We start from the raw sequence: 42,766 nt of genomic DNA on the forward strand, positions 1-42,766 counted from the left end.
TGGTCGCTCGGCCTGATCTCCGACATCGATCCGTTGATGTACAAGGTGATCTGGTGGGCGATGGGACACTCCTCGCAGCAGATCAATGTCTCCGCGCATGTTTCGCTCTGGTACCTGACCGCGGCGCTTCTCGTCGGCGCCAAGCCGCTGAGCGAGAAGGTGAGCCGCGTGGCGTTCTTCATGTACATCCTGTTCCTGCAGCTGGCCTCGGCACACCACCTGCTCGCCGAGCCGGGCATGGATGCGAGCTGGAAGATCGTCAACACCAGTTACATGATGTACCTCGCCGTGATGGGCTCGATGGTGCACGGCCTCACCGTGCCCGGTGCCATCGAGGCAGCGCAGCGGCGCAACGGCTTCAACCGCGGCATGTTCGAGTGGCTGCGCAAGGCGCCATGGGGACATCCGGCCTTCGCCGGCATGTTCCTGTCGCTGGTGTTCTTCGGCTTCATCGGCGGCATCTCCGGCGTGGTGCTGGGCACCGAGCAGCTCAACGTGCTCATGCACAACACCATCTACGTGCCCGGACACTTCCACGGTACGGTGGTCGCCGGAACGACGCTGGCCTTCATGGGCGCGACCTATCTCGTGCTGCCGCTGATCTTCCAGCGCGAGATCGTCTGGCCGAAGCTCGCCAAGATTCAGCCCTATCTGTTCGGTATCGGTGCGGCCGGCATCTCGCTGTTCATGATGGGGGCGGGCACCCTCGGCGTGGCGCGGCGGCACTGGGACATGACCTTCAGTGACGCCAGCCTCGGGTTTGCGCATTCGGCCGGCGCGTTCCTGATGATGGGACTGAACGGCATCTTCGCCATCATCGCGGCCATCGGCGGCATCATCTTCGTGCTGGTCGTCGTCGGCACCGCGCTGTTCGGCAAGAAGATCACGAGCGGCCACAAGTTGACCTTCCCGCTGTTTGCCGGCGGCGGCGCGGTCGCCTCGCACTACGGCAGCGAGAAGGCGCCGAAGCTGCCGGGCACGATCATCCTCGTGACCATCTTCTTCGTCTGCTTCGTCCTCTACTACTTCATCAACTGGAAATACCTCTCTGAGCTCTGGCTGTTCCGTTGATCGACTGTCGTCCCCAGGGAGGAGAGATACCATGCGCGCTGTAGCCTCAATGACGATCTCGCTCCTGAAGCTCAGGATCGGCGTCGCGATTGCGGCCAGCGCGCTGGCCGGTGTGGCGGCGGCTAGCGGCCCGCGGCTGGCGTGGTGGCAGATCGCCGGCCTCGCGCTCGCCGTGCTCGGTGCCTCCGGCGCGGCCGGCGCTTTCAACCACTACTACGAGCGCGACGTGGACAGGCTGATGCGGCGCACCCGCAACCGCCCGTTCGCGAGCGGCACTTTCAAGCCGAGCCCGTGGTGGCTCGCCGCCTTTCTGGCGCTGCTGGCGGTCTCGCTTGCGCTCGCCGTGGTGACGGCCGGGCACGTTGCGGCGGGCTATGTGTTCCTCGGCGCCTTCACTTACGGCATCGTCTATACGGTCTGGCTCAAGCGCCGCAGCACCTGGAACATCGTGATTGGCGGGCTAGCCGGAAGCTTCGCCGTGCTGGCAGGGGCGGCCGCCGTCGATCCGTCGCCGCAGATCGTACCCACGGTGCTGGCGGTCGTGCTGTTCCTGTGGACGCCGCCGCATTTCTGGAGTCTCGCTGCCGCCAAGGGCGAGGACTATGCGCGGGCCAACATTCCGATGCTGCCGGTGGTGGCCCCGGCCTATGCCTGGACTCTGGCCGTGCTGGTTCATGCGGTAGCTTTGGCCGTGATCTCGCTGGTCCCGGTCTGGTATGGGGCAGGGATGCTCTACGGCCTCTGCGCGGCAATCGGCGGCGGCTACTTCATCTGGAAGAGTATCCTGCTTCACCGCGATCCGTCGAAGGCGAATGCGATGGCGAACTTCTTCGCCTCACTCCTGCAACTGGCCCTGCTGATCGCGGGCGCGCTGCTATCGAGCGCCGCGGGACTTCTGTCATGACAGGCCTTCGCGCGGCATGTGCGGCGTCCGCGCTTATTTGCCTCCTGGCCACCCCTGCGCCGGCCGCGCCTGCGCTCGACCCGGGTGCCGCGATCGCAAAATCGACCCAGGCGCTGGGACGTACGGTTGGCAACCATCCGCTGACCGACAGCAGCGGCACGCCGTTCTCGCTGGCGGATTACCGCGGCAAGCCGCTGGTTGTCAGCCTTGTCTATTCGTCCTGCAGCTCGGTCTGCCCGCCGACCACGCAGCACACCATCGATGCGGTGACCGAGGCGGGCCGCGTGTTCGGGCTCGATCGCTTTGCCGTGCTGACCATAGGCTTCGATGCGCGCAACGACACTGTGCCGCGGATGGCGCAGTTCGCCTCAAGACAGGGCATCAAGCTGCCGAACTGGCGGGTGGCCAGTGGAGATGCCGCCACCGTCGCCGTGCTGCTCGACGATCTCGGCTTCAGCTACCGCGCGGTTGCCGGCGGCTTCGATCATCCGACGCAGACCACGATCCTCGACGGCGACGGCAAGGTCTATCGTCAGGTCTATGGCGAGGCCTTTCCGCTGCGCATGTTCATGGAGCCGATGAAGGACGTGGTTTACGGCAACAGGACGCCGTTTTCCTTCACGGGCATCGTCGACCGCGTCAAGTTTATATGCACAGCCTACGATCCAGGCGCCGGGCGCTACCGCATCGACTACGGCCTGGTGTTCGGCAGCGTGCTGGCGGCCATTTCGCTGCTGGTGATGGGAGGGCTGCTGCTGCGCGAATGGTTGCGGGCAGGGGCACGCGGCGACCGACAAAGCCTAGCCGACGGAAACTGACGTGAAGCGGATCCGCAAGGTGCTCAGAGCCGGGTTTGAACTGGTCGAGCGGCCGTTCGACCGCCTGTTCGGTCCTTCCCTCAATCCACTGGCGCAGCTCGGCGCGCTCGGATTCTTCTTCTTCTGGATCGTTACCGTCAGCGGTATCTATCTCTTCATCTTCTTCGATACCGGCATCGAGCGCGCCTATCAGTCGGTCGAGTACATCTCGCGCGATCAATGGGTTCACGCCGGCGTCATGCGCAGCTTTCACCGCTATGCTTCCGACCTGATGGTGGTGATGGTCGCGGTGCACCTGTTGCGTGAGTTCTCCCTCGACCATTATCGCGGGGTCCGCTGGTTCTCCTGGTTTACCGGACTGCCGATCATCTGGCTGCTCTATGCCTCCGGGATCACCGGCTACTGGCTGGTCTGGGACAAGCTTGCCCAGTTTGTGGCGCTGGTGTCGTCGGAGCTTCTGGACTGGCTGCCGATCTTCGGCGAGCCGATTGCGCGCAACTTCATCGCCACGGGCACGCTGACCAGCCGCTTCTTCTCGCTGATGGTTTTCATGCATGTCGCGGTGCCGCTGTTCCTGCTGTTCATCATGTGGGTGCATATCCTGCGCATCTCGCGGCCCAAGGTGAATCCGCCGCGCATGCTGGCGCTGATGTCGCTGGTGGCGTTGCTCGCGGTGTCGATCTGGAAGCCGGCGCTGTCGCAGGGCCCGGCCGACCTCGCGAAGGTGCCGAACGATGTCGGCCTCGATTGGTTCTACCTGCCGCTCTACCCGCTGACCAGGCTGTGGGGCAATGGCGCCGTATGGGCCTTCCTCGGTGCATTCTCGCTGATGATAGCCTTGATGCCGTGGCTGCCGCCGCTGCGCCGGGCGAAGGCGGCCGTGATCGATCTCGACCATTGCAACGGCTGCGCCCGCTGTGCCGAGGATTGCCCCTATGAGGCGATCCGGATGGTGGCCCGCACCGACAAACTGCCGTTCCCGACGCAGGCCGAGGTCAATCCGTCGCTCTGCGTATCCTGCGGCATCTGTGTCGGCTCCTGCCCGTCTTCGACGCCGTTCCGCCGTTCGGAGGAATTGAAGACGGGAATCGATCTGCCGGAATATTCGCTGCGGGAGCTGCGCGAACGGGTCATGGATAGGGCGGGCGGGCTGAGCGGCCCCGGACGCGTGCTGGTGCTGGCCTGCGAGCATGGTGCCGCGGCAGGACGGATCGGCGACACGGTGGTGATGCCCTGCGTGGCAATGGCGCCGCCGTCGCTGATCGACTTCATCCTCAGCCGCGACCTAGCCGACGGCGTGGTGGTTGCCGGCTGCGCCGAGAGCGCCTGCTACAACCGCCTCGGCATCCAGTGGACCGAACAGCGCTTTGCCGCCGAGCGTGACCCCTACCTGCGGGCCCGCGTGCCGCGGGATCGGATCGCGACGGTCTGGGCATCTGCCCTCGCGGTGACGAGGGCCGAGGCGGAGATCGCCGATTTCGCAGCGCGCCTCGCGACGATGCCGCCGAAGCGCCTGCGTTCACCGCTTCCGGCCAGTTCGCCGGTGCATCCGCCAAAAGTCCCGGAGACGGAAAGGGGTGCGACGTGACTGGCGTGCGGCTGGTGGGACAGTTCATCGTCATCGTGGCGCTGTTCGCCGGCGTCGCCGCGCTGTCGGACTGGCCGACCTACGGCCAGATCCCGAACAACTCGGGCGTCGTGATGCTGACTTTCGTGCATGGCGCGGACCGCAAGGGTGAGTGCCGGCGCCTGACGTCGGAAGAGATCGCAAAACTGCCGCCCAACATGCGAAGGGTGCAGGATTGTCCGCGCGGTCGCCGCCCGATCTATGTCGAGCTCGACATCGATGGCCATGGCGCATACCAGGCGAGCCTGCCGCCGACGGGAATCGCCGGCGACGGGCCCTCTCGGGTCTATCAACGCTTTGTCCTGCCCGCGGGCCGGCATGAGCTCGCCGTGCGCATGCGCGACACCGCGCGAGCCGAAGGTTTTGATCACGAGCGCCGCGACAGCGTGGAACTCGCGCCGGACCAGATGTTCGTGATCGATTACCGGCCGGAAAGCGGCAGCTTCATCTTTCGCTGAGGAGGACATCATGGGCCTGCTGCATTGGGAGAAACGTTACAGCGTTGGCATCGAGGCGGTCGACCACGAGCACCGCGAACTCGTCGAACTGATCAACCGACTGCACGAACAGGCGAAGGCGCAGGGCTCCAAGGTGGCCGTACTCGGCTTCTTCGGCGATCTCTACAGGGCGATCTCGGCGCATTTTGCGCTGGAAGAGCGCTTCATGCGCGAGAAAGGCTATGACCAGCTCCGTCCGCACAAGGGCGATCACGAGCGTCTCCTCGATGAGATCCGGGACATCATGGAAGACTACGAGGTCAACGACCTGTTCGAGGAGCGACTGCTGGCGCAGCGGCTCGACGCCTGGTTTTCCCGGCATTTCGAAAGCCACGACGCGCGCCTGCATCGCGCGCTGGGTCATCACTGAAACGCTGGTTTGCAAGACCTTCAACAAGGGAGACGAAGATGAGGAAGTTACTGGTTGCAGCGCTGATCTCGACCGCCGGCATTGGCGCGGCCACCGCGCAGGATCTGACGGCAGGCGCCACCTCGTACAAGAAATGCGTGACGTGCCATGACGTCGGGCCGACCGCCAAGAACAAGGTAGGGCCGGTGCTCAACGGGCTCGATGGTCGCAAGTCCGGGACCGTCGCCGGCTACAACTATTCCGATGCCAACAAGGCGTCCGGCATCACCTGGAACGAAGAGAGCTTCCTCGACTACATCAAGGACCCCAAGGCCAAGATTCCGAACACCAAGATGGTGTTCGCCGGCATCAAGAACGAGACCGAGGCGAAGGCGCTCTGGGCCCATCTCAAGCAATACGACGCCGACGGCAAGATCAAGTAGCGGAGCGCTGTCAGGCATCCATCAGACGGCCTGCCACGTCAAATCATCAGCCGGGGCTGCGATCCAGCGCCGCTCGACGCCGGCGTGATCGCGCGCCCACACGATGGTGCCCGGAAAGCGCGGCAGCAGGGTTGCGATTTTGTCGGCGGAAGCGATGTAGAAGGTCGTCGACAGCGCGTCGGCGACGGCCGCCGAGCGGTGGTGAACCGTCACTGTCTTCCAGCAGGCGGCGCTGCGGCCGCTGCGCGGATCGAACAGATGATGCGCGGCGCCACCGGCGCCGAGCACGCAGCCCGCGCCTTCGGACGTGGCGAGCGCGCCGCGCCGCAGCGCGATGGGCGCCCGATCCGCGCGCGCGATCTGCCAGGCCTTGCCGTCCAGCCTCGGCGCGAGGGCGCGCTGTTCGCCGAGGTCGACGAGTACGTGCTTCAGGCCGCGGCCTGCGAGCAGTTCGGCGATGCGGTCGGTGACGTAGCCCTGGCCGAGACCGTTGAGTGTCACGCGCTGACCTTGGCCGAGATAGATCGCGTCCACCTCTAACCTCACCAAGCGCCAGTCGACGGCCGTCCTCGCCCGCATGATCAGTTCTTCCGGCGGGGGTCCGGCATCGGGCGCGGTCGCGAACCAGTCGACATGGGCCTCCCACAGTGCCTGCACGGTCGGGTCGAACAATCCTCCGCTTGCCGCCGCCGTATGGATTGCGAGCGTCAGGGCACGCCTGAGATCGGCGCTGGGCGATTGCAGGAAGCGATCGCGGTTGAGCCGGCACAGTTCAGAATCTGCGCGGAACAGGCTCAGGGCGCCCTCCAGGCGGTCGATCTCGGCCTCGACTAGGTCGATGGCGGCTCTCGCTGCGTCGCGCTCGATACCGTTGAACAGGATCGTGGCATCGGCGCCCATCGCGACGCCGCTCCATTTGTAGTCGGTGGAAGAGCGGGCCGGGCCTCCGACGAGCGCTCCGGCCGCGGTCGCGGCCAGAATGGTGATCGCTCGCCGCCGCGTTGGTCTTTCAGGCGAACTGGTCATGGCCGCCCTCCCGTTTCGCCAGGCGCCGTCGGCGCCGGAATCGGCTGCCGTCGCTGCGCGCGCTTCTTCAGATGCAGGCAGATATCGTGATCGAAATAGTTCGCCTGGCACTTCAGGCAGTAGATGCATTCGTTGGGATTGATCTGACCGAGCGGATGGATGGCCTGCACCGTGCAGCGCCGCGCGCAGACGTGGCATTCCGATCCGCATTCGCGGTAACGCTTGAGCCACTCGAACATGCGCAGCCGCGCCGGGATCGCCAGCGCGGCGCCAAGCGGACAGAGATAGCGGCAATAGAAGCGTTCGACGAACAGGCCCGCCAGCAATAGCAGGCCGGCATAGACCACGAACGGCCACTCCCGCATGAACTTCATGGTGATCGCCGTCTTGAACGGCTCGATCTCGGCGAACTGGAATGCCGCGAGGATCGAGCGCAGCGAGATCGCGAGAATGCCGACAAAGGCGACATACTTGATCATCCAGAGCCGCTCGTGCAGTCCGAAGGGGATCTCGATCTGCTTGATGCCGAGCCGCCGCGCCAGCTGGTTGCTCAGCTCCTGCAGCGTGCCGAACGGGCAGAGCCAGCCGCAGAACACGCCGCGTCCCCAGAACAGCATGCTGACCGCGACGAAGCTCCAGAGCACGAATACCAGGGGATCGAGCAGGAACAGCTCCCAGCGGAAGCCCGACAGCAGCGCGTGGATGAAGGTGAGGACGTTGACCACGGACAATTGCGCATTCGCGATCAATCCGAGAAAGATCAGCGTCAGCAGCAGATAGCCGGTGCGCAGGCGGTAGTAGAATTTGCCATGGGCGGTGATGGTGTCCTGGAACACCAGAATGCCGGCCAGCACCACGAGCATGACGCCGAGCACCGCGATGTCGGAACGCCGCGCCCACCAGATGTCCTGCCACACGGTCTGATTCGTTGCCGGCTGCAACGGCGTCTTGCCGGGCGGCGGACTGGCGACAAGAGGGGCCGGCGGCGCGATCAGGTATCGCTCCGGCACGCGGTATTCGAGGGAGACGACGGCAGGGCCGCCGCCTGCTGACGGCGTGCCGAGGTCGAGATCGAGCCTGAACGGCTTGGTGGAATCGAAGCCGCTCGTCTGCGCGATGCGAAACACCGCGATCTCGCGCAGCTCCGGCGCTCCCGCCGCGCGCAGCGCTTCGACCAGCGTGTGGTCGGCCGCCTTCAGCCGGAACGTCCTGCCGGCCTGGATGAGTTCGATGCGGCTGAACGTACCTGACTGCCGCCACTCCGTGCCCTTGAAGGAGTAGAGCCCGGTGGCGCCGATCAGGATCAGGTCGTCGTCGGGCCCGATCCGGGCGAGCTCGCTTTCGTAGATGCGCTGTCCCAGCAGGCTCTCGCCGATCGGCGGCGGGGTCGCAAGCGCCAGCCAGAGATCGATGAAAGGCTTGTCGGGCTCGCTGTCCTGCATCCCCAGCATTCTCGCAGCTTCGCCCCGCGTCACCAGCTTCCGCTGCACGGCACCTTCGCCAAGCAATGTATGCCATGACGATCGCCGCAGGGTCTCGCGATCGAGCCGCGCGGCAGTATCGGCGACCGGACCGCGGCTGCGCAGCACGGTGCGCGCCGAGCGCAGGATGGCGTCGCGGATCACGGTCGAGGTGACGGTGGCGCCGGCCACCGCATGCGGGCCGCGCGCCAGATCGTCGGCCGGCTTCAGCGCAGCACCGGCTTTCGTATCGTAACCAGCAAAGTTCCTGACGTAAGCCGCGAGCGCATCCTTCGGAATGCCGATGACCAGGATCGGCTCCTCATGCGCCACGATCTGTGCGCCGGCGATGATTCCTTCCGTCGTGACGGCGGCGACGATATCGAGGGGACGCCCGGCGTAGCCGACCGATCCCGATACTTCATGTGTCGAGAAGGCGTAGCCGAGCAGCTTTCCATCGGCGCCGCGAACGGCAGCGGCCGGCGGACTGCCTTGCGTCTGCTCGATCGTTACGGTGGGCGAGAAGAAGCCTGAAGCGACCGACAGATCGGCGCAATCGGCGGCGCTTGCGGAAAGGAAAATCGCTGCGAATGCGCACAGCACGCCGCGTAGCGTAAACAACCTGATCGCGGCAATATCTCGCATGAAAGCGATCAGGCAGATTCCAGGCGACAACGCGTTGATCTAGGTCAACTCGCCGCTTAACCGCAGTCAAGGCGCGACGACATTCGCATCAGGCATAAGCAGCGTGAGAGATTCTCATGCTGGAGGTATGTGATGCGACATCGCGTTTTCGAATTCGTGGCTCTGGGCGGGATCGCGGCCGCGGGTATATTCGGCCTCGGCTCATCGGCCGGATTGGCGCAGCAGCCCGCCACGCCGAAGCCTGCCGATCTTCAGCAGCACAAGACCACGCCGGGCGGTCAGTACCAGCCGAGCCTTGACGTGCTCGGCGAGAAGACGACGGAGCAGCCGGGCGCCAAGCCGGGCGATCCCCAGCTCACCAAGGCCGAGTTCGACAAGGCCAACCGCATCTACTTCGAACGCTGCGCCGGCTGCCACGGCGTGCTGCGCAAGGGCGCGACCGGCAAGGCGCTGACTCCGGACCTCACCAAGAAGCTCGGCTTCGACTATCTGCGCGACTTCATCACCTACGGTTCGCCGGGCGGCATGCCGAACTGGGGTACCTCGGGTGACCTGCCGCAGGCCGAGGTCGAATTGATGGCGCGCTACCTGTTGAACGAACCGGCGCAGCCGCCGGAGTTCGGCCTGAAGGAAATGAAGGAGACCTGGAAGGTCATCGTCCCGGTCGCGCAGCGGCCGACCAAGAAGATGAACAAGCTCGACATCGACAACCTGTTCGCGGTGACGCTGCGCGACGCCGGCGAGGTCGCGCTGATCGACGGCACCACCAAGAAGATCGAGCTCATCCTCAAGACCGGCTATGCTGTGCACATCTCGCGCATGTCGGCATCGGGCCGCTATCTCTACACCGTCGGCCGCGATTCCAAGCTCAACCTGGTCGATCTCTGGATGGATCCTCCGCAGACGGTCGCCGAACTGAAGATCGGCACCGAGGCGCGTTCCGTCGAGACCTCGAAGTTCAAGGGCTATGAGGACAAGTTCGCCATCGCCGGCGCCTACTGGCCGCCGCAATATGTGCTGATGGACGGCGCAACGCTCGAACCGTTCAAGGTGGTGTCGACGCGCGGCATGACCTACGACACCCAGGAATTCCATCCCGAGCCGCGCGTCGCCTCGATCGTGGCCTCGCACTACAATCCGGAATTTGTCGTCAACATCAAGGAGACCGGCCAGATCCTGCTGGTCAACTACCAGGATCTCAAGAACCTGAAGGTGACGGCGATCGAGGCCGAGCGCTTCCTGCATGACGGCGGTTTCGACAAGACCGGGCGTTACTTCCTGGTGGCGGCGAACGCGCGCCACAAGGTCGCGATCGTCGATACCAAGGACAACAAGCTGGTCAGCGTGGTCGAGTCCGGCGGACAGACGCCGCATCCCGGCCGCGGCGCCAACTTCATACATCCGAAGTTCGGACCGGTCTGGGCCACCAGCCATCTCGGCGACGAGACCATCTCCTTCATCGGTACGGATCCCGAGAAGAACAAGCAGAACGCCTGGAAGGTCGTGCAGAAGGTCAACGGCCAGGGCGGCGGCTCGCTCTTCATCAAGACCCATCCGAAGTCGGAGAACCTCTACGTCGACACGCCCCTGAACACCGATGCCGAGATCTCATCGTCGGTCGCCGTGTTCAGGCTCAAGGACCTCGCCAAGGAGAAGCCGGAATACAAGGTGCTGCCGATCGGTCAGTGGTCGGGCATCTCCGAAGGCGCGCGTCGCGTGGTGCAGGGCGAGTACAACAAGGAGGGCACGGAGATCTGGTTCTCGGTCTGGAACAACAAGGCCCAGGAATCGGCAATCGTCGTGGTCGACGACAAGACGCTGCAGCTGAAGACGGTGATCAAGGACAAGCGCCTGGTGACGCCGACCGGCAAGTTCAACGTCTACAACACGCGCAACGACGTCTACTGACGTCCTCAAGACATCGGGGTGGCGTCGAACCGCGCCGCCCCGATGGGGAAAAGCAAGTCAGCCGGAGCGCGCGCATGAGCGTCGGAAAGGTCTATCTGGTAGGCAGCGGTCCAGGCGATCCCGAGCTTCTCACGCTGAAGGCGATACGCGCGATCGCCAGGGCCGATGTCGTCGTCTATGACCGGCTGGTGTCCGAGCGCATTCTGGAGACGATCGGCGACGGCACGGCCCAGATCAACGTCGGCAAGCAGGCCAACTTCCATCCCGTGCCGCAGGCCGAGATCAACGAAATACTGATCCGGCTGGGCCGCGCCGGCCGCACGGTGGTGCGACTCAAGGGCGGCGATCCCTTCATTTTCGGCCGCGGCTGCGAGGAGGCGGCCGAGCTGGAAGCCGCCGGAATCCCCTATGAGGTGATCCCGGGGATCACAGCGGCGCAGGGATGCGCCGCGGCCGCACGCATCCCGCTGACCCATCGCGGTCTTGCGAGCGGCGTGCGCTATGTCACCGGTCATCGCAAGGCCAACGAGCCGCTGGATCTCGACTGGGCGAGCCTTGCCGATCCCGACACGACCCTCGTCGTCTACATGGGCCTTTCCAACATCGAGGAAATCGTCGCGGAACTCGTTGCCCATGGGCTTCCGATGAGCACGCCCGTTCTTGCGGTGTGTCAAGGCACGACGCCCGGAGAACGGCGACTATGCACTCGCCTTGCTGCGCTGGCTGATGCGGCGCGCGAGGCAGCGTTCTCCGGCCCCGTCCTGTTCATCATCGGCCGGGTCGCCGGGCTGGCCCTGGAGCGAAGTGGGAATGACGATGCGACGATCGACGCGATCTCCGTTGTGGCCTGAGCTGGTCGTCGCGCTGGTGGCGGCCACCGTGCCGGTCTCGGCCGAAGAGATCGCGAATGCCGGCAAGCTCGCAAACCTGGTGCGTCAGGATTGCGGCTCCTGTCATGGCCTGACACTGCGGGGAGGGCTGGGCAAACCCCTGACATCAGAGAATCTGGGCGCCTGGAATCGCGAGCAACTCGTCAGCATCATTCTCGACGGCGTCCCGGGCACGCCGATGCCGCCATGGCGCGCGCTGCTCAGCGAGGGCGATGCGCGATGGATTGCCGACCGGCTGCAACAGGGGAACCTGCCATGAACGCGGCCGTGCGCATTCTGCTGGCGTTTCTGCTCGTCCTGCCCGCTTTGGCTGGTGCCGGCGAATTGCGCGGCACCGGCAGCCTTGGCGTGGTGGTCGAACGCGCGACCGGGTCGGTCCTGATCGTGGACACGATGGCGCGACGGACGATCGGCCGTGTGGAAGGCCTCGGCGATCTCTCGCACGCCTCGGCCGTGTTCTCGCCGGACCAGCGCTACGCCTACGTCTTCGGGCGCGACGGCGGGCTCACCAAGGTCGACCTGCTCACATCGTCGATTGCGAAGCGAGTCGTGCAGGCCGGCAACGCGATCGGCGGCGCCATCTCCGACGACGGTACGCTGATCGCCGTTTCGAATTACGAGCCCGGCGGGGTGCGCGTCTTCGCAGCCGACACGCTCGATCCCGTGGCCGACATCGCGGCCATCGGCAGCAACGGCAAATCCTCAAAGACGGTCGGCCTGGTCGATCTCCCAGGCCGCCGCTTCGCCTTTGCGCTCTATGATGCCGGCGAGATCTGGGTCGCCGATCTCTCCGCGCCGGAAACGCTCGCCATCGAAAAACTCACCGGTGTCGGCAAGCTGCCCTATGACGGCAATGTTACGCCGGACGGCCGGCATTATCTCGCCGGACTGTTCGGCGAAGACGGCGTCGTGCATGTCGATACCTGGCAGGCGCCGCTGAAAGCCGAGCGTATTCTCGACCGCTACGGCCGCGGCGAAGAAGCCCTGCCGGTCTACAAGATGCCGCATCTCGAGGGCTGGGCGGCGGTAGGCGACAGGCTGCTGCTGCCGGCGGTCGGCCGCCACGAATTGATCGCGGTGGATGCGCGCAGCTTTACCGAAAAGGGTCGCGTGGCGACCTATGGCCAGCCGGTGTTCGCGGTGGCGCGGCCGGACGGCCGCCAGGCCTGGGTCAATTTCGCCCATCCGAAGAATGACACGATCGACGTCGTCGACGTCCAGACGCTGAAGCTTGTCCATCGCTTCGCGCCGGGCCCGGCAGTGCTGCATATGGAGTTCACGCCGCGCGGCAACGAGGTCTGGGTCTCGGTCCGCGACGCCGACCGTGTCGACGTCTACGACACCGCGACCTTCACCAGGAAGACTGAAATCCCGGCGCAGAAGCCTTCGGGAATCTTCTTCACCGCGCGCGCAACGAGGATCGGACAATGACGCCGAATCACACCGAGCTCGCACTCATCGATCGGTGGCAGCACGGCTTTCCGCTGGTGGAAAAGCCCTTCGAAGTGGTCGGCCGCTTCGCCGCGCTTGACCAGGACGAGACCATCGGCATCTTCCGCAAGCTGCGGGAGAACGAGGTGATCTCCCGTGTCGGCGCCGTGGTGAGGCCGAATACGGTCGGCGCCAGCACGCTGGCCGCCATGCAGGTGCCGAAGGAGCGGCTGGAGCAGGTGGCCGGGATCGTCAGCCGCGAACCGCTGACCACCCACAATTACGAGCGCGAGCATGCGCTCAATCTCTGGTTCGTCGTTGCGGGCGCGGGGGCGGAGGCGATCGCTGCGACCATCGAACGTATCCGCCGGCAGACCGGCATCGACGTTCTCGACCTGCCGATGCTTCAGGCCTATCATCTCGGTCTCGGCTTTTCGCTCGGCGCCGCGCCGCCACAGCGGCGCGAGCCGGCAAGTCTCGCCGACTATCGCTCCGATCCGCGCGACAAGGCCATCCTTGCCGCGATCGAGGACGGCCTGCCGCTGATCGAGCGTCCCTATCGCGCGGTAGCCGACAAGCTGGACCTGAAACAGTCCGAAGTCATCGATCGGCTCGACCACATGAAGGCATCCGGCATCGTCACGCGCTTCGGCTGCGTGGTGCGGCACGAGAAGCTCGGTTACAGGTCCAACGCCATGGCGGTGTGGGATGTGCCCGACGATCGTCTCGATGACGTCGTCGAAAGCTTTGCTCGCCATCCCAAGGTCACGCTGTGCTACCGACGGCCGCGCCATCCGCCGATCTGGCCCTACAGCATCTTCTGCATGGTGCATGCACGCTCGCGCCGGGACGCCTATGCCGTGATCGATGAGATCAATCTGGAGGCCGACACCGGCTTGCTGCAGCAGGCGGTGCTGTTCTCGACACGTTGCTTCAAGCAGCGCGGCGCGGTGTTTTCCGAGACGGCGGGATTGAATTGATGCTCTATCTTGATCCCACCGCCCGCGCCATCGTCAACGGCCTGCAGGGCAAGTTTCCGCTCACGTCGCGGCCGTTCCGCGACGCCGGCCGGGCACTGGGACTGACCGAAGACGAACTGATCGAGGGCGTCCGCGATCTCACCGATTCCGGTGCATTGAGCCGCTTCGGCCCGCTGTGGAACGCCGAACAGATCGGCGGCGGCGTCTGTCTCGCGGCGATGGCGGTTCCTGAGGCTCGGTTCGAGGAAGTCGCCGAAAAGGTCAACGCGCATCCGGAAGTCGCCCACAATTACGAGCGGACCCACCGGCTCAACATGTGGTTCGTGATTTCGGCTGACGATCCGCGGAAGATCGAGCAGGTGATTGCCGCGATCGAACGCGAGACCGGCCTTGTCGTCTACGCCATGCCGAAGGCGCGCGAATTCTTTGTCGGCTTCCGCCTCGAGGTCTGACCATGCTGGATGCTATCAATCGGCAACTCATCGCGGCCACGCAGGCCGGCCTGCCGCTGACGCGCGAGCCGTACCGCGCGCTGGCCGAGCAGCTCGGGCTCGATGAGGCGGATGTATGCGAGCGCCTGCAGGCTCTGCTGGATCGCGGGGCAATCCGCCGCATCGGGGCAATCCCCAATCATTACGCGCTCGGTCTCACCGCCAACGGCATGTCGGTGTGGGACATCGCCGACGCTGCGGTTGCGGATGTCGGCGCAAGGGTAGGGGCGCTCGACTTTGTCACCCATTGCTACGAGCGACCGCGGCACCTGCCGCTCTGGCCCTACAATCTGTTTGCGATGGTGCACGGGCGAACGCGCGACGAGGTCAGGGCCAAGGTCGCCGAGATCGCCGGGCTGATAGGTCCTGCCGCGCGCGGGCACGAGATTCTCTTCTCGACCCGCATCCTGAAGAAAACCGGCTTGCGTATTGCGGCCTGAGCGGAGAAACCCCGGATGTTTCGTCTCAGCCACTATCTTCGCGACATCGGCGAGCCGGCGCCGGCGGGCCCGGTGCGCCAGCCGCCCGGCCCGGTGGTGATCTGGAACCTGATCCGCCGCTGCAACCTGACCTGCAAGCACTGCTATTCGATCTCGGGCGACGTCGACTTTCCCAACGAACTCACGACCGGGGAAGTCTTTCGCGTGATGGACGACCTCAAGACGTTCCGCGTCCCGGTGCTGATCCTGTCCGGCGGCGAGCCGCTGATGCGGCGCGACATCTTCGAGATATCCAGGCGCGCCAAGGAGCAGCGATTCTATGTCGGTCTCTCCAGCAACGGCACCCTGATCGACGCCGCTCTTGCCGAGCGTATCAGCGACATCGGCTACGACTATGTCGGCATTTCCCTTGACGGCATCGGTGCCACGCATGACCGCTTTCGTGGCCGCGCCGGCGCCTATGACGAAGCGCTGGGCGGCCTGCGGCTGCTGCGCGACCGCGGCATCAAGGTCGGCGTCCGCTTCACCATGACCGAGGACAACGCCGTCGAGCTGCCGCGTCTGCTCGATTTGGTGGAGCGGGAAGGGTTTCCGAAATTCTATCTCTCCCATCTGGTCTATGCCGGCCGCGGCAACAAGAACCGCGGCACGGATGCGGCATGGCAGACCACCCGCGACGTGATGGACATGGTGATCGAGCGCGCCTGGCGCTGGGCGCAGGCCGGCAGCGAAATGGAGATCGTGACCGGCAACAACGACGCAGACGCGATCTATCTCCTGCAATGGGCCGGGCGCAACGTGCCCGACGCGGTGGAGAGCTTGCGTGAAAAGCTCGTGCGCTGGGGCGGCAATTCCTCGGGCGTCAATGTCGCCAACATCGACAATCTCGGCAACGTGCATCCGGACACGATGTGGTGGCACTACAATCTCGGCAACGTGAAGCAGCGGCCGTTTTCGGAGATCTGGTCGGACCTTTCCGATCCGGTCATGGCGGGGTTGAAGCGGCGGCCACGGCAGATCGGCGGTCGTTGCGGCGCCTGCGCGCATTTTTCGATCTGCAACGGCAATACGCGCGTCCGGGCGCTGCGGATGACCGGCAATCCCTGGGCCGAGGATCCCGGCTGCTACCTCACGGACGCGGAGATCGGCCTTGCACAACCCGTGGAGCGCGTCCGCACCAGCGCCTATCGCGGAGCCCGTCATGAAGCACCGATTTCCTATTAGCGCGGTCGGCGCGCTGCTTGCACTCGTGGTCGGTGCGGCCCCTGTCGCGGCCGAGCCCGACGCCGCCAGGCTCTACGCCGATCATTGCGCGCAATGTCACGGCGCTGACCGGCTTGGCCAGCTCGGGCCTGCCTTGCTGCCGGAAAATTTGGGACGGCTGACGGGGGCGCGCGCAATCTCGGTGATCGTAAACGGCCGCGCCGCCACCCAAATGCCGGGCTTTGCCGGGAAACTTAACAACGAGGAAATTGCGAGCCTTGCCGCCTACATTGCGACGCCGCTTGCGGCGGTGCCCGCATGGGGCGCTGACGAGATTTCCGCCAGCCGCGTCATCCATGCCTCGGCGCCGGCGCTTGATCGGCCGCGTTTCGATGCCGATCCGAAAAACCTGTTCGTCGTTGTCGAAGCAGGTGACCACCACGCCACCATTCTTGACGGCGACCGTTTTGAGCCGCTGGCGCGATTTCCCACCCGCTTCGCCCTGCATGGCGGCCCGAAATTTTCGCCGGACGGACGCTACGTCTTCTTCATGTCGCGCGACGGCTGGGTCAGCAAGTATGATCTGTGGACGCTGACCTTGCTCGCTGAAGTCCGCGCCGGCATCAATGCGCGCAATATCGCGATCTCCCGCGACGGCAAGCACATTGCGGTCGCCAACTATCTGCCGCGCACGCTGGTGATGCTCTCGGCTGATGATCTCTCGGTCGAGAGGATATTCGATGCCCGGGACAAGAAGGGCAATCCGTCACGGGTCTCCGCGGTGTACCAGGCGCGGCCGCGCGACAGCTTCATCGCCGCGCTGAAGGACGTGCCGGAGATCTGGGAGATCGCTACCGACCCCAACGCGCCACCGGTCTATTCCGGCTTCGTGCATTCGCACGAGAAGGGCATGATCGAGGCGCTGCCGTCGTCGCAGGGCCTGTTTGCGCTGCGCCGGATCGAAACGCCGGAGCCGCTTGATGATTTTTTCTTCGATCCGACCTATCGCAACTTGATCGGCTCGGCGCGCGAGGGCAGGGCTGTCGTGGTCAATCTCGTGGTGGGGCGCGATATCAAGCAGCTCGACATGCCCGGTTTGCCGCATCTCGGCTCCGGCATCTCCTGGAACTGGAACGGCCGGGCGGTCATGGCGACGCCGCTGCTGAAGGCAGGCAAGATCAACGTCTTCGACATGCAGGATTGGTCGCTGCTCAAGACGATCGAGACGCCCGGGCCGGGCTTCTTCATGCGCAGCCACGAGAACTCGCCCTACGCCTGGACGGACAGCATGATGGGCGGCAGGAAGGATACGCTGTCGATTATCGACAAGCGCACGCTCGAAATCGTCCGCAGCGTGACACCGGAGGCGGGCAAGACCGCCGCGCATGTCGAGTTCGACAAGGACGGCCGGCATGCCCTGGTGTCGGTGTGGGAAGACAACGGAGCCCTTGTGATCTACGATGCGACGACATTCGCGGAGGTCAAGCGGCTTCCGATGTCGAAGCCGTCGGGCAAATACAATGTCTGGAACAAGATCAATTTCTCGGATGGAACCAGCCATTGATTGAAGGCACGGGCGCGACGACGGCGCTCCTGCTCGCCGCGCATGGCGAGCGGCAGCCGGGCGCCAGCAACGAAAGCGTGATGAAGATCGCGCGCGCCATCCGTTCCCGCGAGATTGTATCGGAGGTTGCAGTCGGATTCATCCACGGCGCACCGGCGATCAAGGATGCACTAGGCGGATTGGCGGCGCGCAGGATCATCGTCTACCCGCTGTTTGCTTCGAATGGCTATTTCACGCGCGATCGCCTTGTTCAGCTGATCGATGAGGCAAGCGGAGCCGCCCGCGAGATCGAAATTCTTCCCCCGCTCGGCCTCGACCCCGGTCTTCCGGCGCTGGTCATCGACCGCATCGGACAGGTGGCAGCCGAAAACGGGCTCAGGCCAAAGGCCTTGACGGCGGTCCTGCTCGCTCATGGCTCGCGGCGCGACCCCGCTTCCCGCGAAGCGACCGAGGCGATAGCAGGCGCCATCGCCAAGCGCGGGGGAAGCCGCGATGTCACCGTGGCATTTCTTGAAGAGCAGCCCGATCTCGAAGAGGCCGTGCGATCGATCAAGGGGCCGGCAATTGTAGTGGGCATGTTCTCCGGCGACGGCGTGCATGGCGCCAGGGATGCGCCGCATCTGGTCGCGAAGCTCGCGCGGAGTGACGTGATATATGCCGGGGTGATCGGGAATGCGCCCGGCATCGAGAGCGTGGTTGGTGGCTCCGTGCTCAAGGCGCTGGGGGCCTTGACCTGCATCAAACCGCACCAAACCAAAGGCTGTTAGCAAGATTCATCCGAAAAATGCGGGCGGAGGGCATGATATGATCACCGGTTGCCTGAAGCGGTTGATGCTGGTCGGCCTGGCTGCCGGGTTTGCCGGTGCGACGCAGGCTGAAGAGGTGGACATCGGCAGGTCAGAATTTCAGGCTTCGTGCGCAAGCTGTCATGGCAAGGATGGCAAGGGCAAAGGACCTGTCGCCGAGCAGCTCAAGGTGCCGCCTTCCGACTTGACGATGCTGGCCAGGAACAACAACGGCGTCTTTCCCACGAATGCTGTTTACGAAACCATATATGGATCGAAATCAGTTTCAGCTCACGGCACACGTGAAATGCCGATCTGGGGGGAACGGTTCAACCCGATCGTCAACTTGCCTCACGCCGTTGATCCCTCCTATTGGAAGTTGGCCGGGCCGGAGCAAAGCCCTGAGGTCGTGATACGAACGCGCATCCTCGCCGTTCTCGACTATCTGAGCCGGATTCAGCAAAAGTAGCGACCGGTCTCGTTCGACCGACCGGTGTCGGATCGTCGGGCTCCTTCCGGGCTCGGGTGGCGACCTTCGAGAGTTTCGTCCCAACCTATGCACAGCAGGGTGGGCGCGATTGATTTGCCTCAATCGCTCCGGGCTCACGATGCGCGAAAATGCTCCATCACAACCGATTTCTGGAGCAGACCATCATGAGCTTCGCAAACGTCATGGCATATGTGGACCCACAGCAACAGGAAGAAGGACACATCCGCGTCGCGGAGGCTATTGCCAAGCGGTTTGACGGTTCGGTCATCGGCGTCTCCGCCTTCGCGGTCAAGCCTCCCTTTGTCGCAGAAGGTGTCATCATCGAGGAAACGACCCCGGAAGATTTGAGGCGGATGAAGGCGGATCTGGCTGCCAAAGGCGACTGGTTCAGAAAGATCGTCGACATGCCGAGCGACAAGGTCGAGTGGCGCTGGGGCGTGGAGTATCCGACGGCGTTTCTGGTGACGCAGGCGAGGGTGGCGGATCTCGTTGTCGTCAAGCGCGACCAGCTGAAGAGCGACGAGTATCACTATATCGATTCGGCAACGGCCATGCTGCGGGTGGGGCGTCCGGTCCTGTCGGTCCCCGAGCGGGTAACGGAAATATCCGCGGAAAAGATCGTGGTTGGCTGGAAAGACGCCCGCGAGGCCCGCCTCGCCGTGCAGCAGGCGCTTCCGCTTCTGACACGGGCATCACGGGTCACGATCGTCGAGCTCTGCACATCGGATCAGCAAGATGCGGCGCGGTTGCGCGTCCGCGACGTCTCAAGATACCTCGAGAGCCACGGCGCCAGCTGTCAGATCGATGTTCGCGTCCACTCGGCGGAATCAGATGCGCATTGCCTGATACGGTTGGCCAGGGAGGAGGGCGCGGACCTGATTGTGGCAGGTGGTTACGGGCACAGCAGGCTCGGCGAGTGGATGTTCGGCGGCATGACCCGCGGCCTCCTGCAGGAGGCGCCGATCTGCCTGATGATGTCACATTAGACGAGCCGATGATCCCAGCGCTGGAAATTGCCTTTGGTTCGCGAGCGCACGAGATGTCGGCCATTGGCCCTGGATGATGCGTCGATTGGATGATGCGCCGGGACGAGAGTTGTTGGGGGATGGAGACGGTTGATGCTTGCTGAGCGGATTCTGCGACGAACGCTGGTGGCGATTGCCGTCGCGGGATTGAGCGCCGGTATCGTCGCATGGGCCATGGGCCGTCCCGACCTGGCTGATCTGTTCTGGGCGCTCGGCACGGCGCCGGTGATTGCAGGACTTGCCGTCTCGATCGTCAGGGATCTGCTGGCCGGACGCATGGGAGTAGACGCGATCGCGCTGCTGTCGATGAGCGCGGCGCTGGCGCTCGGCCAGCCGCTTGCCGGCGCGGTCGTCGCGCTGATGTATTCGGGCGGCAATCTACTCGAGGATATCGCGATCGCGCGGGCGGAGCGCGATCTGCGTTCGCTGGTTGATCGTGCGCCGCACCATGCAAATCGAAAGACCGACGATCATTTCGAGCAAGTTCCGGTGGACGCCGTCTCGATCGGAGATGAGCTGCTGGTGCGGGCGGGCGAGGTCGTGCCTGTCGATGGCGTCGTTCATTCGGCTTCGGCAACGATCGACGAATCCGCGATCACGGGCGAGCCGATCCCGGTCGAGAAGGCGTGCGGCAGTGCCGTTCTTTCGGGCTCGCTGAATGCAGGCGGAACCTTCCAATTGACCGTGACCGCCCCCGCCGGCGAGAGCACCTATTCCGGCATCGTGCGCATGGTGACGGCGGCGCAGACCGCGAAGGCCCCGTTCGTCAGGCTGGCCGACCGCTATGCGCTGGTCTTTCTGCCCGTGACGCTTGCCGTTGCCTTCGTGGCCTGGTGGATCTCCGGCGATCTGACCCGGAGCCTTGCCGTGCTGGTGGCGGCGACGCCCTGTCCGCTCATTCTGGCCGCGCCCGTCGCCTTCATCGCCGGCGTGGCGCAGGCGGCCCACCGCGGCATCCTGGTCAAGGGCGGCGGCGCGCTGGAGGCGCTGGCCCGTGCGCATACGGTGCTGTTCGACAAGACCGGCACGCTGACGGTGGGAGGAGCCCGGCTGCTTTCGGTCGAGGTCGCGCCGGGACAGACGGCGGAGGAGGTGCTGACGCTTGGGGCATCGCTTGAGCAGGCCTCGCATCATGTGCTTGCCAAGGCGGTCGTTGCAGCGGCCGTCGAGAAAGGTTTCAAGCTCAAGACGCCCGAGCAGGTCAGAGAGGAGATGGGCTCCGGCCTGAGTGGCCTGATCGACGGTCGTCAGGTAACGGCAGGCTCGCGGGAAATGCTTCGTTTGGACGGCGAACCGTCCCCGTGGGAACTGCGGGCAATCCGTCGCGCCTCGTGGCGTTCGGCGCTGATCGTCTTTATTGCCGTCGATGGTCGCCCGATCGGTGCGCTGCTGTTGGCCGATGAGTTGCGGTCCGATACGCCGCGGGCGATCCGGCTGTTGCGCGAAGCGGGCGTCGCGCGGATGGTCATGGTCACCGGCGATCGCGCGGCGGCAGCGCAGGCGATCGGCGCGGCGCTCGATCTCGATGCGGTGCTGGCCGACCGGGTTCCTGCCGACAAGGTCGAGGCGGTGCGCAGCGAGCAGCGGCTCAATCCGACCATCATGGTCGGCGATGGCATCAACGACGCACCGGCGCTGGCTGCCGCCGATATCGGCGTGGCGCTCGGCGCACGGGGCGCCAGCGCGTCGTCCGAAGCGGCTGACGTGGTGATCCTCACCGATCGGCTCGATCGCGTCGGCGAAGCGATCGTCATCGCGCAGCGGGCGCGCCGCATTGCCCTGCAGAGCATTTTCGTCGGCATGGGATTATCGTTGGCCGCCATGTTGGCGGCAACCGTCGGCTGGCTTGCACCGGTGCCCGCGGCCATCGTCCAGGAAGTGATCGACGTTGCGGTGATCCTGAACGCGCTGCGCGCGCTGACGCCGGCGCAAGGCGGCAGCGGCCGCCGCATCACCGCGGAGCAGGCACTGGCCTTGCATCATGACCACCAATCGCTGTCCAGGGATCTCGACCGGCTGCGCACGATCGTCGATACGATGGACGATGCGTCGCCCGAGGCCGCAGGGAGTTTGATTGGAGAAGCCCACCGCCTGGTTGAGGGCAGCGTCGTAATGCACGAACGCGACGACGAGAGCAGCGTATATCCGGAGATTGCCGCAGTGCTGCGCGAACGGCACGGCCTATCGGCCATGAGCCGCGCGCATCGCGAGATACTGCATCTCGCGCGGCTGCTGGCTCGTATCGCGGAGGATCTGCCCAGGGAACGGATCGACCGCTATCTGATCCGGGACGCCCAGCGCGTGATCGAGGCGATCGAGACGCTCGTTCGAATGCATACGGCCCAGGAGGAGGACATTTACGAGGCTGTCGCCGGCCCGACGGCGGCGTAGCAAACTGCCGCCGACGATTAACTGACGCGACGTATATGGCGTGCCAACCCGTGAGGATGGTTGCTCCTTCGTTGGTCAACCAGAAATCACGGATCTGCCGAGACCCTGTCGAAGAAACCATGGACTAGGCTCATTGTCACGCTGTAGGCCAATAGCGCTCCGAGCATGAGCATGGCTGGCGCAATGCCCAAGCCGAGCTTGGCAGCGAAGACACCCCGATCGACAAGGGGAAAGAACAAAAAGCCCATCACCAGCCAGGCGCAGACGCCGAAGTAGACGCCCTTGAGCCAGGGGCTGTTTCCAGGCAGGAAGCGATACGTTTGGCCGAAAACGAATCCCCACACGATTGCACCGTTTACAAACGACAGCAGCCGGACAACGCCAGTGTGTACTTCTGCTCCAACCAGCCATGACAGCCCGCGTTGCATGTCTTCGTTGGGCTGAAATCCGGGCAGCGGGCCGCTCCTGCTATGCACCAAGATCAGCAGCGAGTGCACCAGCGTTCCACAAAACCCGGCGATAAACGCGTTCCGGATCTTTCTGAAGGTCATGCGAGATACAGACCTTTCGGGGTTCTCACTGCGGCGAAGTGACGTCTTGGCAATGTAAGCCGATTTGGACCGATCACCAGAACGTGTTGATCCGGATCGTCGTACGTTGCTCTGGCTCAAACTTGTCGTGTCGCCCGAACCCTATCAATCCACCGGCCAGTCGAAATCAGGGATGGAGGAGACCCGAGCAATGTTCATAAGAAAATGGCTTGTATTGACCGTTACCGCATTTGCTCTCGGCTGCGCCGGACCAGGGCTTGCCGTGGAGCCGCATGCGCACGGAGACAAGGCTGCTGCAGCCAAGCTTCGGCTAAATCATGGCAAGAAATGGCAGACCGACGAAGCGCTGCGCCGCGGCATGAACGAAATTCGCGCCGCCATGACGGAAGCGTTGACGCCTATCCATGAGAACGTGTTCACGCGTGCGCAATATGATGCGCTGGCGGACCGCACCCAGGCACAGATCGACTACGTTGTCAGCAACTGCAAACTCCCTGAGGCGGCTGACCACCAACTCCATATCGTGCTCGAGCAAATCATCGATGGCGTCGCCGGGATGAAGGCTGCGACCGGGCGTGACCAGGGCGCGGCGAAGATCGTGCGGGCGCTCGCCCAATACGGTGACCATTTTGATCACGCCGGCTGGCGGCCGGTGGCTGCTCCAACGCACGGAAAGTAGTTCGCGACGATGCGGATCGGATATGAGTTGGCGCAACTCGATCGAAGGTTATGGCGCGGTTCCGCGGGTACTGCATTGAATCACTGTCGCGCTGGTGGTGCTGGCGTGATTGCTCGGTCAATTCGACTCTCTGCCAGCCTGGTCAATCCCAATGACGGCGCGCAGCGCGAGATACTGATTGAGGCACTTGCTGGCGCAATCCCGCAAACGCGAAGCGCTTGGCGATTTCCGTGACCGCCAGATAGGCAACGGTGATTAGCGCGAGCGCGATGGCCAACCCGGCGGGAAGCGCGACAAATCCGAACGATGATCTGAACGGTCCAGTTGCCAGCGCGATCGAGACGACAAGTGCGCCGCACGAGGTCGCGATCAACACGGGGTGGGGCCAATTGGAGCGTCCGAGCGGCTGTCGCGACCGGATCAGGAAGATCACCAATATCTGGGTTGCTGTCGATTCGAGAAACCAGCCGGTCTGGAACAAGGCCGCATCGGTCTGGAAAAACTTCAGCAGCACCCCGAACGTGGCCGCGTCGAAGAGCGAGGATATTCCACCCATCACCAGCGTGAAGCGGAGGATTGATCCCATATCCCAGCTCTGTGGCTTCGCGATCTCACCCTGGTCGACCTCGTCGAAGGGAATGCCGACCTCGGACAGGTCGTACAGCAGGTTGTTGAGCAGGATTTGCAGCGGCAGCAGCGGCAGGAACGGGAGCACCACGGATGCAAGAGCCATCGAAAGCATATTTCCGAAATTCGAACTGGCGCCCATCCGGACGTATTTGAGGATATTGGCAAAGGTTCTCCGCCCCTCGCGAATGCCTGCGTCCAGCACCGAAAGATCCTGTTCCAGCAGGATGATGTCGGCGGCGGCGCGGGCGACCTCGGTTGCGCCGGAAACGGATAGCCCGACATGGGCGGCGTGGATCGCGGGCGCGTCATTGACGCCGTCTCCGAGGAAGCCGACGACATGGCCGCGCAACCGCAAGGTATGGACGATCCGCCGCTTCTGGTCGGGGTCCACCCGCACGAACAGGTCGATATCATCGACCTTGGCGAGGAGGCCGCTATCGGACAGCTGGTCGATCTCGACGCCGGTGAGCATTCGACGCGATGACAATCCGACGGCTGCGGCGACGTGATCGACGACCGCGGCATGGTCGCCGGAAATGATCTTGAGCCGGATACCCGCCATCGCCATTCGCGTCACGGCTTCGCCGGCATCGCGTTTCGGCGGATCGGCGAAGATGCAGAAGCCGATGAGCGTCAGATCGCGCTCATCCGCCAGTTCAGCCTTGCACTGCTGATCAGGAAGCGACCTGACGGCAACGGCAAGCAGGCGGAACCCGTTTCTGGAATAGTCGTTCTGGAGCCGCTCGATCTTGCCGATCCATTCGCGGTCGAGCGGTTGCGGCAGTCCATTGATTTCAACGGCAACCGCGTGCGACATGATGGCTTCCGGCGCACCTTTGACGATCAGGAGCCTGCCGGGACCGTGTGCTGCCAGCACGGACATGCACCGGCGCTGAAAGTCGAAGGGCACCTCGGACAGGCACGTCCAACCTTCCTTTATCGTGGGTGGCGCTTCCGCCAGCAGCGCGTCATCCATCGGGCTGCGTACACCGCCCTGGAAGGCGCTGTTGAGACGGGCGAGTTCAAGCACGCGCGCGCTCGGCTCAGCCTCGGCGTTGACATAGCCTTCCAGCGTAATCCTGGCCTCGGTCAGCGTCCCGGTCTTGTCGACGCACAACACGTCCATGGCGCCGAGATCGTGAATCGCCGACAGCCGCTTGACGATGACTTTCCGCGCCGACATGCGCTGCGCACCGTGCGCGAGCGTCACCGTCATCACCATCGGCAACAGCTCGGGCGTCAGCCCGACGGCGAGAGCGACCGCAAAGAGAAAGGACTCCATCGCCGGACGATGCGCAGCCAGATGGGCGAGGAGAACGAACAGCGTCAGGAACAGCGTCAGATAGAGGATGAGCATCCCGAGCCGTCGCACGCCTTCCTCGATGGCGCTGGGCGGCGCGTGGGCTTCCAGCGCCGCTGCAATTGCGCCAAATCGCGTCCGGCTGCCGGTTTCCACGACCAGCATCACCCCATCGCCGCCGACCACGGAGGTCCCCGAGAACAGCGCATTGTGAGCTTCCGCCGGCTGCGTCGAGGGGCAGGGCCCGATCTCCTTGGCAGTCGGAAAGGGTTCTCCCGTCATCAGCGCTTCGTTGATTTGCAGTCCGTGCGTTTCCAGCACCACGCCATCGGCCGGCACGAGATCTCCGGTCCGCAGGTGCACGATATCGCCCGGCACAAGGCGCGAGACGGGAAGAACAACGATCGCGTCGTCGCGAACGACGTCGGCATGAATGGCAACGGACTGGCGGAGCGCCTCTGCGGCCAGTTCGGCGCGGTGCTCCTGCACGATGTCGAGCGCAAGCGACATCGCGATGGCAGAGGAAATAATGACAAAACTGGCAACGTCGCCGCTAAAGCCTGAAATCGCCGCGGCAACCAGCAGAATTGCCACCAGCGGATTGAGCAGGCGTTGGCCGAGCTTGTGCAGGATGGAGCGGCTTTGCACCATTTCGGTGCGGTTCGGCCCATAGGACCGGAATCGCCGCTCGGCCTCGATCTGTGACAAGCCGCCCGTTTGCGAGACCATGCCGGTCAGCAGGGCATCGTTGGTCTGGTACCAAAAGGGATTGGCCATGGCGGCGGGAGTTCTAGCGAAGTGGAAGTGCGGGCGGGATCATCGCACTTCGCTGCTCGCCACGACCGCGCGCAAATGGGCCTCCACGGCCACTCCAGGTCGCTTCATGTGGCTTGATCGGTCTTGCGGCAGGTCGAAACGCCAAGAAGGCTGTAGAGCGGGCAATACGAGAAGAACGCCGTGAGCAGGAGAACCATGCCTATCGCAGCCGCCGCCACGTCTTCCACGCCCGGAAATCCGTCTCTCAAGGCAAAGGCGACGAAGGCAAGACCGATGACGATACGGAAGAACTGATCGACGCGTCCAAGGTTGCGGGTCATTGCTGAGCCTCCGAATGGGACCGGATCATTGTCGTCCAACGGCCGGGCGAGGAGGTTGATCTGTCTCAAATGCGGATGAGGTAGCGGTAACAGCGCTCGGTCCAGCGAAAGCCCTGGCTCCGCCCGTCAGTTGATGATGCCGAAATCCGCCAGCGGCAGGATCCAGTAGACCAGCTTTGTTCCGGCAAACGGACCCCGGAGCCGGTCGAGCAGGCGGTCGGCATCGATCCTTGACAGGACAACCCGCACGACGACCTGGTCAGCGTGCCCCCTCACGCGCTCGGCGGCGGTGTGCAACCGGATTTCGGCGCCATGGCCGGCGGCATCCGATGCCGTAAATCCCGTCACCAGGTCGGCCTGTTCGGCAAGGTAGTCGAACAGCTCATCGCGAAGCTGGCGCGCTACGATCAGCGTGAGGCAGACCGGATCGTCAAGCATTTGGCGCCCTTTGCGGCGTTGCCGTAGCGGCGGTACAGGATCGGCAGCAGGACCAGGGTGAGCAGGGTCGAGGACAACAGGCCGCCGATCACGACGATGGCGAGCGGTCGCTGCACTTCGGATCCCGGACCGGAGGCAAACAACAGCGGAATCAATCCCAGCGCGGTGATGCTGGCCGTCATCAGCACCGGCCGCAGCCGTCGCTTCGCGCCATCGACGACGATGTCTTCCTCGCTGAGGCCGTGGGCACGGAGCTGGTTGAAATACGAGACCAGAACGACGCCGTTGAGAACGGCGATGCCGAGCAGCGCGATGAACCCGACCGACGCCGGAACCGACAGGTATTCGCCGCTCGCAACCAGTGCAAAGACGCCGCCGATCAGGGCGAACGGGATGTTGAGCAGCACCAGCACGGCCTGTCGCACCGAGCCGAATGTGGTGAACAGCAGCACAAAGATCAGGCCGATCGCGACGGGCACCACGACGGACAGCCGCGCGGCGGCGCGCTGCTGGTTCTCGAACTGCCCACCCCAGGTCAGCCGGTAGCCGCTCGGAAGCGGCAGTTCCGCGGCAACCTTCTGCCGGGCCGCTTCGACGAATCCGACCATGTCACGGCCGCGGACATTGGCCCGGACCACGCTCATCCGGTTGCCGTCCTCGCGGTCGATCTTGACCGGGCCATCGATGCGCTGGATTCGTGCAACCTGCGACAGCGCGACATGCTGGCCGGAGGAGAGCGTCAGCGGCAGGCTCGCCAGCAGCGTCGGCGCCTCCCGCGTCATCTCGCTGCCACGGACCAGAATCGGCGTGCGGCGTCCTCCCTCGATAGCCGTCCCGATCGTCCGGCCCTCGATCTGGGTGCGCAGCGCATTGCTGATGGAATCGACTGACAGGCCGAGGCGTCCGGCTTCCATCCGGTTGACCGCGACGGTGTAGTACTGGGCGCCTTCGTTGAGCGTCGTGTACACGTCCTCGGCACCGTCGATGCTGGACAGGATGGCCGACAGCTTCGCCGCGATTTCGTTGAGCCTGGCGATGTCGAGGCCGAAGATCTTGACCGCGACGTCGCCGCGCACGCCGCTGATCATCTCCTGCACGCGCATGTCGATCGGCTGGGTGAAGCCGAGCGAAATGCCGGGAAAACCGGCCAGCACCTCGCGAAGCTTCTGCAGCAGGGCTTCGCGATCCCCGGTTTGCCGCTCCGCGGACGGCTTGAGCACCAGAAAGGTGTCGGTCTGATTGGGTCCCATCGGATCGAGGCCGAGTTCATCCGATCCGGTCCGGGCGATGATGCCGGCGATGTCGGGCACCTTCAGCAGCGCGGCCTGCAGCCTGCCGTTGATGGCCAGCGACTCGTCGAGGTTGACGGAGGGAAGTGTCTCCACGCTGACGATGACGTCGCCTTCGTCCATGGTCGGCATGAAGGTCTTGCCGAGCCTGGTGTAGGCGAAACCCGCGGCGACCAGGGCGATCAGCGCCGCGGCGACGACCTTGCGCTCGTTGTTCAGCGCCCAGCCGAGCGCGGGCGCATAGACCCGCTGCGCCGCACGGATTAGCATGGGATCGCCATGCGACGCGGATTTGAGAACGAACGACGTCGCGACCGGGATGACGGTCAAGGCAAGCAGCAGCGAGCCGGCCAGAGCGAAAATGATCGCGAGCGCGACTGGAATGAAGAGTTTTCCCTCCAGCCCCTGCAAGGTCAGCAGCGGCACGAAGACGATGATGATAATCAGGACGCCGGAGGCGACCGGCTCCAGCACTTCGCAGACCGAGCGGTACACGACGTGGATCAGCGGTGTGGTTTTCCCGGGATCGTGTTTGCCGAGATTGCCGACGATGTTCTCGACCACGACCACGAGCGCGTCGATCAGCATGCCGATCGCGATGGCAAGGCCGCCGAGACTCATCAGGTTGGCCGACATCCCCACCGCGCGCATCACGATCAGCGCAATGATGATGGCGAGAGGCAGCGTGAGCGCAATCACAAGCGAGGCGCGCCAGTTGCCGAGGAACAGCAGCAGCAGCACGATCACGAGCAGGGTGGCTTCGCCGAGCGCCCGCACCACGGTGCCGACGGCACGGTTGACCAGATTGCTGCGGTCATAGAACACGTTGATCGACACGCTCCTGGGCAATGACGGCTGTAACTCCGCGAGCCGCGCCCGGACGTCGCGGACGAGCTGGCCCGCATTGGCACCGCGCAGGCCGAGCACCAGCCCTTCCACCGTCTCGCCGCGACCGTCAGCCGTGACCGCACCGTAGCGGGTGAGCGCGCCGACCTGGACGCGGGCGACGTCGCTGACGCGGATGGGGATGCCGTCGCGGGTGTCGACGACGATGGCGCGGATATCGTCGATGGCGCGGATGCTGCCTTCGATCCGCACCAGCGCGCTGTCCTCGCCCTGGTTGACGCGGCCCGCGCCGTCATTGCGGCTGTTGGCTTCGATGGCGCGGCGAAACAGCTCGGAGGAGATCCCGCGGGCGGCGAGCGCCTCGTTGCGCGGAACGATCTCGAAAGCGCGGACATAGCCGCCGAGCGAATTGACGTCGGCTACGCCCGGAACGGTTCGCAGCGCAGGGCGGATCACCCAATCGAGCAGCGTACGCCGCTCGGCCAGCGAAAGCTCGGGGCTGTCGATGGTGAACATGTACATCTCGCCCAGGGGGCTGGTGATCGGCGCAAGTCCGCCGCTCACGCCTTCGGGGAAATCGCGCGAGATGTTGGACAGCCGTTCCGTAACCTGGTTGCGCGCCCAATAGATGTCGGTGCCGTCCTCGAAATCGACGGTGATATCGGCCAGCGCATATTTGGTGACCGAGCGCAGGATCTTCTTGTTCGGCAGCCCAAGCAGCTCGAGCTCGATCGGAACCGTAATGCGCTGCTCGACCTCCTCGGGGGTGAGGCCGGGCGCCTTCATGATGATCTTCACCTGAACCGGCGAGACGTCCGGAAAGGCGTCGATCGGCAACCCTGGCAGGACGACGGCGCCGGCGCCGATCAACAGCAGCACGCCAAGGACCACGAACAGGCGCTGTGAAAGCGCGAATGCGACCAGACGCTGGAGCATCTATTGTCCCAGACCCGCGAGCATGCCGCGAAGCGCTGAAATGCCGCCGATGGCGATCTCGTTCTTGTCGGTGATGGGGCCGGACACGACGACGTGGTCCTGATCCTCCGCGAGAAGCGCGACCGGGACAAGACGGAAGCCGCCGTCGATGGCGACGAACACCCAGGTCTGCTCCCCGCGCCGGACCAGCCCGCTATAGGGTATCTCCCAGGCGCTTTCGTCGGCGGACAGGAAGCCGATGCGGGCTGCCGCCGTCTGGCCGGGATGCAGTTCGCCGTTGTTGGGGATTTCCGCGCGCACCAGAATGGTCTGGGTCGCGGGATCGGTTGTTTCGGAGACCAGCACGACCTTGCCCAGCGTCGCGTAGCCTTCGATCTCGACGTTTGCGCCGGTACGGATCGCCCGGATGTTCGACGCCGGAATGGCGATTTCGGCCCACAGCGGCGACAGCCGCGCCAGCTTGACCAGTGGCGCGGATTGTTCAACCCGCTGACCCGGCGAAATCGCGATATCGACCACGGAAGCGGCCTGCCGCGCCTTGACCGTCAGCGTCGCGCTGATCGCTGCTTCGTTGCTCAGCCTGGAAATCGCGTCATCGGACAGTCCGCTGAGGCGCAGCATCTGCCGGCGCTCGGCCACCACGATGCTGGCCTGGCGCTCCTCGGCCTGGCTCGCCTCCAGCACGCGTTGCGGCACGGCCTTGCCTTCGAACAGGTCTGCGTTGCGTTTGAGTTGCTGCGAGGCGAGAACCTCCTGTGCGACCGCATGCAGATAGTCACGCTGTTGCGAGACGAAGCCGGGGCTTTCCAGCGTGACGAGCGGCTGGCCCGCCGCGATGCGATCGCCGCGCCCGACCCCCAGGTTGATGACCATGCCGGCCGACGGCGCGCTGACGACCCATAATTGCGGGGTAGGAATCACGATCTGGGCCGGATAGGGCAGCGTCAGGTCGGTGCGGCTCGACACCGGATGCGTCACGCGCACGCCGATATTGCGGGCCTGCGCCTCGCTCAGCTTCACCTCTGCCTCCGCCATCGACAGCGAAGGGAGCATGCTGAATGCGACAGAGAGGAGGACGCTGGCAATATTGCGAGTGGGGCGCAGCAGCAGGTTCCCGAAATGCATGAGCGATGTGCCTTCTCGACCGGCGCCTTGAAACTCCGCGTTATTGCCGTTTTTTCCTACTCCTGCCAAGGCGTTGGTGAGTTGATTTGCATCAAGAGGCCAGGCTTTCCGAGCTGCGATCCGTTCGCAGCAAAATCGTCTCGTCTTCAGCCGATCGTGCCGTCGAGCGCGGCCCTGTCGTGCAGCGAGAAGCGCGGGCCGGCGTAGAGGAACGAGCACTGGTGGATCACGATCTGCCCGCCGGTCACGGTGACATGGGCGTAGTCGGGCGCCTCATGCGAGCCCGGGATGTGGCCTTCTGATGGAGCACCCGCTGGTGTTTCGCTCCCGCGACTCTTCGGCGCAGCGCACGGTGGACAAAGCGTTCCGATTGGCTGGGCTGCGCCCGGCGCCGGCGATCGTCGTCAATACGCGGGAAGGCATGCTGGAGGCGCTGGCCAACAAGCTCGGCGTCGGCTTCGGCTGGGAGCATGGTTCGAGCCGGGTCGATCGCATCGCAAAGGTTTTGATCGCCGAGATGGAGGCGGAGTCGCCGGAGTATATTTTTTCCCTTGCCGGCAAACGAGGGCGGCTGGTCGAACTGTTCTTCCACACGCACCGCATGTCGCCCTACGGCGAGGCCATCGGCTTTCCAGCCCTGGCGGTGAACCCGCCGGCGATGTGAGGGCTGCAGCGGCCGCCGTCAGCGCGAGAACACGTTCTTGATCTGCACCAGGAACGTGACCAGCCACGCCCCCGCATACATGCCGGCGAGACCAAGCGCTGTTCTGCGGTCGATCAGGGACAGGTTGGTCCACCACCAGATCCGGTAGAACCACAGGCCTGACGTGGCGACGCCGAGCAGGCAGACCAGCATCTTGAGAAAGGACGAATTGGCGACGCCCAGGGCGCCGAACAGGAGCGTTGCCGGAACGAGAAACAGCATGCAGGCGGATATCAGCGTCTCGTTCATGGCTCCTCAGGAAATCGGCGAATCGCAAGGCAATATGTCGGAAGCTTGCAGCAACTCGCAGCCTTCTGGAAGGGAAGCCGGCGCGGCTGATATGTCGCATGGATGGCGGTGCGAGATAGCCAAAGCCCCGGAGGTCGCTCCGGGGCTTTGCAGCTCTCAGGGGCCGTCGCCGGTCGGCGCGCGCGTGCTCAGGGCACGTCGACGATCTCCACCCAGTTCGCGCCATTGCCGACCGGGTAGCGGCTGGGCTCGCCCAGCTTCCCGGTGCTCTGGTCGATCTTGTACACCGACAGGCGGTCGGACTTCTCGCCTGACGCCACGAGGTAATGGCCGCTCGGATCGATCTTGATGCCGCGCGGCTGCGCCTCGGTCGCGAAATTGGCGACGTAGGCAAGCTTGCCAGTGTCGGCCGCCACGGTGAACAGGGCGATCTTGTTGCTGGTACGCTCGGTCGAATACAGGAATTTGCCGTTGGGCGCGATCTGGATGTCGGCCGCCCAGATCCTCGGCTTGTCATCCTTCGCAGCCGGTGCGGCCGCCGCAGCGGTGCCGGCCGGCGCCTGCGGCACGCCCCAGGCGAGGCCGGCCTCCGCCGACACCGAGCCGATGCTCTCGATCAGCTTCAGCGTTCCCTTGGCAGCATCAACAGCATATTGCGTGACGTGTCCCGAGAGTTCGTTGAGCACGTAGAGGTTCTTGTTGTCGGCCGAGATCGCCATGTGGCGCGGGCCATGACCGGCATCAGGGCTCACCGCCGGCGGCTCGTTGGCGGTGAGCTTGCCGGTCGTGCTGTCGAAGGTGAACTGCAGCACCTGATTGGCGCCGAGCGTGGTTGCATAGACGAATTTATTGCTGCGGTCGGGCAGGATCGCGTGCGCATTGCGGCCGGTGGCGATGACCTGGATCGCGTCGGCTTCGACCAGCCCGTTCTCGCCGATCGGGCTTACCGCCAGCTTGTCGCCGCCATAGGAGGCGGTGAACAAATAGCGCCCGGTACGATCGGTCGATACATAAGGCATGCTGTCGGGAAGTGGCGCCGATGCCTTTTGCGCGAGCGCGCCAGTCGCGGGATCGATGGCGTAGGTCAAGACGCGTGTCGGCTGCGAGCGTATCACGGCATAGAGATACTTCTTGTCCGGGCTCACCGTCATCGGCATCACCAGCTTGGCGGCCTCGGTCTTGCCGACCGGCGTCAGCGCACCGGTGCTCGTATCCATGACGTAGCCGTCGATGTTGCCGTCCTGCGCGTTCGATACGTAGACGAACGTCTTGGCCACCGACATCGAGGTCACTCCGATAATCAACAGCAGCGCGAGCGCGACGCTCGCCGCCGCACTTCTTGTCATTTTCATTCTTGCTCTCCCCAGACTTGTCATTGTTGCTGTTATGCGGACCAAAAGCGGCTGATCGGCGGCGTCGCGCGCGGTGCTCAGGAAATCGCCATGATCTCCAGCTCCTGACCGGATGCGCCGACGACATCGCCGACCGTCTTGCCCATCAGGGACCGTGCCACCGGCGACACGAAGGAAATCGAGCCGGCCTTCGGGTCGGCTTCGTCCTCTCCCACGATATGATATTTCTGCACGCGTCCGTCGTCGCGGCGGAAGGTCACGGTGCTGCCGAAAGCGACGGTGTCGGTGGATGTCGGATGCGGGACGATTTGCGCCGTCCGAACCCGCGCCGCAAAATAGCGGGCATCCCGCAACGGCGTCGCGGCTTGCCGCCGCCGCTCGTTGACGTCTTCGATCTTCTGCGCGGTCTCGTAGGCCTCCTGAGCCTCCCGGAGCTGAAACTCAAGCGCCTTCAAGCCCGCTTCGGTAACGAGGTTGGGGTGAGGGGAAATCGGGCGGTCGGGGAGCAATGTCTCCGACGCGGTTTCGGCACTGTCTTCCTTGGTGAAGGCGACGCTCACGCCCAAACTCCTTTTCAGCGAGGACGCAACGGACGGCCCGCACAATCATATCCGTAGAGCGGGACAGGCGCCATCGGCCGGCGCATCAGGATTAGGGGCTGCAGCCTTGTTCCGCCGGGGCTTCCTCGGCATTGGGGTCGCCGGGGGCGGTGGCCCAGGCCAGTTCGACCAGCGTCACGATCCGCCGGCCGGCGCCGTCGAGCTGGCAGACAATCAGGCCCTGCTCCTCGATGTAGGTCAAAAGGCGCCGCGCACGGCGCAGCGAATGCGAGCCGTAGGCGCGCGCGATCGCGGCATCGCCCGGGCAGGGCCAGCCTTCCTTCGCGGCGCGAGCGATCATCATGAAGACGCCCTGCATTTCCTCTGGCAGCAGCGAGGCGCGGACCGAGACATCCTGCCAGCCGTCATCGTCAGCCATCTCGGAGCCGAGCCCGGCGCGGGCGCGCGTCAGCATGCGGCGGAAGTCAGCGAGATCGGGCACGTCAGAACCGAGGCCCTCGATCCGGCAGCGCACCACGAATTCCTGATAGAGCACGCCGATGGCGCGGAATCCGGCCTCGGGTTCCGCCATGATGGCGCGCAAAATACGGTCCAGTCGGTCGCGCCGTTCAGCCAGTTCCTCGGCGCTTGGCGGCTGCTCCGTCTCTTCGGGACGGATTTCCTGTGCTGCGGTCTTCGCCGCCATCAACTGGCCAAGCAGGTCCGGCGGCGGTGACCGGCGCTGCGGCCTGACGTTCTCGGGCGGCGGCGCCGCCAGGATGATGGCGTGGGTATCGGCAGTCGCTTCCGGCAGCGGCAGCAGGCGCGGGGTCGCGTTGCGCGGCGTGGTATCCGTCGGGCCGATCCGCATGCCGAGCGGACGGCGGGACAGGGCGGGACCGAGCGCCATGAATTGCCCGCGCTCCAGATCGCGAAACGCCTCGGCCTGCCGCCGTTCCATGCCGAGAAGGTCGGCGGCGCGCGCCATGTCGATATCGAGGAAGGTCCGGCCCATCAGGAAATTGGACGCCTCGGCCGCGACGTTCTTGGCGAGCTTCGCCAACCGCTGGGTGGCGATGACGCCGGCAAGCCCGCGCTTGCGGCCGCGGCACATCAGGTTCGTCATGGCGCCGAGCGAGAGCTTGCGCGCTTCGTCCGAAACCTCGCCGGCGACGGCGGGCGCGAACAGCTGCGCCTCGTCCACCACGACCAGCATCGGGTACCAGTGGTCGCGGGCGACGTCGAACAGCCCGCCGAGGAAGGCGGCGGCGCGGCGCATCTGGTTCTCGGCGTCGAGCCCCTCGAGATTGACCACCGTGGAGACGCGATGGATGCGCGCGCGCTCGCCGGCGACCTGCAGGCCCCGTTCGGTATGGTCCTCGGCATCGATCAGGAGGTGGCCGAATCGCTCGGCCAGCGTCACGAAGTCGCCCTCGGGATCGATGATGGTCTGCTGCACCCAGGGCGCGCTCTGTTCCAGCAGCCGGCGCAGCAGGTGCGACTTGCCGGAGCCCGAATTGCCCTGCACCAGCAGGCGGGTGGCCAGCAGTTCCTCAAGGTCCAGAGTAGCCGAGGCGCCTGCGGTCGTGTGCCCCATCTCGATCGCAACGGTCATGTCTCGACTCAAAGTCTCCTCAGCGGGCGGCTTAACAATCCGATCGCGGCCCGTCGAGCGCCTTTGGCCGGCTGCTTCCCGTTCTCCACGGCCGGTCGACGCCATCAATCAGGATAGACGCCAACCGTTGCCCACTTGACGCACCCGGGCGCCCGCAATGTTACGAACTGTTCCCTCGGCGGTGGCGGCTCAAGCGCCCCGCGCATCGCGCCTGGCCTGGGCGACTTTCGTCGCCTGCGACACGCGGCCGACTTTTGCGCCGGTGACGATCTTCCGCCGGCGCATGCTCGCGCGCGGCGCCATGCCTTCGCTGGAAGTCGATCCGGCGGACGGGTAGGGAACGAAGTTCGCGGCGCGGCGCAGCGCGAGCGCCTTTTGCGCCGCTTCGACATGGGCGGTCCGGGCGGTCAGCTTGTGAAGACGTCTGAGCTCCCTGTTGACCCGTTTCAATGCCGCGGCAAAGACCTGCTTGCGTTGCGACGGACGCTCGGCGGTTCCGGGGAAGCTCGTGCCGCGAGCCCCGGCCTTGCCGCGGACTTCCCGCCGCTTTTGCCGGCTGAGCGTGCGTTCCTTGTCGTGCATCGTGCGCAAACGGGATCGCAGATCGGCAAGGTCGGACGCCCCGGCATCGTAGATCGCGGGATGATGCGTGCGGCTGACCGTCTCATTTTCCTCGTGGTTGAGCAGGCTTTGTTCGAACTTGCAGGGGACCGACATGTTCTGCTTCTCCATTGAAACGGTCGAAGCTCGCGTGACAGAAGGTTGCGAATATCAGTTGGATTTCTGCTTCACATAGCGCCCCGGCGCCGCCTCGACGGCTTTGTATGTGGCGTTGCCGGGCTGCTTTGGCGCGGCAACCTTGCCGCTGGAATGACGCTTCATCCACGCATCCCAATCAGGCCACCAGCTTCCCGGTTTCTCGTCAGCTTTGGCGAGCCAATCCGGCGCGTCGCCGCCGAGATTATCGTTGGTCCAGTAGCTGCGCTTCTTTTTCGCCGGCGGGTTGATCACGCCGGCAACGTGGCCGCTGGCCGCCAGCACGAAACGAGGGGCACTTCCGATCAGGCCCTTGGAGCGATAGGCGCTCTGCCACGGCACGATGTGATCTTCGCGCGAAGCAAGGATGTAGACCGGCGCCTTGGCCTTCGAGAGGTCGACCGGCACGCCGCACTGCGTGGTGGCGCCTGGCTGCTTGATCCTGTTTTCGAGATAGGTGTTGCGCGTGTACCAGCAATACATCGGCCCGGGCAGGCTTACGCTGTCGGAATCCCAATACAGCAGATCGAAACTATCAGGCGGTGCGCCCTTCATGTAGCTGTCGACGACGTAGCGCCAGATCAGGTCGTTGGCGCGCAGCGTTCCGAAGGTGAAGGCCAGTTCCTTGCCGGGCAGGATGCCGCCGGCGCCGATCGTCGCCTCGCGCAGCGCGACCGAGGGCGCATCGATCAGAAGACCGATCTCGCCGGTGTCGGAGAAGTCGATCATCGTGGTGAGGAGCGTCATGGTCGTGAGCTTGTCTTCTCCGCGCGCCGCCAGCACGCCTGCGGCGCAGCTCAATATCGTGCCGCCGACGCAGAAGCCGAGGGCGTGAATGCGGTCGACGCCGGTGATCTCGCGCACGACATCGATTGCCTTCAGCGGTCCGAGGTTGAGATAGTCGTCCCATTTCAGATACTGGGTTTCGGTGACCGCGCTCCTCCACGAGATCAGGAACACCTGATGGCCCTGGGCCACCGCGTACTCGACGAACGAATTGCCCGCGCCGAGATCCAGCAGATAATATTTGTTGATGCAGGGCGGCACGATCAGGAGAGGGGTTTTTTCGACCTCGGCCGTCTGCGGCGTATATTGAATGAGCTGGATCAGCTCGTTCTCGAACACGACCGTTCCGGGGGTGGTGGCGAGATTGCGGCCGAGCTCGAAGGCCGACTCGTCGACGCGCGTGATGCGGCCCTTCTGGATGTCCTCGATCAGGTTCTTCATCCCGGCCGAAAGACTCGCCGAGCGGCTCTGGATCGCCGCTCGAATGACCTCGGGATTGGTCGCGGGAAAGTTCGACGGGCTCATCGCGTCGATGAACTGGCGGGCGTAGAAGCGGAGCTGCAGTTTCGACCTGTCGTCGACCTGGGCCTGGTCGACAAACTCAGCCAGCTGCTTCGAACCCGTCAGATAGGATTGCTTGAGCAAATCGTAATAGGGCGATTGGCTCCAGACATCGTCCTTGAAGCGCCGGTCGCCGGGCGCGGCTTTCGTGGATGAACCGTTCGATGCCGGTTTGTCGCTGAAGAATCCCCGCCAGAAATCCAGCATCGGAAACCAGTATTGCTGCTGCAGGTTTGCCGCCTCGGCAAACGACGGCATGATCCCTTCCTTCGGAGGGGGGCCGGCAACACCCGCCGCCGCCGACAGCGCATCCTCGAACTGCTTCGCGGCGAACTGGCCAGCCTGCATCAGGCTCTCGAGATAGTCGGACGGACCGGTCGGGGAGGGCTGGCTAACCATGGTCACTCCTGGGACAAGATGTCGTTGGGGGGACCGATCTTACGTCTGGTTAGCGCGCCTCGCAGCGAATTTTTGCGATTAAAATCTCCGAACGTTGTTGCAGTGCGGTGCGGGACGCGCCGCACCGCTTGCTTGTTCCCATGTGATCATCGAACGACGCGCTCGACCGCGATCGCCGTCGCCTCGCCGCCGCCGATGCAGAGTGCGGCGATACCGCGCCTGGCGTTGCGCGCTTCCAGCGCATGCAGCAGCGTCACGATTAGCCGCGCGCCGGTGGCCCCGATCGGGTGGCCGAGCGCGCAGGCGCCGCCGTTGACGTTGAGTTTTTCCCTGGGGATGCCGAGGTCCTTCTGCGCCGCCATTGCGACGACCGCGAAGGCTTCGTTGATCTCGAACAGGTCGACGTCGGCGACGCTCCAGCCGACCCTGTCGAGGAGCTTGCGGATCGCCGGGATCGGCGCGGTGGTGAACCATTGCGGTTCCTGGCTATGGGTGGCGTGGCCCTTGATCTCGGCGAGCACCGGCAGGCCGTCGCGGTCGGCGAGGGAACGTTTGGCCAAAACGAGCGCGGCGGCGCCGTCGGCATTGGCGGAGGAGGCGGCGGGCGTGATGGTGCCGTTCGCCCGGAACACCGGCTTCAGGCCGGGAATCTTGGCGGGGTCTACTTTCAGCGGATGCTCGTCATTGGCGATCACGCGCGGTCCGGCCTTTTCGGTCAGGGTAACCGGCGCGATCTCGGCCGTGAACGCGCCGACCTCGACCGCCTTGCGGGCGCGGCTCAGCGTCTCCATCGCATAGGCGTCCTGATCCCCGCGGGTGAACTGATAGGCTTCCGCGGTGGCCTCGCCGAAATCGCCCATCGAGCGGCCGGTCTCGTAGGCGTCCTCCAGCCCGTCCATCATCATGTGGTCGATGATCCGGTCATGGCCGGCGCGGTAGCCGCCGCGCGCCTTGGCCAGCAAATAGGGCGCGTTGCTCATGCTCTCCATGCCGCCGGACACCACGATCGAGGCCGAGCCGGCATTGATGATGTCGTGCGCCAGCATGGTCGCCTTCATGCCGGAGCCGCAGACCTTGTTGATCGTCGTGGCGCCTGTGGCATCGGGCAGTCCGGCGCCGCGCGCGGCCTGCCGCGCCGGCGCCTGGCCCTGTCCGGCCGGCAGCACATTGCCCATGAAGACCTCGTCGATGCGGGCGGCATCGAGCTGCGCGCGCTGAAGCGCAGCCCCAATCACATGCGAACCGAGCTTGTGCGCGCTGAACGGGGACAATTCGCCCATGAAGCGGCCAAGCGGCGTGCGGGCCGCGGAAAGAATGACGACGGGATCGGGGCGTTCGGACATCGGAGGCTCCTGTTGGGTCGCGTGATTATTATATGACGATAATCATATATTGAGGGATTGCAAGGCAGCGGTTGCGGCGTCGGCGCGACCGTCCGCAGGCGCTGATCCAGGAGGACAGCGGATATGGGAGAACCTGATTTCGAGCGGAGCGGGATGGACGGCGAAAGGGTTCCGGCCTGTCACGCTGGTCGGACGTCAGGAACCACGCCTCTTCCGGCGCGATCTGCCCGCTACTTGCCCCAGCGCAGCACCACCGGATCGAGCTGGCGGGCGATTTCGATCAGACCGGCGCGCGCCTCGGCGCGAACATTCTGCAGGGGATGGCGCACCGCATCCGAGCCGATCACGCCGCCTTCCTTCATCAGGATTTTTGCCGTCTGCAGGCCGCATTGGCGGTTCTCGTAGTTGATCAGCGGCAGCCAGCGCGCATAGGCGGCCATCGCGTCGTCCCGCCGTCCCGCGAAATAGGGATCGATGATCTGCCTGATGCCATCAGGGTAACCGCCGCCGGTCATCGCGCCGTTCGCGCCGGCGTCGAGATCGGCCATCAGCGTGATGGCTTCCTCGCCGTCCCACGGTCCCTCGATGGTGTCGCCGCCGGCCGCGATCAGGTCGCGCAGCTTCGACGCCGCCATCGGCACCTCGATCTTGAAATAGCGGACGTTCGCGATTTCCCGCGCCATCCGCGAGAGCAGGTCGACCGACAGCGGCGTCCCCGCAACCGGCGCATCCTGGATCATGATCGGGATGTCGATGGCGTCGGAGACGGTGCGGAAGAATTCGACGATGGCCTTTTCCGGCACGCGGAAAGTGGCGCCGTGATAGGGCGGCATGATCATCACCATCGCCGCACCCGCGTCCTGCGCCTGGCGGCTGCGCTCGGCGCAGACGCGCGAACTGAAATGCGTCGTGGTCACGATCACCGGCACACGGCCCGCGACGTGCTCCAGCACCGCATGCATCACCTGCTCGCGCTCGGCGTCGGTCAGCACGAACTGCTCGGAAAAATTGGCCAGGATGCAGAGGCCGTTCGAGCCGGCGTCGATCATGAAATCGACGCAGCGGCGCTGCCCTTCGAGATCAAGTTCGCCGCGCGCATCGAAGATGGTCGGAGCAACAGGGAAGACACCGCGATAGGGTCGTTTTGCAGTCGTGGTCATGAAGGTTGTTCCGTTCGATGGAGATCGGTGATTGTATGGTCGTCCAATTCGTTCATCAACCTGCTACAAGCTTCGGCGCAACCGGCGGACATAAAAAGGGAAAGATCGATGGGGGGAGTTCTGGAGGGCGTTCGCGTCCTCGATTTCGGACGCTATATCGCGGGGCCCTATTGCGCGACATTGCTGGCGGAGTTCGGCGCGGAAGTCATTCGCGTGGAAAGACGAAGCGGCAGCGAGGACCGCTTTGTCGCGCCGGTCGGCGAAGGCGGCGAGGGGGCGCTGTTCCTGCAGGTCAACCGCAACAAGAAGTCGATCACGCTCGATCCGATGAAGCCGCAGGGGCAGGAGGTGATGCGCCGCCTGGTGGCGACATCGGACGTCGTGGTCGCCAATCTGCCGCCGCTGACGCTACAAGCGATGAGGCTCGATTATGAATCGCTGAAGGCGGTCAAGCCGGACATCATCCTGACCACGGCCACCGCCTTCGGCAATCCCGGACCGTGGTCCGACCGCGTCGGCTTCGACGGCGTCGGCCAGGTGATGTCGGGCGCGGTCTATATGACCGGCAAGGGCGATCCGCCATACCGCGCCGCGGTCAACTGGGTCGATTTTGGCACCGCGCTGCATTGCGCTTTCGGCACGCTCGCCGCCCTGATCGAGCGTGGCAAGTCGGGGCGCGGCCAGATCGTCGAGGGCGCGCTGCTCGCGACCGCGCTGTCCTTCACCAATGCGACGTTGATCGAGCAGGCGGTGATCTCAGCCAACCGCGTGCCGACAGGCAATCTCGGCCAGACCGCGGCGCCCGCCGACATCTATCGCACCAGCGACGGCTGGGTGTTGTGCCAGGTTACGGGACATCCGCTGTTCATCCGCTGGGCTCGCCTGATGGGCGAGGATCACTGGCTGAGCGATCCGCGCTTCGCCGACGACATCAAGCGCGGCGACAACGGGCCTGTCATCTCCGAGCGGATGGCGTGCTGGTGCGCCGGGCGCACCACGCAGGAAGCCGTCGATACGCTCGGCAAGGCGATGATCCCCGCCGGTCCGGTGCTCAGCCCGCAACAGGCGCTGGAGCATCCGCACATCCGCGCCACCGGCTTCATGCAGGACGTCGACTATCCCGGCCTGCCGACGCCTGCGCCCACCGTGCGCGCCGCGGTGCGGCTGTCGGAGACGCCAGGCGAAATAACAGCGCGTCCGCCGACGCTCGGCGAGCACACCGACCGCGTGCTGGCCGATATCGGCTACGATGCGGACACGATCGCGTCGCTGCGGAGAGACGGGATTATCTAGCGTAGCCCGGGCGAGCGAAGCGACCCCGGGACACCGTTCCCGCTACGTCCCATCTGCGATGCGATTGCCCGACGGGCAACTCACTTTCGTTTTTCAGAAATCGCGTCAAGACGCAGAATCAAAAATATACCGCTTCCGTTCTCACCCAAATCTCCGGCATAATCCCGCTCGTCTCACCGCAGATGAGGGGCGTCGGCCATCGTCACCAGCGTGCAGTGAGATGCGATGGACGAAGATGGCGCGATAGACGTTGCGCGCCGGAAGCGTACGGCGAAGTCGTGTGGTCCTGATGTTCGCGGTGCTGGCATCAAGTCCCAGGAGAAGCCAGGCTTCTCGGGGGCGACGGTGGCAAAAAAGCCGTTCGCCGGGGAGAGCACGTATAAGCCGTAAAGCCATTGCGCAGGCAAGGCCGGGATGCTCCCGCCGAACCTGTATGCTCGTGTGCATCTCTTGCTATGCGCAACAGCACACGAGACCGCGGGTGCGGCGCGCACCCGGTCTTCCCTGCGCCCTCAGATTGGAGAGGGCGACAAACGAGATGCAAACCTCGGGCAGAACATGCCGCGAGAATGCCGCGTCATATTCAGTTGTCGTCACCCGCCTTGTGCGCGATTGCGCACTGTGACCCAGATGCTATGGGGAGGAGGAGCGGCGGCGAGGGTATGGTACTCCTCGGGCGCC

39 protein-coding genes are annotated in these 42,766 nt (G+C 64.6%); 23 read left to right on the plus strand and 16 right to left on the minus strand.

Annotated features, from left to right (window positions below; all coding sequences use genetic code 11):
- From V7E26_RS14285 to V7E26_RS14315, 7 genes are all read left to right on the plus strand, one after another.
- The coding region (locus V7E26_RS14285; protein WP_324417004.1) for a cbb3-type cytochrome c oxidase subunit I at positions 1 to 1,071 on the plus strand (1,071 nt) is incomplete at its 5' end.
- 31 nt (positions 1,072 to 1,102) lie between these two features.
- Positions 1,103 to 1,975 (plus strand): heme o synthase, encoded by an 873-nt coding sequence (gene cyoE, locus V7E26_RS14290; RefSeq protein ID WP_324417006.1) that lies wholly within the window; start codon positions 1,103 to 1,105, stop codon positions 1,973 to 1,975.
- The gene (locus tag V7E26_RS14295; RefSeq protein WP_324417008.1) at positions 1,972 to 2,793 is read left to right on the plus strand and encodes an SCO family protein; all 822 of its coding nucleotides are present in this window, start codon (positions 1,972 to 1,974) and stop codon (positions 2,791 to 2,793) included. Before cyoE ends, V7E26_RS14295 begins: the two co-directional genes overlap by 4 nt.
- 1 nt (position 2,794) lies before the next feature.
- Complete coding sequence (locus V7E26_RS14300; RefSeq protein ID WP_324417011.1) at positions 2,795 to 4,381, plus strand: cytochrome b N-terminal domain-containing protein; 1,587 nt, start codon at positions 2,795 to 2,797, stop codon at positions 4,379 to 4,381.
- The gene (locus V7E26_RS14305; protein WP_324417013.1) at positions 4,378 to 4,878 is read left to right on the plus strand and encodes a hypothetical protein; all 501 of its coding nucleotides are present in this window, start codon (positions 4,378 to 4,380) and stop codon (positions 4,876 to 4,878) included. Before V7E26_RS14300 ends, V7E26_RS14305 begins: the two co-directional genes overlap by 4 nt.
- Positions 4,879 to 4,888: 10 nt before the next feature.
- Positions 4,889 to 5,287 (plus strand): bacteriohemerythrin, encoded by a 399-nt coding sequence (locus tag V7E26_RS14310; RefSeq protein WP_324417015.1) that lies wholly within the window; start codon positions 4,889 to 4,891, stop codon positions 5,285 to 5,287.
- 38 nt (positions 5,288 to 5,325) lie between these two features.
- Positions 5,326 to 5,709 carry a c-type cytochrome gene (locus tag V7E26_RS14315; protein WP_324417017.1) on the plus strand — a complete coding sequence of 128 codons (384 nt, stop codon included), beginning with the start codon at positions 5,326 to 5,328 and terminating at the stop codon, positions 5,707 to 5,709.
- A gap of 21 nt (positions 5,710 to 5,730) precedes the next feature.
- On the opposite strand, the gene V7E26_RS14320 is transcribed toward V7E26_RS14315, so the two are convergent.
- Entirely contained in the window at positions 5,731 to 6,735 is a 1,005-nt protein-coding gene (locus tag V7E26_RS14320; protein ID WP_324417019.1) for an FAD:protein FMN transferase, read from the minus strand.
- Positions 6,732 to 8,840: a 4Fe-4S binding protein gene (locus V7E26_RS14325; RefSeq protein ID WP_324417021.1), complete on the minus strand. Its 2,109-nt coding sequence runs from the start codon at positions 8,838 to 8,840 to the stop codon at positions 6,732 to 6,734. Before V7E26_RS14325 ends, V7E26_RS14320 begins: the two co-directional genes overlap by 4 nt.
- A gap of 132 nt (positions 8,841 to 8,972) precedes the next feature.
- Here V7E26_RS14325 and V7E26_RS14330 point away from each other — a divergent pair, with 132 nt between their 5' ends.
- The 13 genes from V7E26_RS14330 to V7E26_RS14390 all read left to right on the plus strand — a co-directional run bounded on the left by V7E26_RS14330 (position 8,973) and on the right by V7E26_RS14390 (position 22,438).
- Entirely contained in the window at positions 8,973 to 10,748 is a 1,776-nt protein-coding gene (locus V7E26_RS14330; protein WP_324417023.1) for a cytochrome D1 domain-containing protein, read from the plus strand.
- A gap of 74 nt (positions 10,749 to 10,822) precedes the next feature.
- A complete protein-coding gene (gene cobA, locus V7E26_RS14335) occupies positions 10,823 to 11,599 on the plus strand; it encodes a uroporphyrinogen-III C-methyltransferase (protein ID WP_324417025.1) in 777 nt (258 codons plus the stop codon).
- Positions 11,565 to 11,897: a c-type cytochrome gene (locus tag V7E26_RS14340; protein WP_324417027.1), complete on the plus strand. Its 333-nt coding sequence runs from the start codon at positions 11,565 to 11,567 to the stop codon at positions 11,895 to 11,897. Before cobA ends, V7E26_RS14340 begins: the two co-directional genes overlap by 35 nt.
- Positions 11,894 to 13,069: a cytochrome D1 domain-containing protein gene (locus tag V7E26_RS14345; RefSeq protein ID WP_324417029.1), complete on the plus strand. Its 1,176-nt coding sequence runs from the start codon at positions 11,894 to 11,896 to the stop codon at positions 13,067 to 13,069. The genes V7E26_RS14340 and V7E26_RS14345 overlap by 4 nt, the downstream gene beginning before the upstream one ends.
- On the plus strand, positions 13,066 to 14,049 hold the full coding sequence (gene ahbB / locus V7E26_RS14350; protein ID WP_324417031.1) for a siroheme decarboxylase subunit beta: 984 nt from the start codon (positions 13,066 to 13,068) through the stop codon (positions 14,047 to 14,049). Before V7E26_RS14345 ends, ahbB (V7E26_RS14350) begins: the two co-directional genes overlap by 4 nt.
- The gene (locus tag V7E26_RS14355) at positions 14,049 to 14,501 is read left to right on the plus strand and encodes an Lrp/AsnC family transcriptional regulator (RefSeq protein WP_324417033.1); all 453 of its coding nucleotides are present in this window, start codon (positions 14,049 to 14,051) and stop codon (positions 14,499 to 14,501) included. Before ahbB (V7E26_RS14350) ends, V7E26_RS14355 begins: the two co-directional genes overlap by 1 nt.
- A gap of 2 nt (positions 14,502 to 14,503) precedes the next feature.
- A complete protein-coding gene (gene ahbB, locus V7E26_RS14360; RefSeq protein ID WP_324417035.1) occupies positions 14,504 to 14,980 on the plus strand; it encodes a siroheme decarboxylase subunit beta in 477 nt (158 codons plus the stop codon).
- Between the two features lie 15 nt (positions 14,981 to 14,995).
- Positions 14,996 to 16,204, plus strand: a complete 1,209-nt coding sequence (nirJ, locus tag V7E26_RS14365; RefSeq protein ID WP_324417037.1) for a heme d1 biosynthesis radical SAM protein NirJ — start codon at positions 14,996 to 14,998, stop codon at positions 16,202 to 16,204.
- On the plus strand, positions 16,182 to 17,747 hold the full coding sequence (locus V7E26_RS14370) for a cytochrome D1 domain-containing protein (RefSeq protein WP_324417039.1): 1,566 nt from the start codon (positions 16,182 to 16,184) through the stop codon (positions 17,745 to 17,747). Before nirJ ends, V7E26_RS14370 begins: the two co-directional genes overlap by 23 nt.
- A complete protein-coding gene (locus tag V7E26_RS14375; RefSeq protein ID WP_324417041.1) occupies positions 17,744 to 18,514 on the plus strand; it encodes a sirohydrochlorin chelatase in 771 nt (256 codons plus the stop codon). Before V7E26_RS14370 ends, V7E26_RS14375 begins: the two co-directional genes overlap by 4 nt.
- Before the next feature lie 37 nt (positions 18,515 to 18,551).
- Positions 18,552 to 19,001 (plus strand): c-type cytochrome, encoded by a 450-nt coding sequence (locus V7E26_RS14380; RefSeq protein WP_324417043.1) that lies wholly within the window; start codon positions 18,552 to 18,554, stop codon positions 18,999 to 19,001.
- Positions 19,002 to 19,186: 185 nt separating this feature from the next.
- The gene (locus V7E26_RS14385; protein WP_324417045.1) at positions 19,187 to 20,008 is read left to right on the plus strand and encodes a universal stress protein; all 822 of its coding nucleotides are present in this window, start codon (positions 19,187 to 19,189) and stop codon (positions 20,006 to 20,008) included.
- Between the two features lie 132 nt (positions 20,009 to 20,140).
- Positions 20,141 to 22,438, plus strand: a complete 2,298-nt coding sequence (locus V7E26_RS14390) for a heavy metal translocating P-type ATPase (RefSeq protein WP_324417047.1) — start codon at positions 20,141 to 20,143, stop codon at positions 22,436 to 22,438.
- Positions 22,439 to 22,524: 86 nt separating this feature from the next.
- Here the strand turns inward: V7E26_RS14390 and V7E26_RS14395 are convergent, their stop codons facing one another.
- Positions 22,525 to 22,989, minus strand: coding sequence for a DUF6789 family protein (locus V7E26_RS14395; protein WP_324417049.1), 465 nt, complete (start codon positions 22,987 to 22,989; stop codon positions 22,525 to 22,527).
- 106 nt (positions 22,990 to 23,095) lie between these two features.
- On the opposite strand from V7E26_RS14395, the gene V7E26_RS14400 reads away from it, so the two are divergent.
- A complete protein-coding gene (locus V7E26_RS14400; protein ID WP_324417051.1) occupies positions 23,096 to 23,668 on the plus strand; it encodes a hypothetical protein in 573 nt (190 codons plus the stop codon).
- A 142-nt stretch (positions 23,669 to 23,810) separates the two neighbouring features.
- Here the strand turns inward: V7E26_RS14400 and mgtA are convergent, their stop codons facing one another.
- From mgtA to V7E26_RS14425, 5 genes are all read right to left on the minus strand, one after another.
- Entirely contained in the window at positions 23,811 to 26,375 is a 2,565-nt protein-coding gene (gene mgtA / locus V7E26_RS14405) for a magnesium-translocating P-type ATPase (RefSeq protein WP_324417053.1), read from the minus strand.
- Positions 26,376 to 26,479: 104 nt separating this feature from the next.
- On the minus strand, positions 26,480 to 26,695 hold the full coding sequence (locus V7E26_RS14410; protein ID WP_324417055.1) for a YgaP family membrane protein: 216 nt from the start codon (positions 26,693 to 26,695) through the stop codon (positions 26,480 to 26,482).
- Between the two features lie 126 nt (positions 26,696 to 26,821).
- Entirely contained in the window at positions 26,822 to 27,133 is a 312-nt protein-coding gene (locus tag V7E26_RS14415; protein ID WP_324417057.1) for a DUF3240 family protein, read from the minus strand.
- A complete protein-coding gene (locus tag V7E26_RS14420) occupies positions 27,103 to 30,204 on the minus strand; it encodes an efflux RND transporter permease subunit (RefSeq protein ID WP_324417059.1) in 3,102 nt (1,033 codons plus the stop codon). The genes V7E26_RS14415 and V7E26_RS14420 overlap by 31 nt, the downstream gene beginning before the upstream one ends.
- On the minus strand, positions 30,205 to 31,329 hold the full coding sequence (locus V7E26_RS14425; protein WP_442893401.1) for an efflux RND transporter periplasmic adaptor subunit: 1,125 nt from the start codon (positions 31,327 to 31,329) through the stop codon (positions 30,205 to 30,207). It abuts the gene before it with no gap.
- 301 nt (positions 31,330 to 31,630) lie between these two features.
- Between V7E26_RS14425 and V7E26_RS14430 the strand changes: the two genes are divergently transcribed.
- Positions 31,631 to 31,993: a LysR substrate-binding domain-containing protein gene (locus V7E26_RS14430; RefSeq protein WP_324417061.1), complete on the plus strand. Its 363-nt coding sequence runs from the start codon at positions 31,631 to 31,633 to the stop codon at positions 31,991 to 31,993.
- An 18-nt stretch (positions 31,994 to 32,011) separates the two neighbouring features.
- On the opposite strand, the gene V7E26_RS14435 is transcribed toward V7E26_RS14430, so the two are convergent.
- The 8 genes from V7E26_RS14435 to V7E26_RS14470 form a co-directional block, all read right to left on the minus strand.
- Positions 32,012 to 32,281: a hypothetical protein gene (locus V7E26_RS14435; protein WP_324417063.1), complete on the minus strand. Its 270-nt coding sequence runs from the start codon at positions 32,279 to 32,281 to the stop codon at positions 32,012 to 32,014.
- Positions 32,282 to 32,469: 188 nt separating this feature from the next.
- The gene (locus tag V7E26_RS14440) at positions 32,470 to 33,633 is read right to left on the minus strand and encodes a lactonase family protein (RefSeq protein WP_324417065.1); all 1,164 of its coding nucleotides are present in this window, start codon (positions 33,631 to 33,633) and stop codon (positions 32,470 to 32,472) included.
- Positions 33,634 to 33,710: 77 nt separating this feature from the next.
- Positions 33,711 to 34,193, minus strand: coding sequence for a transcription elongation factor GreA (gene greA / locus V7E26_RS14445; RefSeq protein WP_324417067.1), 483 nt, complete (start codon positions 34,191 to 34,193; stop codon positions 33,711 to 33,713).
- Positions 34,194 to 34,284: 91 nt separating this feature from the next.
- Positions 34,285 to 35,787 carry an ATP-binding protein gene (locus V7E26_RS14450; protein WP_324417069.1) on the minus strand — a complete coding sequence of 501 codons (1,503 nt, stop codon included), beginning with the start codon at positions 35,785 to 35,787 and terminating at the stop codon, positions 34,285 to 34,287.
- Between the two features lie 189 nt (positions 35,788 to 35,976).
- Positions 35,977 to 36,504: a hypothetical protein gene (locus V7E26_RS14455; RefSeq protein WP_324417071.1), complete on the minus strand. Its 528-nt coding sequence runs from the start codon at positions 36,502 to 36,504 to the stop codon at positions 35,977 to 35,979.
- A gap of 54 nt (positions 36,505 to 36,558) precedes the next feature.
- Positions 36,559 to 38,289, minus strand: coding sequence for a PHA/PHB synthase family protein (locus V7E26_RS14460; RefSeq protein ID WP_324417073.1), 1,731 nt, complete (start codon positions 38,287 to 38,289; stop codon positions 36,559 to 36,561).
- A gap of 146 nt (positions 38,290 to 38,435) precedes the next feature.
- Positions 38,436 to 39,632 (minus strand): thiolase family protein, encoded by a 1,197-nt coding sequence (locus tag V7E26_RS14465; RefSeq protein WP_324417075.1) that lies wholly within the window; start codon positions 39,630 to 39,632, stop codon positions 38,436 to 38,438.
- A gap of 230 nt (positions 39,633 to 39,862) precedes the next feature.
- Complete coding sequence (locus V7E26_RS14470) at positions 39,863 to 40,792, minus strand: dihydrodipicolinate synthase family protein (protein ID WP_324417077.1); 930 nt, start codon at positions 40,790 to 40,792, stop codon at positions 39,863 to 39,865.
- 108 nt (positions 40,793 to 40,900) lie between these two features.
- Between V7E26_RS14470 and V7E26_RS14475 the strand changes: the two genes are divergently transcribed.
- The gene (locus tag V7E26_RS14475) at positions 40,901 to 42,085 is read left to right on the plus strand and encodes a CaiB/BaiF CoA transferase family protein (protein ID WP_324417079.1); all 1,185 of its coding nucleotides are present in this window, start codon (positions 40,901 to 40,903) and stop codon (positions 42,083 to 42,085) included.
- Positions 42,086 to 42,766: the final 681 nt, after the last annotated feature.

This window comes from Bradyrhizobium sp. (assembly GCF_036735945.1).
In the GTDB taxonomy this organism is placed as follows: domain Bacteria; phylum Pseudomonadota; class Alphaproteobacteria; order Rhizobiales; family Xanthobacteraceae; genus Bradyrhizobium.

Bases quoted from the DNA above. Each gene is read 5' to 3' on its own strand.
- cyoE (WP_324417006.1), top strand. From the start codon at position 1,103: ATGCGCGCTGTAGCCTCAATGACGATCTCGCTCCTGAAGCTCAGGATC.
- V7E26_RS14295 (WP_324417008.1), top strand. From the start codon at position 1,972: ATGACAGGCCTTCGCGCGGCATGTGCGGCGTCCGCGCTTATTTGCCTC.
- V7E26_RS14310 (WP_324417015.1), top strand. From the start codon at position 4,889: ATGGGCCTGCTGCATTGGGAGAAACGTTACAGCGTTGGCATCGAGGCG.
- V7E26_RS14315 (WP_324417017.1), top strand. From the start codon at position 5,326: ATGAGGAAGTTACTGGTTGCAGCGCTGATCTCGACCGCCGGCATTGGC.
- V7E26_RS14320 (WP_324417019.1), bottom strand. From the start codon at position 6,735: ATGACCAGTTCGCCTGAAAGACCAACGCGGCGGCGAGCGATCACCATT.
- V7E26_RS14325 (WP_324417021.1), bottom strand. From the start codon at position 8,840: ATGCGAGATATTGCCGCGATCAGGTTGTTTACGCTACGCGGCGTGCTG.
- V7E26_RS14330 (WP_324417023.1), top strand. From the start codon at position 8,973: ATGCGACATCGCGTTTTCGAATTCGTGGCTCTGGGCGGGATCGCGGCC.
- cobA (WP_324417025.1), top strand. From the start codon at position 10,823: ATGAGCGTCGGAAAGGTCTATCTGGTAGGCAGCGGTCCAGGCGATCCC.
- V7E26_RS14340 (WP_324417027.1), top strand. From the start codon at position 11,565: ATGCGACGATCGACGCGATCTCCGTTGTGGCCTGAGCTGGTCGTCGCG.
- V7E26_RS14345 (WP_324417029.1), top strand. From the start codon at position 11,894: ATGAACGCGGCCGTGCGCATTCTGCTGGCGTTTCTGCTCGTCCTGCCC.
- ahbB (WP_324417031.1), top strand. From the start codon at position 13,066: ATGACGCCGAATCACACCGAGCTCGCACTCATCGATCGGTGGCAGCAC.
- V7E26_RS14355 (WP_324417033.1), top strand. From the start codon at position 14,049: ATGCTCTATCTTGATCCCACCGCCCGCGCCATCGTCAACGGCCTGCAG.
- ahbB (WP_324417035.1), top strand. From the start codon at position 14,504: ATGCTGGATGCTATCAATCGGCAACTCATCGCGGCCACGCAGGCCGGC.
- nirJ (WP_324417037.1), top strand. From the start codon at position 14,996: ATGTTTCGTCTCAGCCACTATCTTCGCGACATCGGCGAGCCGGCGCCG.
- V7E26_RS14370 (WP_324417039.1), top strand. From the start codon at position 16,182: ATGAAGCACCGATTTCCTATTAGCGCGGTCGGCGCGCTGCTTGCACTC.
- V7E26_RS14380 (WP_324417043.1), top strand. From the start codon at position 18,552: ATGATCACCGGTTGCCTGAAGCGGTTGATGCTGGTCGGCCTGGCTGCC.
- V7E26_RS14385 (WP_324417045.1), top strand. From the start codon at position 19,187: ATGAGCTTCGCAAACGTCATGGCATATGTGGACCCACAGCAACAGGAA.
- V7E26_RS14390 (WP_324417047.1), top strand. From the start codon at position 20,141: ATGCTTGCTGAGCGGATTCTGCGACGAACGCTGGTGGCGATTGCCGTC.
- V7E26_RS14395 (WP_324417049.1), bottom strand. From the start codon at position 22,989: ATGACCTTCAGAAAGATCCGGAACGCGTTTATCGCCGGGTTTTGTGGA.
- mgtA (WP_324417053.1), bottom strand. From the start codon at position 26,375: ATGGCCAATCCCTTTTGGTACCAGACCAACGATGCCCTGCTGACCGGC.
- V7E26_RS14410 (WP_324417055.1), bottom strand. From the start codon at position 26,695: ATGACCCGCAACCTTGGACGCGTCGATCAGTTCTTCCGTATCGTCATC.
- V7E26_RS14415 (WP_324417057.1), bottom strand. From the start codon at position 27,133: ATGCTTGACGATCCGGTCTGCCTCACGCTGATCGTAGCGCGCCAGCTT.
- V7E26_RS14420 (WP_324417059.1), bottom strand. From the start codon at position 30,204: ATGCTCCAGCGTCTGGTCGCATTCGCGCTTTCACAGCGCCTGTTCGTG.
- V7E26_RS14425 (WP_442893401.1), bottom strand. From the start codon at position 31,329: ATGCATTTCGGGAACCTGCTGCTGCGCCCCACTCGCAATATTGCCAGC.
- V7E26_RS14430 (WP_324417061.1), top strand. From the start codon at position 31,631: ATGGAGCACCCGCTGGTGTTTCGCTCCCGCGACTCTTCGGCGCAGCGC.
- V7E26_RS14435 (WP_324417063.1), bottom strand. From the start codon at position 32,281: ATGAACGAGACGCTGATATCCGCCTGCATGCTGTTTCTCGTTCCGGCA.
- V7E26_RS14440 (WP_324417065.1), bottom strand. From the start codon at position 33,633: ATGAAAATGACAAGAAGTGCGGCGGCGAGCGTCGCGCTCGCGCTGCTG.
- V7E26_RS14450 (WP_324417069.1), bottom strand. From the start codon at position 35,787: ATGACCGTTGCGATCGAGATGGGGCACACGACCGCAGGCGCCTCGGCT.
- V7E26_RS14455 (WP_324417071.1), bottom strand. From the start codon at position 36,504: ATGTCGGTCCCCTGCAAGTTCGAACAAAGCCTGCTCAACCACGAGGAA.
- V7E26_RS14460 (WP_324417073.1), bottom strand. From the start codon at position 38,289: ATGGTTAGCCAGCCCTCCCCGACCGGTCCGTCCGACTATCTCGAGAGC.
- V7E26_RS14465 (WP_324417075.1), bottom strand. From the start codon at position 39,632: ATGTCCGAACGCCCCGATCCCGTCGTCATTCTTTCCGCGGCCCGCACG.
- V7E26_RS14470 (WP_324417077.1), bottom strand. From the start codon at position 40,792: ATGACCACGACTGCAAAACGACCCTATCGCGGTGTCTTCCCTGTTGCT.
- V7E26_RS14475 (WP_324417079.1), top strand. From the start codon at position 40,901: ATGGGGGGAGTTCTGGAGGGCGTTCGCGTCCTCGATTTCGGACGCTAT.